The sequence below is a fragment of the Streptomyces inhibens genome (assembly GCF_003389455.1).
Lineage (GTDB): Bacteria > Actinomycetota > Actinomycetes > Streptomycetales > Streptomycetaceae > Streptomyces > Streptomyces inhibens.
The window spans coordinates 1-40453 of record NZ_QUAC01000247.1 but is presented as its reverse complement, the minus strand read 5'-3'; the positions used below and the strand labels follow the sequence as shown (position 1 = coordinate 40453).

Genomic DNA, 40453 nt, shown 5'->3' with positions numbered 1-40453 from the left:
AATCTGCCACGGCGAAGGGGCCCGCTCCGGAGCATTCGACTCCGGAGCGGGCCCCTTCGCCGTGGGGCCGCGCGCCCGTTCCTCGTACGGCGGGCGCGTCCGCGTACGGCTAGGCGAACCGCTGGCCCGCCGAACCGTCGCAGCCCTGCAACCGCACCGGCTCCTTCGCCCCGCCCAGCGTCAGGCACAGCGACTGCGCACCGGCCGGCCGGAGTGTCCCGCCGTCCGCCCGTACGAACTGCTGGTTGGCCGCGCCCGAGCAGTTCCACAGGATCAGCCCGGCGCCCGGCTCGTAGCGCGCTCCCGGCACATCCAGGCAGCGGTCCTGGGTCAGCTCCACATGCACCGACTTGCGCTCCGCGTCGTACCACCAGCCCTGGTTGCGCTGCCCGTTGCAGTCCCAGCCGCCGACCGCCGTCCCGTTACGACTCGCACCGCCGGTCGCATCCATACAACTCCCCGTGCCGGCATTCTTCAGCGGCCGGTACGCGTCGTCCCATGCCTCCGCGTAGAGCTTCGGCTGCCCGGTGCTCGCCGGATCGGCGCAGGACGCCTCACGCAGCCCCGACGCGTACAGCTGGGTCAGACACGAGGCGAACGCGGCATGTCCGCGCGCGTTCGGATGGAACGACTGCCGCACCGAATTCGCGTCCGGCGGGAAGGGGTTGGACACATTCACCCACAGCCCGCGGGCCCAGGTGTCCTCCATGCACACCTCATGACCGTGGAACAGCCGCGAGGCGTCGAGATAGCCGGCCCCCGAGTCCCGCGCGGCCTTCCGCACGCCCTTCTCGAACGCCGGCACGGCGGCATTGCGCCCCCAGCCCGCGTCGGAGGTGTAGCCGGTGCAGCCGCCCGGCAGCTTCCCCGGGTAGTTCGGGTTGTCCTCCACATCCGGCCCGATCGGGCTCGGATACGACATCACCACGAGCCGGTAGTCGCCGTCCGCGTACCCCGCGTCCCGCATCACGGTCCGCAGATCGCCGACCGTCCGCCCGACCTTCGGCACCAGCCCGTCGACCCGCGCCTGCCAGCCCGGCTGATACTTCGGCTCGCAGGTGCCCTGGAGCAGGAACCAGCGCTGCACGCAGTCCGTCATCACCGGCCCGAACTGCAGATCGTCATTGGCGCCCACGACCAGCAGCACCATCTTCAGCCGCGTATTGCGGGCCTTGATCGCCAGACTGTCGCTCTGCACCAGCTCATCGGCGTACTGCTTGCTGCCGCCGATCACGATATTGCCGCTGTACGCGCCCGAACACGCGACGTTGTACGTCACATCCGCCGCGATCCCGGTCCGGTGGATCGCCGAGTCCGGCGACCGGTGACACCAGTTGCTCGGCCCGTCGGTCCCCGGCTCGTACGTCCCGACGCCCTCCCCCGAGATCTCGCTGTCGCCCAGCGAGATCAGCGAGGTCTTCCGCTCCCCGGCCGGCCGCTGGGCGGGGTCGCCGTAGAGCTTGACCGCCTCCTGCGCCCGGATCTTCTCCAGCTCGGGCGGCAGCGGTGTGGCCGTTCCGGCCGCCGTGGCGCTGCTGGCCCCGGCCCGCACCGGCGCACCGGTGGCCGCACTCGCCCCGCCCACGGCCACGGTGAACGCCACGGTCAGCGCCGCCGTCGACGTCGCGACCACGGCTCGTACCCGCCGCCCCCGCCCCGCCCGCCACCCGTGTAACGCCCGTCGCCGCCCACGTCTCACACGCACCATGGGGTCTCCCCTCCGGTCTGCTGTTACCGCGGGTTTTACTCGTAAGTAAGAACCGGCGGAACACCCGGAACGGAATTGGCCGAAACCAGCACACCGAAAGACAAGGGAAGCCGGACCACAGCAGCCCCGAAGACGCCAACTCCCTTACTCAGGAAGGCAGTCACCAAAGCGCAACGACTGTCACGCTGGCCCCTCAGCCCCTTCAGCCCCCTCAGGCGTCGAGGATCTGCCCCTCGCGCCGCACCACCGGCGGCTCCACGCTCCACGGGAAGTTGATCCAGTCGTCCGTGCGCTTCCACACGTACTCGCACTTCACCAGCGAGTGCGACTTCTCATAGATCACCGCGCTGCGGACCTCCGCCACCGTCCCCTGGCAGAAGTCGTGCACCAGCTTCAGCGTCTTGCCGGTGTCCGCGACATCGTCCGCGATCAGCACCTTCTTCTCCGAGAAGTCGATCGCGTTCGGCACCGGCGCGAGCATGACCGGCATCTCCAGGGTGGTCCCCACCCCGGTGTAGAACTCCACATTCACCAGGTGGATGTTCTTGCAGTCCAGCGCGTACGCCAGGCCCCCCGCGACGAAGACGCCGCCCCGCGCGATGGACAGCACGACATCGGGCTCGTACCCGTCGTCGGCGACCATCTGCGCCAGCTCACGAATCGCGCCGCCGAAGCGCTCGTACGTCAGGTTCTCCCGCACGTCACTCACGTATCTCTCTCAGACCTTCTCTGCCCACCAGCTCTGCCACGCGCCCGCCCTGTCGGGCGCGCCCCCCACACCGACGCGGCTGTCTCATACCTGCGTACGGTGAAAGTTCATGAACGAACGGGACGGCGTCGGACCGCGCTGCCCCTGGTAGCGGGAGCCGTACCGATCACTGCCGTACGGGTGCTCGGTCGGCGAGGTCAGCCGGAACATGCACAGCTGCCCGATCTTCATGCCCGGCCACAGCTTGATCGGCAGCGTGGCGACATTGCTCAGCTCCAGCGTCACATGCCCGCTGAACCCCGGGTCGATGAATCCGGCGGTGGAGTGCGTCAGCAGCCCCAGCCGTCCCAGCGAGCTCTTGCCTTCGAGCCGGGAGGCGAGGTCGTGCGGCAGCGTGATGACCTCGTACGTCGAGGCGAGCACGAACTCACCGGGGTGCAGGATGAACGCCTCATCGCCCTCCGGCACGACCTCACGCGTCAGATCCGCCTGCTCGACGGCGGGGTCGATGTGCGGGTAGCGGTGGTTCTCGAACACCCGGAAGTAGCGATCGAGCCGCACATCGATGCTGGACGGCTGCACCATCGACTCTTCGTAGGGGTCGATGCGCACCCGACCTGCATCGATCTCGGCCCGGATGTCCTTGTCTGAGAGAAGCACGCAGACGAGGATACGCGCCCGCACCACCCCCACCGCACGACGAGGGCCCGGCCCCCACCTGGGGGAGCCGGGCCCGCTACTCCTCGTTCCTGCTACTTCTCTTGATCGCGACCACTCCGTGACCGCTCCGCCACTACCTCGCTACCGCTCCACTACCGCTTCGCGTGCTCGACGGGCACCGAATGCCGCAGCCGAGCACAGCGCGGGCAGCGCAGAAGCCGTCCGGGACCGAGCCGGTCGGTGGTCTGCATCGGGAACGAAGCGGTGCTGAACACGTGGCCCTCGGCACAACGTACGACGGTGCGCTCCATCAAGTCCCTCTCCCAACTGCGTGGACAACAAAAGCCACATTAGGGGATGAACTGGGCGCCACTGCACGCGGCACTCCGGCGCCCAACCGTACGCCTCAACTCCCGCGCCCCGCACCCGCATCCCACCCCGCGAGCCGCCGGCAACCCCCACCCTCAACACCCCGCCCACAGCCCCACCGACCGCCCCCACCCGCCCCGTCCGGGCATGCCAAATGCACCACGACGAGGCGATGGGGTAGAGTGTGCGACGATGTTCCGCTCTCGATCCGAGGCGGGATTACGCGGGTGTAGTTTAATGGTAGAACATGAGCTTCCCAAGCTCAGAGCGCGGGTTCGATTCCCGTCACCCGCTCCATAACGAAGGCCCAGGTCAGCGATCTGGGCCTTGTTTATTATCTAGACCTCTCCGGCGTGGGCGTGCCCTCCACGTGCCCCAACTCCCCTCTACGGGTTACACGGAGAGGTGCCGCACGACACCTCTGGAGCCACGCGTCGAGCAACGTCTCAAATCCCGAGACGCGATTCCTGTGACCTGCACCACTAACGCGTCAAGTGGGTGCGAACTCACGTCTGCAAAGAGGGCGGTTTCCGGGCTTTAGGTAGCGCCCATCAGTAGCTGACTGGCCTACTGGAGTTCAGGTCTATGAGGGGGACATATGGAGTCGAGCGGAACGGAACTGGCCGAGGCGCTAAAGGCCGTTCGGGAGGGCCTCGCGGCAGCACAACGCGATGGCGAGGGATCGCCCCTTCGCTTCAGAGTCAGTGATGTCACGCTCGAACTCAGCATCGAGTTGCGACACTCGGCGTCTGCGAGCGGCGGAGTCAAGGCTTTCGTCGTCTCTGCTGACGCACGTGGCGAACGGACGAAGGCGGAGACGCAAAAGCTGACCGTGAATCTGCAGGTGGATCGGCCAGACGACAACCTCATCGGGGATGAGGGGCGCGGCTTCGATCCCCTGCCTGGCGAAGTGCCGCTGGGCTGAGGACTCGAGTGAGCGCACACCTCCGCCAGCGGGCCGTAGAAGTCAGCAATCCCCGTGACGAGACATTCGGTTCAGGGACCATCATCGCGCCTGGCCTCGTGCTCACCGCAGCCCATGTCGTATGTCGCCAGGGGCCGGATGGTCAGCCTGTGCTGGTCCGTGCCCTCGACGGAGGACCGGCAGTCGATGCGCGGGTGATTTGGCATGACGAAGATCTCGACAGCGCCATCCTGCAAACCGATCGGCAACAACTCGGTGTGGACGTACGGATCGTGAGGTGGGGTGAACTCACCTGCGAGCATCCGGCCGAGCGGCCTGTCTGCACAGCAATCGGTTTCCCCAGGGCGATGCGGCGACGTTTCCTCCGCAGGTCGCGGGAAGTCATGGTCAGCGATCCAAAGGTCGTCAACGGGTACATCTATCCGACGACGGCGGCCCGGTCCCAGCGTTACGCACTCGAAGTGAGTGACGCACGTCCATCCGAGCGCACCCTGTGGCAGGGGATGTCCGGTGCCGGCATCTTCTGTGAGGGACTTCTGGTGGGTCTGGCAACTCAGGCGCCCGAGAATTGGGACGCGTCGCTCCTTCTGGCGACTCCTATCTCGTGGCTCCTCGCGGCCGAAGGCTTCGCCAAGTCGGTCAGCGCTGCCACTGGACTGCCGGCCCAGCTTCAACCTGCCGATCTACAAGCACTGCTCGACGACGCCCCTGACCCACGGCTATCTGCTTCCTACCTGCTCTCGGCCCAGGCCCAGGTCGTGCCCATGTCAGGGTTAGAGGAGCAGTCCGAACTCTTGGCGCAGTGGTGTCACAGCGGACGTCGGATCGACGTTGCCGCAGTCACCGGCACCGGTGGCGTCGGCAAGACTCGGCTCGCCAGCGAATTGCTGCGCCATCTGGGCGAGCCCCAGACCGGCATCGATTCACCACGGCCCTGGGCAGGCGGGTTTCTCTCCGAAAGGCCGCTGCGGACGGCGCAATACGAGGCCCTCACCACGGCGAACCGACCGTTGCTTTTGATCGTCGATTACGCCGAAACGCGCCTCGATCAGGTCGATGAGCTGCTGAAAATCGTGAGTGGCAGCGGCGGCACCGCTCAGCCCATTCGGCTCCTGCTGCTGGCCCGCGATCAAGGTAGCTGGTGGCAGCCGTTTCGCCGTTCGCGCCGGGGCACTGCGTCGATGGGGGCGGGTCTCGGTGTAGAGGTGAACGACTGCATCGACGCCGCCGCCCCTGGATCGGCATACGAAGCCGCAAGGCATGCCTTCGCGGAGCGCATCCGCATCTTGAAGGGGGCAGGGATTGAGGACGACTGGGATTCCGCGGCAGCCACACCGGCAACGCCAAGGCGCATTGCGCCGCCCGAAAGACACTCCAGCGTCCTGACCTTGCACATGACAGCTCTTGCGGATCTACTCGCCGAGATCAATCCAGCATTCGCCGCGTACGGGCACCCAGTCGACGTGCTCTTGGCCCACGAGGAGCGCTACTGGCAGCGGATTGCCCGTGCTCGCGGCCTGGACGGAACCTTCCAGCGTCAGCCTGGTCTCCTGCGCACCATGGTCGCGACGCAGAGTCTGGCCGGTGCCGGCGATCGAGCACAAGCACGAGCAGCCATCGCCGCGGGACTGGAGGCCCACCACCATGGACTTCCCACAGGCGCCGGTCCAGATGCCCATCTCGTCGACGCCGTTGAGGACATGCTCGCTGTGCTCTATCCGTCCGGCAGCGGCGCGCGGTGGGGGTCCATCGGCCCGGATCTGCTCGCCGGAGAGGTCATCAGCGAGGTCGAGGAGGCAAGCGACCACCGATTCATCGCCAGCCTCCTCCAGCATCCGTCGCTGGCGCAGGAACAACGGCAGCAAGGGCTCACAGTTATCTCCCGAGCGGCCGATGCTCAGCCCGAACTCGCGGCGAGTGCTGCGAAGGCCGTTGCAGAAGCTCCTGATGCACTTCTCTCACTGGCGACTCATGAGGTTGCCGACCAACTTGGCACGAACTCTGCACTGCGGTGGATCACTGAGGTCAAGACTGCCGTGGAGGACCGGGGTCGGCAAGCATCCATCGACCCAGCGCTCTCCAAGTGGGCGATCAGCATGGCCGACCACGCACTGAACAGGCTCCGCACCAGAGCAGCTGCGGCAGCCGAGCCGGTAGCTGCCACTGCCCCTCCAAACTGGGCAGATGTCCAGGACGAGGCCGAGCAGGTTCTCTCTTTGCTGCAAGACGCTCGGTCCCATGCCATTGAGCACGGTCTGGTGTCCAGGAAGGACTCCTCTGGTTCCTTCCAGCACATCGCCGACGTGATCGCGCAGCTCAGTTGGATTATCGGGGCACACGTCGATGCAACCGTTGTAGAGGGCACCTTCGGGGGCAGGCTGGATTTCCTTACGGATAAGCCGGTCGTCATCGGCATCGCCAATGCCTGCCACTCGATTGCTGGCGTCCCCTTCGACGACGGGCACACACGCGCACTCAGCGAAGCAGTTGACCGCGTGGTCGCCCTTGCGAGGCGGGTCCAAGCATCAGAATCGAGACCCAGCCCCTCCCCTCCTGCGGGCCGGGTCGGCAGGGGTGGCAGCTACATGTCGCTCGATGATTTCCTCCGTTTGCAGGGCGATCGCTACCGCAGCGGGCCGGAAAACCCGGACGAGTAGCCGATCTACCTTCCAGGGGGACGACATGCTGTCGTCCCCCTGGAAGTTCAGGCTTCTTTCGCGACCTGCCGCTGAGACGCCGCCTTATCGCGTGCAGCTCGCACCCTCGCGTCGATGCCCCCGGCAACCTCCTGTTGCCGGTCGTCAGGAGAATGCTGGTAGATCAACGCTGCCTTCTCGGAAGACTGACCCGCCCGGACCATGGTGTCCTTGAGCGTGGCACCGGACTGGGTGGAAAGCGTGTGCCCGGTGTGGCGGAGGTCGTAGAAGCGGAAATCCTCCGGCAGGTCTGCCTTGGCGCGGGCCCGGCGCCATTTGCGGCCGAAGGTGGAGCGTCGGAAGGGTGCGCCCTTCTCGCCGACGAACAGCAGGCCGTTGAGGTCCTTCTCGGCGAACCAGTCGAGGTGCCGCTTCACCTCTATGTAGAGGAAGGCGGGCAGGTAGATGGTGCGCACGCCCGCATCCGACTTGGTGTCGCCCTCGACGCGTCGGCCAGTGGTCAGCTCTGGTGCCGCCTCGCTGACCTTCACAGCGAGGGGTTCCAATGTGACGCTGGGCCGTCGCAGCGCTGCCTGCTCCTCCGGCCGCATTGGACCGTACGCCCCGAGGTAGACCATCAGACGCCACCGCGGTCCCATGGCGTCCGCGACCGCGTCGACCTGCTCGACGGTTGCCGTCGGCCGCTCCTTGGCCCTTTCGCTGCCCGCCCCCTTGATCCGGCAAGGGTTGCGGCGGATCAGCTCGTCGTCGGAAGCCGTCCATGATGGCCTTCAGGAGCCGGTAGGACTTGGCAACCGTCGTCGCTCCTGTCGCTTGCAGCCGCTCGGCCCGCCAGGTGCGCACACCGGGCGGCGCGATCTCGTCCAGGTCCATGGCCCCGAAGACGGGCAGCATGTGTAGCCGCAGAAGCCTGCGGTACAGCTCCTCCGTCGTCGCCGAAAGGCCCCGCTCCTCGACCCATTTCAGCGCGTACGCCTCGAAGTTCACGGCGCCGGCGTCGGGGTCGATCCAGTGGTTGCGCTCGATGTCGGCCTGGGTGAGGGTCAGCCAGGTCTGCGCATCGGTCTTCGTGGCGAAGGTCTCCGGGGCGGTGCGGCGGCTGCCGTCCGGTGCCCAGTACCGCGCCTGCCAACGCCCGGAGGCGAGCTGGCGGACGGTGCCGAACTCGCGCCGCCGCTGCGGCTTGCGGCCCGCCATCAGGCCGCCTTCCGGTAGGAGGACTGCGCATCGTGGAAGGACGGGATGGTCCGCTCCGCGATGTAGGCGTTCAGCGCGGCTTCGGGGATGCGGACGTGCCGACCGACCTTGACGTAGCGGATGCAGCGCTCCTGGATGAGGCGCCGGACGAAGCGGACGCCGGTCCGGAGACGCTCGGCGGCCTCGTCAACGGTGAGGAGGGGGCCGGCATCGGGTGTGATCACCTCCTTCATGGCACGCGGGGAGCGGGCGGAGGCATGGGGTATTGCCGGTTGGCGCAAGGGGTGAGTCCTCGTCTGGCAGGTGCGGTGCGGCAACACCGAACTGCCGGGTCGTTCTTGAGGGATGGGCGGTGAGACTCCCAGCCGCTGAGGGTTTGCGGGCTCAGGGCGGGAGGCGATCAGGGGTCGACCCTCGACGGCTCAGTCGTGCTGGTCGGCGTCGGGGTGTTCGCCGGGCGGCGGAGCGCCGTGGGGCCCTCTGGCGAAGTTGGCGATGGCTTCCTCGGCCATGGCGTTGGAGACCATGACGTCGGCTTCCTCGCTGATGTCGGGGTGTTCGACGAGGTAGGCGTCCAGGGCGTCACGGGCCTGTGTGAGGGTGGCACCGGCCCGCTGGGGCTGCAGGACGAGGGCGCAAGCGGCGGTGCCGGGCAGCCTGGGCGCAGCGCGTCTGAGGAAGTGCGGCGGCAGAGAGGTCGGTGCCGGTGGCGGCTGACGCAAGGATGCTTGGCTGCGCTGGCAGCAGCTCGCTCCCGGCCGGTTACTGCCGCTTGGCGGTCCCGAGGACGGGGCCTGGACCTGGCTCACCGAACACACGGCGTGCCAGGTGCTGAGTCGCGCGGCCTCCGATATCCGGGGGCCGGCTGGGCACGGCGCGTATCCGTCTGGCCGGTCGGTCTTTTCAACGGTGTCGGCGCTGAAGCACCAGCCGGCCGACCAGCGCACCGCCGAAAACCACCACGCCCACACCGACCAGCCAGGACTGGATGACCAGGACGGTTCCGATGGCGCCGTAGGTGACGGCGCTGGACGCGATCAACGGCGAGAAGACGAGCCGGGAGAAGACCCGGAGACCGATCAGTCCGATCACCGTAGTCACCGCGCCGGGCAGCAGGGCGCCCCAGCCGACCCGGCCACCGAGCAGCATCCGCTGCGACCACCAGAAGAACAGAACAGCGCTCAGCAGTGCGGCCGACGTGAGGGCCAAGGACTGTCGCCACAGCGTGGTGGTGGCGGACATGAAGAGGTACCCGACGAGTACGACGAGCCACAGCACATGCCGCCACCGGGCATACCAGCGCGCTGCGGAGAGTTCCCAGACCCTCTCGTAGCCGGTCTGCACCGCCGACCCCAACGACAGACCGAAGACAGCAAGGGTGGCAACGCCGAACGCGGTCGTAGTCCGTGCCGTCTGGCCGGGCCGGGTGAACAGTTGCCCGATTTGCTCCCTGGAAGTCGTCGACACGCCGATCCCGTCCCCCAGCCACTGCGCGAACCCCCTCCCGTGTGTCGGATCAGCCGCGGAGACAACGATCAACAGTGGCACCAGCGTCAGGAACCCGAGCGCCGCGAAGCCCAGTGACCGCGACCCCAGCTCCAGCTCACGGCCCCGTCTCCATCCGCGCCCGACCGGCGAATGCCGGATCACACGGCGCAGCCGCCCGAACAGAGAGGGACGGCCCGCGGCATCGGAAGGCTTCATCGGTGCGCCTGTCGACTACACGGTCGGCGACGTCGCGGCAGTCTCACGGGCTGTCAGGAGGCACGCTGCCCGCCCTGGGGGAGAAGACCGCCTCTGCTGCCGTGAGGCGCAGCGTCTCCAGCGTGTCGATCTGGCCCCGCGCCCGGTCCAGCAGATTGTGCAACCGGGATTCATCCAGACGGGGCTCCCCCGCGGCCACGACGAGCAGCGTGCGCCAGATCAGGGTCTTCCCCTCGACTCCCAGCCGCAGGGTCTCAAGCTCGATCAACGTGCTCAGCCCGGAGCGCCGGTACAGGACGCCGTTCGGCTTCAGGCGCCCCAGCCTCTCGGCCGCCCAGCCACCGTAGACCTTGTAGCGGCGTGCTGGGACGCCGAGCGCGTCCATGACTTCGAGCAGGCTCTGCCGGTCCTGGGCGATCTCGTCGCAGATGCGCTGCAGGTCGGCGCTGCGCGCCGAGTGGCGGTGCTGGTGGGCGATGCGCTGCGCGAGCCCGATGCCGAAGGTGGCACCGGCCAAGTGGTCATTCAGGTAGATCCCGAGCTTGTCGCGATGCATCCTGGGCCCCGTTCTCGTCTGTCCTCGGCGATCTCCTCGATGGTGCGACCGCGTCCACAAGCGGGCCGGGAGCACCGGCGTCGGGTTGCCCCCGCACCACGCAGCAAACCGCGAAAGAAGGGAGCCGACGCGGCGAAATGCCGGGAACGGACCCGAACGGCTCAGGGGCCCCAGGCGCTGGAGCCACTGTCCATCCCCGCGCACGAGGTGGAGCTGCGCAGCAGGGCCCTTCCAGGACGGTGACGGCACACCGCGTTACGGTGCGTGACTTCTCCTGGCCGGCTTCGTTGATTCGAGCAACCGAACACCCCCCGACTGCTGGAGCCTGGTATGCCGCCGACCAGCGCACTCCTTCCCGGTGAACGTGGTGACGGCCCGCAGCCGGCCGTCACGGGGAGCGAGTTCGCGCCGCTACTGCGGGAGATCAAGGACCGCGGACTGCTGAAGCGCCGCCGCGGGTATTACGCCAGGACGATTGTCCTGAACTCTCTTGCCCTGGCCGCTGTATGGACGGGTGTCATGCTGGCTGGGGGTTCGTGGTGGGTGTTGCTGCTGGCGGTGCCGTTGGGGGTGTTCAGTGGGCGTACGGGGTTCCTCGGGCACGATGCGGGGCATCAGCAGATCGCCGGGAGCCGCCGGGCCAACCGGGTGCTCGGGCTGGTCCACAGCAATCTTCTGCTCGGCATGAGCTACGGCTGGTGGAACGACAAGCACAACCGGCATCACGCCCATCCCAACCATGTGGGCAAGGATCCGGACGTCGACGTGGGCGCGCTGGTGTGGACACAGGCCCAGGCCACCGAACGCAAGGGCTTCGCACGATTTGTGACGAAGCATCAGGCAAGACTGTTCTTCCCGATGCTGTTGCTGGAGGGCTTCGCGCTGAAGGTCGCCGGCATCGTGGACCTCAAGCGGCAGCCGGCACTTGAGCGCGCCGTCGAGGGGGCGCTGCTCGCCGCGCACCTGGTCGGTTACGCGGTCCTGCTGTTGTCGGCGATGCCGGTGGGTGTCGCCGCGGTCTTCGCGCTGCTGCATCACGCACTGTTCGGCCTGCACCTGGGCTGCTCCTTCGCGCCGAACCACAAGGGCATGCCGATGCCTGAGGCCGACGGTGAACGGTGGGGGCATCTACGCCGCCAGGTGCTGACCTCGCGCAATGTGCGGGGCGGGCGGGTGACCGATTGGTTCCTGGGCGGTCTGAACTACCAGGTGGAGCACCACCTCTTCCCCAGCATGCCGCGACCCAACCTGCGCCTCGCCCAGCCGGTGGTGCGCAGGCACTGCCACCGACTCGGCGTGCCGTACACCGAGGCGGGCCTGATCGACTCCTACGTCCAGGCGCTGCGGCATATGCACGCGGTCGGCGCTCCGCTGCGGGCAACTCGATGATCGACGGCCGAATGCGACTGCGCTACGGCGCGGCCTGTCGCGTAGTCGGCCGGCTGGGAGTCAGGTGCTGAGCAGGCGGTCGAAGAAGGACCGGTACTGCTGCAGAGCTTTGCGTAGGTCCTCGGTGGCGACCTCCTCGCCGCGGTGCCATTGGCCTTCCAGCCCCTGTTTGTGGTCGGCGAATGTGGTGGCGAGCAGCTGCATCACCTCGGCGACGAGCGCGTCTGCCGCAAGCACCGACTGCTGCGGGTCATCGACGAATCCCTGCTGGATCTCCTGCCACCTGGTCCGGAGGCCCTCTGTCTCCTGGGGTCCTAGAAGCGGGGCGGTATCGGGCTTCTGCGCGGACGCGCCATGTCCGCCGGCTGCGGCGTCCGGCTCCCCTCCGGCCGCGTCCGTGATTCTGCTCCTGGGCGCAGCCCGGTCGGCTGCGGGGACTGCCGTCAGGTCATCGTCCGGGGGCTGTTGCGGTGCATCTGTCCGGGGCCGGGCGATGTCCTCGGTGGACAGACCCTCTCGGCCGGGCTCGGCATACTCGTCGCGCCCGAATGGCCCTTCCCTCTGCATATCCCTTCACCTCCATGGGGTGGTGGCACGCTCCCGGCTGCTGGGCACTTATCAGCGTTCCTTGTCCGACGAAGCGGTGCCGCCGTCGTGCAGCAGTTCCTCGAACAACGCCCGGTAGTGGACCATCGCGCTCCGCAGTTCTTCCGTCGAGGTGTCCCTGCCTCCGGCGCGCGCGTTGATCTCGTGGGCGATGCGGTAGTGCTGCAACGTTTGGGCATGTTCGACCGAGAGGTCCCGCTTTTGTTGTTCGTAATCCTCGGTCGGGTAGCCCCGCTCGCTCATGAGCGTGGTCACGAGCCGGTCCGCCTCGCCCACGGCCTGGTCGGGACGGTCGACGAAGTGTTCCTGCACGCTGGTCCAGTCCCGGGCGTACCGGTCCCGCACCGTCGAGGGCAGTGGCCTGATCTCCAGCGTTTCATGCCGCTCCTCCCTCGCCCTCAGGTCGCGGTCGGCCGCGCCACGGCTGTGCTTCGCCTCGACCGCGCGCTCGTATTCCGGCCCGAAACGTTCCCGCAGCTGCCGGCGCCGGATCGTGGTCCGCAGGACCAGCGCGGCCACGGCCAGGATGACCACGACAGCCACGATGATGACGATGGTCGACATCGCATCCTCCACTCACTTACAGCCCACGACCGGCAGCCATGTTCAGAGACGACTGAGCCGCAAGTAGCTCGGCGCGCCCCGCACGACAAGCTTCAGCGGCCACCGGTGACGTATGCCCAGGCACGCGGTGCGCCGCACTCTCATCGGGGCTTCCCCACACGATCTTGGATCTCACGGGTGAACGCGCAGCGATGCGTGCCGCACACGGTCGTCGTTACACCGCCGGCCGTCGGCTCCACACGCGCGGGACTTCATCGCCGTGCGGGTGTCGGGGCCCTCTACCAGTAGTGCCGTCGCCCGCGGACCCCATGCCCGAGAGCGCCCAGGAGCAACAAGATCAGTCCGATGACGGCCAGGATGATCCCGATGGTCCACAGTATGGCGATCTTGGCCAGGAACCCGATGATGAGCAGAATGACTCCCAGGGCGATCACGGTGTCCTCCGATCTCGCACAATGCGCTCCCTCTCACTGTGACGCTCACCTGTCCACGCGGCAACCGCTTCCGAATCCCGCTGACCACCGACCGCACGCGCAGGGCACCCACTTCGCCACGGAAGGCGGCGGAGTTTCGCCGCCAGATGCCTCTTCTCACGCCGTGGGTACGCTGAGAGTGGGTGTTTTCCATGGAATGGCTGAGAAGGCTGCCTGGGATCGCATGGCTGATGCGTACGCACGTGTGGCGGGCGTACGAGCGGCTGGCCGCGGCCCATTGGGCCCGGCTCGCCGCCGCCATCACCTTCACCAGTTTCGTCGCGCTCTTTCCGCTGATCACTGCGGGCGCGGCGATCGGAGCCAAGCTGCTGAGCAAGGACCAGCTCAGCAAGCTCCAGGACAAGATTGCCGGCCAGGCGCCGGGCCTTTCCAACCTGCTGAACCTGAACAGCCTCGTCGCGCACGCCGGAACCGTCGGGCTCATCGCGGGCGCGCTGCTGCTCGTGATCGGCATCAACTGGGTCGGCTCCCTGCGCGGGTGCCTGCGCGCGGTCTGGGAGAAGGAGCAGGACCCGGGAAATCCGATCCTGCTCAGGCTCAAGGACACCGGGGTACTGGTCGGTCTCGGCGTGGTCGGGCTGGCCGCGATGGCCGGCTCCGTGTTCGCGAGCAGAGGTGTCGGCTGGGCCGCCGATAAGATCGGCATCGAGGGCGGCGCCGGACGCACGCTGCTCTTCCTCGCCGGCCTGGCCATCGCCCTGCTCGTCGACTTCCTGCTGCTCGTCTTCCTGCTCACCCGGCTGCCGCAGGTGCACCCTGGCCGGCGCGCGGTCGTGATCGCCGGCCTGATCGGTGCGGTCGGCTTCGAACTGCTCAAGCTGCTACTGACCAGCTACCTGCAGGGCGTCGCGGCGAAAAGCATGTATGGGGCCTTCGCTGTGCCGGTCGCCGTCGTGCTGTGGATCAACCTCATGGCCAGAATGCTGCTGTACTGCGCCGCCTGGACGGCGACGGGGACAGCAGCGCAGTCCAGCGAAGCAGCCGCAAGTGAAGGTACGGGTCCCGGGACCGGACCCGCTGTGTCCGACGTACCCCGGCGGGCAGCGGAAAGCGGCGGTCCACCAACAACACCGCGCAGGCCCTGATGCCGAGCGGTCCCCGACCAGCCCCGGCAGTGAGTGCCCACCGACACCCACCGGAGGGTATTGGGCTCCGGCCGGTTCCTGCTTCGCCCCACGATGAGGTCGCCAACCATCTGATGCAACGTCTGCCGCAACAGCCGCGCCGCACCAGGGGGCGGCCCACTGGGACAGCCCGCTGAAGGCGTCGGCACCAGGGGCGGATGAGGCCGCCGACGGCGAGTTGGCGGCCGTGTTCACGAAGTGTCGCAGTGCCCGTCACTCAAGTGAGCCCGAGCAGGTCAACGCCTTCCAGTTCACCCGATCGGGCCCTTTCCAATGGTCCGATCAGGTGCTGCGGAGTTGCATGGACGAGCAGGACGGAGCCCGGTCAGCAGCGCGTTACCCGGCTTCGCCCCAGGCAAGCGACCCACGGCCCGCCGGGGCCTTAGACCAGGGGAGAGGCCGATGTACGAGATGATTGCCGGCCCTGCGACGACCGGTGCCGGAGTCACTTGGCACGTAAGGGCCAAGGGTGATGCCGGTACCACCCTGTGCGGGCAGCAGACCGCACAAACCGTGCGTGCCAGGCCACTCTCCGATGACGCGCCGACCGAACGCTACTGCTCGCCATGTATGAGCGCCGTCCACGAGAGAATGCAGTCTGAGGCACGCTGATCGGACGCACGCCCCACTGGCGTCGGGGCCTCGCACGGTGCTTCAGCATCTCGCTCAAAGTTGCATTCAGTCCTTCAGGGTTCAGCACATCGCGGCCTCTCGGGGACGGTCGTTCGCGCTGTACGTCCCCCCCAGTCCAGTCAGGCGTGACCAGCTCCGGGGCAGCGCCTCTCGCATTTCCGTCCCAGTCGTGACACCAGAATTTGTTGCACTCCCGACCTGCGCGACACCCGGCGTCCTGCCCGTCGAGGAGGCATAGCGCCTGCTCCTCCCAGTTCTGCGCCGCATCGCGGTCGATGGTCTCCAGCGAGTGAGCCACCGGTCCCGGGGAATCCTGTGCGTTCCGGTCGCAGTGGCCTCCTGGCCACTGCGGTTCTACTGTGGGACATACCCAGTAGCTCCTTGGAGCGCGTCATGATCGGCATCCTCGGACTCCTCATCCTGCTCGCCGCGGTAGTCGTCGGCGTGGCCGGCATTGTCACCAACGGTGGCAGTGGGCATGAACTCACAGGCGGGTTCTCGGTATTCGGCTACGACATGGCCGGCTCCACCGGCATGCTGTTCCTGTACGGCATCATCGTCGGGGCTGCGGCCGTGTTGGGGCTGATCTTGCTGTTCACCGGTGCACGACGCCGTACCTCGCGCCATGGCAGCACCAAGCGCCACGGACTCAAGCGCCGCGAGACGACCGATGCCGGCAACGATCGCCACGACCTGAACGGCCAACGCGGAACCGGCCGCGCAGAGACGGCAAACGCGCGGGGAAACGAATCACCCCAAAGCGACCGTCCTGTCGAACCGCACGGCGGTCATCGCAGGAAACTGCACTTGTTCGGGCACCGAGCCGCCCCCCGGTAGGCCACCACCGCACGCGCGGAGCGCTGACCGCCGACCCACCAGTATTCCTGCCGCCGGACCTCCAGCAGACAACTCACCCAAGGTGGCCACCCATGAGTCTCGCGAAGAAGATCGCGCACAAAGCCGAAGCGATGAAAGGCGGCGCCAAGGAGACAACCGGCCGCGCCACCGGCAGTCGACGCCTGCAGGCCGAAGGCCGCGGAGACCAAGTCAAGGGCAACATCAAGCAGGCCGGGGCGAAGATCAGGGACGCGTTCAGGCACTGACCGATCCGCCCGGAGCGCCCTGCGGCCGCGGTGGTCTGCTGTGACCCGCCGTGCCCTGCTGCCCAGGACGGACTACCTCCACAGGACCGTGCAGGACCGTGGTCGCAGCGTGAAAAGACGAGGACGACACCAGATGGCTGGCCTGGCGCCCGAGGGCGGACAGCAGGAAGCAAGCTGGAAGAGCAGACGCCTCTGGTGGCGACATTGCGATGTCGAGCGGGCTGTCCTGCCTCGGCCGGTTGAGGCAGGACGATCGAGGGGCTGACGATGATCGAGGCAGCCAATATCCGTGAGTGGCGCAATCACAATGTGGTGGACCCGGCCGGGCGCAAGATCGGTGTGCTCGAAGCGGTCTACGTGGACACCACCACCGACGACCCGGCCATGGCCACTGTCCGAACCGGCCTGCGCCCCCGCCACCGCCTGGTCTTCGTCCCTCTCGACGGGGCCATCGTAGGGCCGGGCTACGTCAAGGTCGCCTACGCCAAGAAGCTGGTGAGAAAGGCGCCCGCGATCGGGACGGACGACGTGCTGCCCGCCGAGGCAGAGGAGGCTGTCTTCCAGCACTACGGCTTGACCTACCAGCCGGGCGCGGGCGGCGAACGGCAGCTCGCACGCCGCTGACCACCCGCGCTCAGCCCAAGGGAGGCGTTCGCGTCATGGTTCTCTTCCTGCTCCTGATCATCGTGGCCGTCGCACTGGGAATCATCGGAACCGTGGCAGAGGGATTGGGCTACCTGCTGTTCATCGGCATCGTGCTCTTGGCGGCCGACCTGCTGTTCGCCACCATGCGCTTGTCCGGGGGGACGAGGCGTCGTTCACCGCGATGACAGCGGAGCTGCGTCGACCACCGTGCCAGTGTCGTGCCAGATAGAGCGGTAAACAACGGTCAACAGGGGGCTGAGATTCAACTGGGCGTTCCGTCCCAGCGGCGGCGTCTTCGCTGGTCAGGCAGGCATGAGGCACCCGAAAGCCCCCTGATTCCCAAGCTCAGAGCGCGGGTTCGATTCCCGTCACCCGCTCCATAGTTGAGGCCCAGGTCAGTGATCTGGGCCTTGTTCGTTGTCCGGGCCTCTCCGGTGACGGCGTGCCCTTCGCGTGCCCCAACTGCCGGGAAGGCGTGGCCCCAGGGAGGTGTGACGGGCCGAGATGGCCCTGTCGGGCAGGCATTCGCGTGCGTACGCTCCCGCGGAGCCCGCGCATGCCTGCGGGAAGGTGTGCGCGCGAGCGTCATGACGAGCAATCCCGTGTTCATCCGGGACGACCTCGTAGGTCTCCTCACAGGCCGGCACCGCTCCACCTGCGGCGTAGCGAATGGTCAGCACAGCGCCGATCCGCGCCGGGTACAACGGGACATCGTCGAGCGAGCGCTCGCCGTCAGCCGACTCATCCAGCCCAGGTTCCTGCGGCCCTCCCGGGGCGGCTCGGCCGGCGAAACTCCTCGCGATCGCCGGTGTTGCGGGTGATCGCGAGGCCCGGTCACGCGACCAGGCGCAGCCAGGCCGCCGCGAGTGCGGCGTGACCGGCCGGCGTCGGGTGTACGCCGTCCGCGGCCCAGTGCTCCGGCCCGGTCGTCGCGGCGAGCTCGGCGAACATGCCGTCGGCGGTGAGCAGATGCGCGCCGTACTTGCGGGCGAGCTTGCGCACGACCTGGATCTTCGGGTCCAGGTCGGTGCGCCATTCCTTTCGCTCTTCCTCTCCGATGAGCGCGACACCCGCCTCGACGACGCCGTGGATCGGCAGGAGGAACGGCTCGATGAGGATCAGCTTCGTGTCCGCCTCGGCGAGGGGCGCGAGCAGGCGGTCATAACCCGCTTCGAACTCCTCCACGGGGATCACGTACCCCTTCGGGTCCAGCGTGTGCCAGCCCATGTCGTTGACCCCGACGAGGATCGACACCACGTCCGGGCGCGCGTCGAGTACGTCTGTCTGCCAGCGGGCTTCGAGGTCCATCACCTTGTGGCCCGCGATCGCGGAGTTCAGCCAGGTAACGGGCCGGCCCGGGTACCGGAGTCCCCACTCGCCCGCGACGCGCAGCGGGTAGCCGAACCCGAGGCCGTCTTCGCTCTCCAGCCGTTGGCAGTCGGTGATCGAATCACCGGTGAACATCACGGTGCTTCCCGGTCGGACGGTGATCGTCATGTGCGCTCCTTGAACTCGGTGAGGAGAGGAAAGCGGATGAGAACGTTGATATTCCGGCGATTGAAATCGCATCGGAATGACTCCCTTCGCGCCCTTTTAGCACCCGCAGGAACGAAAAGAGAACGGGGTAGCCGCTAAGGAGAACGGGGAAGCTGCTTCAGATTTCCGGACCACCGAACCAATGGCTGGCGGCCCGCTCAAACGCTGCACGATCAGGGGTGCCATCACCTGCCCAGGCGACTACGCCGTCGGGTCGGACAAGCACGGCACCCGATCCGAGGTCGTTTCTCGCCGGACCGGCTACATACCGCATCCGACTCTGCCAGCCCATCGCTGAACCGCGCAGGCATCGGTCGGTGCTGAAATCGAGCGCGACGCCCCGTCCGTCCCGCATCAGGTCGCCGAGGCGAGTGCCGTCTTCGAGGCAAAGGTCCGGGGCGTTGCGGCCGACCAGTGGATGCTCGCTGCCAAGGTCGTAACGGATCCACGATCCCGACATCCTCTCGAACACGTAGGTCGTTCCGTCCCGGGTCCCGAGCAGGTCGCGAACCACTCCTTGGACCGCCTGGCCATGCGGGTCCGGCCGCATGACCGCCACCTGGGCGCGCGACCAGTCGAGCACCCCTGCACCGATCGGATGGCGCTCGCGGGTGTAGGTGTCGAGCAGCCCGTCCGGCGCGTACCCGTGCACGGTCGCCGCGAGCTTCCAACCCAGGTTCATGGCGTCGCCGATGCCGGTGTTGAGTCCCTGCCCGCCAAGGGGCGAGTGGATGTGAGCGGCGTCGCCCGCGAGCAGGACGCGTCCCCGCCGGTAGGTCGTCGTCTGCATCGCCCGATCGGTGAAGCTCGAGGCGAGATGCACGTCGCTCAGCGTCACGTCGGTGCCGGATACACGGCGCAGAACCGCCTGGAGATGGTCGCGAGTCGGCCGCTGCGAGCGATCGAACGCGCCGCCGTCGAAGTCCATCATGCCGATGTACCCGTCCGAGAGCTGGAGGTACATGCCCGTCGGCGTCAGGTTGATCCCAGAGCGCAGCTTCTCGGAATCGGCGACGGTGGCGTGCATGGTGTAGCCGGTGAACTGCGGCTCGGTGCCGACGAATTCGAAGCCCGCGAGCCCACGCACCGCGCTGCGTCCGCCATCGCAGCCGACGACCCAGCGCGCCGCGTACTCCTGCTCGCCGGCTTGCGCGACCGCGCTCTCATCGTTCTGGGCGATGGCTGAGACCGTGACGCCGTGCCTGATTTCCACGCCGAGCCGGGATGCCTGCTCGGACAGCAGCGTCTCGACCGCTTCGAGGTATGTCAGCATGCCCTCCATCGCCGGGCTGGGAAGCCGGTAGGGCAGGGCGGCGACGTCGACCTGGGCCGGATCGAGCATCATGCCGGCGAAATGGCCCACGCCACGCGGGGGTGACGGTTCGTGCGCGTCGGGGTCCGCGCCGGGATCGTCGTGGACACCCGATGCCGTCAGCAGCTGGTGCAGCATCCCGCGGCGGTAGAACGCCTCTACCGACGCGGCGGACAGGCCCCGCATCCCGAGCGGCTTCGCCTTGAACGGGGAGTGGGGCTCCGGCTCCCGCTCAAGCACCAGGACAGAGCAGCCCGCGAGGCCAAGCTCGCAGGCGAGGAACAGACCGACCGGGCCAGCGCCCACGATCACTACGTCATGCACGAGAGATCCCCTTCCCAAACCCGCAGCCGGGTGGGCACCCGGCAGGACCTCTCGAAAGGTGCCAGACCCCACCGACATCGGACCGACAGTCCCCGATATGCCTCCGACACCGGACTGACAGCCCCCGACATGCCGCCGACACCACGGCTCCGCCGCCCGATCACCCCTGGTCAAAGCACCAATCAGTCAGGAGGAGGCTTTACAGGTCTCAACCCCAGGGACTGTCTCGTTCGATTCCTGAGCCGGGCAAACTCGAAGCAGAGCTTGGCAAACAGGCACTACGGGCGGTACCGCGATGTGGCCGTCATACTCGGCGCGGCGGCTCGCCTGCGCGGCGCCCACGACCGTACCGATCTGCAGGTCCGCACGCTGAGTTGCCGCGGCCGGGCCGCGCTCGGCGACGAGCGCTTCGCCGAAGCGGACGAGATCCTTGGGGGCCGGTCGCCTCGGACGGCGAGCGCACTCCGCATCGTTGGCCGGGTGATCGACGTGCTCCCCGGACGTCCGTCTGCAGGACCTGCGCTCGCCGGCCACCTGCGAGGGGGACCTACGTCACCCCTCGCCCTTCTTCACTTTGTACAGTTCGAGATCTTTGTTCACGAACAGGTGCACATATCCGCAGTTCCAGCAGACCAGCCCGGTCGCCGACTCGTTCGCCCAGCCGTAGCCCATGAACTCCATGCCGGAGCTGTTGAGCTTCACCTCACGGTCCCGAAACAGATCACCCTGACAGAAAGTGCACTTGACCCACACATTCCCGACAGCCGCACGTACAGGCTTGGCCACACCCTCACCTCTCCCAAGGACAACCGGAGTGGCGCAACCGTCTCGCACACACCGCGCAGCGGTCAGCATAGTCAGGGCATCGAACCGGGCCGTGAACCGGAGGGACCGCTGACCGCCCCTGCACATGCGGCGCGTCAGGGGATGACGGGCGATAGTGGACATGTGCCAGTGTTCCACCGCCACCTCAGGGAGGCTCGTTGACCGGTGTGGCCGGCGGTGCGCGGGTGGTGATCGTGATGGGCGTTTCGGCGTCCGGGAAATCCACCGTCGGAGCGCGGCTCGCGCAGCAGCTCGGCGTGCCGTTCCTCGACGGCGATGATCTGCACCCGGCGTCCAACCGCGCCAAGATGGCGTCCGGGCACCCCCTCGACGACGCCGATCGTCGGCCTTGGCTGGCGGCTCTCACGGAGTGGATCCGTACGAATGCGGCCGGTGGACACGGGGCTGTGGTCGCGTGTTCGGCGCTCAAGCGCGAGTTCCGGGACCAGTTCCGGCACTTGGGAGTGGACGTGTGGTTCGTCTGTCTGGCTCTCGACCGTGAGCTGGCCGCGGAGCGGATCGCGCGCCGGAAGGGGCACTTCATGCCTCCGGAGCTGCTCGGCTCCCAGTACGACATTTTGAATCCGCTTCAGGCCGACGAACCGGGCGTCACCATCGACGCCTCCGGCAGCACGGCACACGTCGTGGCGGCCGCTCTGCACGCATTGGCCGGGCCGGAACCGTAGCGGGTCACCCTGAGCGAAGCGAACGCCCCGCGCCTGAAGCCGGCTCCGCCCACAGGAGGTTCGGATGGACTTGATCCACTTCCGAATGGTCATGCCGCGCGCACTCACCCAGCCGGCCGTCGACCTGCTCACTTCGGACGAGCGTGTCCTCAACCTCGTGGTCGTGAAATCGGCCCGCATTCCGGACGGCGACGCGCTCGAATGCGATGTGATGAAGGGCGCCGCGAATGGCGTGCTGGGCGCCCTGCGTGAGCTGGGCATCGACCGTACGGGGTCGATCGCCGTCGACGGCGTCGAGATGATGTTTTNCGGGGTCGATCGCCGTCGACGGCGTCGAGATGATGTTTTCGCGCCGCGCCGAGCAGATCGAGGCCGGCCAGCCGAGCACACTCGTCCACGTACCGCTGTGGGCCACGGTCGAGGCCCACATCCGGTCGGAGGGAACCTACCTGCCGTCCTTCTACCTGTTCCTGGTCATTGCCGGGCTCATCGGCTCGGTCGGCATCATGACGAACTCGCAGATCCTCATCGTGGCGGCCATGGTGGTCGGCCCCGAGTACGGCGCGATCACCAGCGTCGCGCTCGGAATCGACCGGGGCAACCGTCGCAGGGTCCGGGACGGGCTACGTGCGCTCACGCTCGGCTTCCTGCTGGCCATTGTGGTCACTCTGGGTTTCGCCCGCGCTGGCGCGGGGCGCACACCTGCAGTCCAAAGCCTTTGAACTGGGTCTGCGGCCTGTCTCCCATCTCATCGACACCCCGGACTTCTTCTCCGTCGTCGTCGCCTTCCTTGCCGGCGTTGTCGGCATCGTCTCGCTCACCGAGGCGCGCGGCAGTGCCCTGCTCGGTGTCTTCATCTCCGTGACCACGATTCCCGCCGCCTCGGACATCGCCGTCTCGGTTGCCTTCGCCGACTGGCATCAGGCATGGGGCTCGCTGCTCCAGCTCCTGCTCAACGTCGTCGTTCTCATCGTGGTCGGCGTCCTCACCCTCCGTCTCCAGCGACGGCTGTGGCGCCGCGCGACTCGGCATGCGACAGCTGAGCCCCAGAGCTAGCTGGGGGCCGGTCACGTCCGCGACCAGCCCGTCTCGTACGGCCCGAGCTCGGCGCGCCGGAGCCGGGCCCCCGGTTTACGCTGATCAGGGGGCCGCATTCGGGTGATTCGCACACCGAAGGGGGCGCCCCTATGAACGACTACCCGCTGATCGAGGACCACGGCCTGCTGGGCGATCTGCAGACCGCGGCACTGGTGACCACGGATGGGACGGTCGACTGGTTCTGCTTCCCGCGGTTCGACTCGCCCAGTGTGTTCGGAGCGCTGCTGGACAAGGACAAGGGCGGGCACTGCACGGTCCGGCCCCTGCACGCGACACAGGCGACCAAGCAGTTGTACCTTCCCGACACGGCGATTTTGGTCACCCGGTTCATGACCGAGGCAGGCGCCGGTGAGGTGCTCGACTTCATGCCCGTGACCGGGACCACGGTCACGGCCGGCCACCGGTTGGTGCGCATGGTCCGCTGCGTACGCGGCAGCATGACCTTCGAGATCGAGATCGCCCCGCGGTTCGACTACGGGCGCAAGGCCCACCAGCTGCACGTCACCGAGCACGGAGCGGTGTTCGCCTCGGACGACGGCGTGGAACTCACCGTGCACCCCATCCGCGAACCGGAGGACGAGCGCCTGCTGGACGTCCTGACGGACCAGCACGACGACCTGCACTTCTCGCTGACCCTTCAGGCGGGCCAGCAGCGCGGGCTGGTCCTGGCGTCGGCCGCCGACGGGCCGCCCAGGGAGATCAGCCTCGCCGAATACCAGCAGCTCTTCGACGACACCGTCGTGTTCTGGCGCTCCTGGCTGGGCCAGTCACGCTACTCGGGGCGCTGGCGAGAGGCGGTGGAGCGCTCCGCGGTGACGCTGAAGCTCATGACCTACGCCCCCAGCGGTGCCCTGGTGGCCGCCCCGACGGCGGCGCTCCCGGAGCAGCTGGGCGGCGAACGCAACTGGGACTACCGGTTCACCTGGATCCGTGACGCCTCCTTCTCGGTGTACGCCCTGCTGGGACTGGGCTTCACCGAGGAGGCCAAGGCGTTCATCGGGTGGCTGGGCGACCGGGTCCATGAGCGGGCCGGCAGCGACGAGGACTCCGACCCCCTCAACGTCATGTACAAGGTCGACGGCTCCTCCGACCTGGAAGAGCAGATCCTCGACCACTGGGAAGGCTATGCGCGTTCGGCCCCGGTGCGGATCGGCAACGGCGCCGCCACACAGCTTCAGCTGGACATCTACGGCGAGGCTCTCGACAGCATCTACTTCGCGCACCGGCACGGAATCCAGCTGGGGCACCGGGGATGGACCTCGCTGCTGACGAACCTCGACTGGCTGGCCGACCACTGGGACCAGGCGGGAGAGGGCCTGTGGGAGACCCGCGGCGGCCGCAAGAACTTCACGTACGGCCGCGTGATGTCGTGGGTGGCGTTCGACCGCGCGCTGCGGCTCGCCGAGTCGAACGGCCGGCCGGCCGCGGCCACACGCTGGCACCGCGCACGGGACGAGATCTACGAGCAGGTCATGGCGAAGGGCTGGAGCCAGGGGCGTCAGGCCTTCGTCCAGCACTACGGCAGTGACGTACTCGACTCCTCGCTGCTGCGGATGGCGACGGTGGGGTTCATCACGCCCGACGACCCCATGTGGCGCTCCACCCTCGACGCGATGGAGGGGAAGCTGGTCAGCGACAGCCTGGTCTACCGCTACAACCCCGAGGCCTCGCCCGACGGTCTGCGCGGCTCCGAAGGAACCTTCTCGCTGTGCACGTTCATGTACGTCGACGCCCTGGCACGCGCGGGACGGCCCGACAAGGCGAGGCTGGTGTTCGAGAAGATGCTGGGGTACGCCAACCATCTGGGCCTGTACTCCGAGGAGATCGATCTGACGGGTCGTCAGTTGGGCAATTTCCCCCAGGCGTTCACCCATCTCGCCCTCATCGACGCGGCCATCACCCTGAACGCGACTCTCGACCGGCGGTAGTCGGGCCCGGTCAGGCTGGTCGGACCCGGTTCAAGTGGCCGGGCTCGGTTCAAGTGGCCGGACCCGCGCCCGTCGCCGACGCGGGTCCCAGAAGGACGAGCGTGTCGCCTTCCTCCGCGGTGACCGGCAGGGTCCCGGTCACCGGTTCCAGCCGGCCGTCACGCCGGACGACGAACAGGGCCTGGTGTCCTGGCGGGCACGGGACCGACGCGGGCTGTACGCGGAAGCGGGCGCCCTGCTCATGACGGGCCACCAGGGCATGGCGCAGGAGGTCCGGGCCGAAGAGGGTGTCACCGGCGGTATAGGGGGCAACGACGCCCCGACCGCCGGGGGGCGGGCCGACGCGGTGGACGGGGCCATCGATGCGGTCCCGCATGACGATCGAGGCGAGTGCGTTGAAGTCGTCGTCGTCGGTCAGCAGGAAGACCGACGTGACCTCCTCCAGCCGGGCTTTCGGATCGGTGGCCACGGCCATGAGCTCCCCGGCGGCCAGCTCGAACCCCGCTTCCGTGATCCGGTTCCTCTCCTGTGCGAGTCCCGCCCACATCAGCACGTCGAGTCCGGCGGTGCGCAGCGACCGGGCGAGATCGATGACCCAGGGATCGCCGCCCACCAGGAGCGGGCGAGCGCGCGAGGGGCGTGCGACGCCCAGCCTGGCGGCCACCGGCCTCGCCGTCAGTGCGTAGACCACGACCGTTCCGACGATCACCAGGAAGGTGATGGGAAGGATCTTGTCGGCGCCAGGCAGGCCCGCGGTGATGAGCGATGCGGAGAATGTCGTGGCGGTGGACGCGGCGACGATGCCGCGCGGGGCCATCCAGCCGATGAAGGCGCGTTCACGGGCGGCGAGATCCGTCCTGGCGGTGGACAGCAGGGCAACCAGGGGTCTGACCACCAGGACGAGCACGGCGACGAGCACGAGGGTGGGCAGCAGCACAGGGACGACGGACTTCGGCGTCACCGTCGCCGAGATGGAGATGAACAGCAGGCCGATGATCAGCTGCACGAGCGTCTCGAAGAACGGCCGGCGTACGGGCATGCCGAAGCCGGGCAGGTTCGCGACGGTCAGCCCGGTGACGATCGCGGCGATCAGCCCGGTGTCGTCGAAGACCATGTCGCAGCCCGCGGCCACCACGACGACGGTGGCCAGTTGGGCGAGCGTGCCGAGCGTCTCGCCGAGCCTGAGCAGCCGGAGGGTGAGCCACAGCAGCGCGGCGCCGACCACACCGCCCACGAGCCCTACGGCGATACCGGCGAAGAAGGAAGCGGACCGGAACCCGTGGCCGGTCCGGAATCCGCCGGAGACGAGGGAGTGGAGGACGACGGCGCCGAGGATGCCGCCGACGGGATCCATCAGGGACCCTTCCCACAGCAGGACCCGCCGCACCTTGTCCAACGGCCTGACGTGGTCGAGCAGCGGACCGACGACGGTCGGCCCGGACACGACGAGGATCACGCCGATCATGCTCGCGACGGCGAACGGCACGCGGAACAGGGCCGGTCCCAGGCCCATGACGGTCCCCGCGGTGAGCAGCACGCCCAGCACGATGAGTCGCACGACGACGCTCCGCGCCGCGCCTTTGAGGTGGCGCAGGTCCAGTCCCAGCCCGGCGTCGTAAAGGATGAGCGCCACCGACAGCGACACCAGGGGCGAGAAGGCCGGCCCCACGAGCTTGTCGGGATGGACGACCTCGGTGACCGCTCCGGCGGCGAACCCGGCCGGCAGCAGCACCACCAGGGCCGGGATCCGCAGTCGGCTCGCGAGGATCTGGGAGCCGACAGCGAGGGCCACGGTCAGGCCGATGCCCAGCAGGATCTCGTCCACGGTCACCGCGCTCTCACCCTTCGGCGTGCGCTCTGCGGTCTGCGGTCTGCGCCCGCCACGAGGTCAGCCCTCGTCACCGGCACCGGTGCGCCGCAGGTCGGCGTCGGTGAGGCCCTCCAGCTCGCCATGGGTGTCCAGCCAGTAGAGCAGCGCGACCGCGGGGACGATCAGCACGACGGCCACGAGGGTGACGAGCGCCAGCCAGCGGAGTGTGGTGTGCGCGCCCGCGCCCTCGGCGACGGTCAGTGAGGTCGGGATGAGGTACGGGCGCTGTGCCATACCCCAGGCGAGGACGGCCGACGCGACCACGCCGACCGCGGTGACCCGCGACCAGGCCCCGGAGGGGCGGATCAGCAACCAGGCGGTGGCGAGCGTGCCCAGCGCCGCCACGATGACGAAGACGAGCCCCACGCCGTGCGTGAGCCCGTGCCATACATGAGGCGCGTCCCCATGGGTGACGAACAGCGTGATCACGGCGAGAACGGCGACAACAGCCAGGGCGCCCAGCGCCCTTTGCCGGAAGTAGGCGTCGAGATCCGGCGCGGAGAAACGGCGGGCGTCCGCGGCGAGGAAGACGGCGCCGAGCAACGCCGTGGTCGCGATGGCGAGCAGACCGAACAGCAGCGATGTGGGGTTGGCCCAGGCATCCGTCGATGCCTGCGTCGTGGAGGTCACCCGGCCCGAGGCCACTCCCCCGGCTGCGGCACCGAGGAAGAACGGCGTCAGGAGCGACGAGAGGGCGAACACCGCCCCGTACAGGCGCCGTCCGGCCAGCCGCCGGGCGGGCTTGCGCAGGGCGAAGCCGGCGCCACGCAGCACGATGCCCACGGCGGCCAGCGCCAGGGGCAGCCACATCGTGGTGAACACCTGCTGGAAGAAGACGGGGAAACCCGTCCACATGGTGATCAGCACGAAGATCAGCCAGACGTTGTTGACCTCCCATACGGGAGCCATCGCGTGGTCGATCAGCCAGCGGGGGCGCTTGCCGCGTTCCGCTCCGCCCGCGGTCAGGTCCCAGAAGCCGGCTCCGTAGTCGGTGCCGCCGGCGCAGGCATAGGCGGCGACCGCGAGCAGCAGTACGACGGCGATGACACCGGCGATCACGGTCGTTCCCCCGTGGACGAGTCGGTTCCGTTGCCACCGGACCGAGGCGTGTCTCCGGCCGGAACCGTGGAGCGGGGCCCGTACGGATTGTCCGTCTCCGGTGTGGGCGCCGGTCTCCCTCCCTCGCCCGCCTCGTCGGCGAGCCGCCAGCGGGCGGACATCTTCAGCAGCACCGCGAGGAACGAGGCAAAGACGACGACGTACACCACGATGACCAGGCCGAACATGATCCACAGGCCGGTGGAGCGGGTCGACGTCACCGCTTCGGCGACCCGCATGTTCTGGTAGACGATCCACGGCTGGCGGCCCACTTCGGTGGTGATCCAGCCGCATTCGACGGCGACGACGGAGGCGAGGCCGGCCACGGCGGCGCACCGGTAGAACCACGGTGAGGCGGGCAGCCTGCGGCGGCGCAGCCAGATCAGGGCGTACCACAGGGCGAGCAGCGCCAGCACGGAGCCGATACCGACCATGGTGTCGAAGGTCCAGTGGGCGAGGGTGGCCTGGGTGGCCGTCGGCCGGTCGCTCGCCGGGACGGAGGTCAGCCCCGTCACCCGGGTGTCCGGGCGGAAGCCGGCGAGGATCGAGTCGAGCTGCGGGATCCGGATGCCGCCGGAGATGCTCCCGTCCGGGTGCAGCCGGCCGAACAGGTACTCCGGCACATGGGTGTCGGTCTTCCAGACCATCTCCATCGCGGCGAACTTCACCGGCTGCTTGTGGAAGACCTGGCGGGCGATGGAGTCGCCCAGCACGAACTGCACCGGTGTGAACACCGCGGCGAGCGTGAAGGGGATCGTGAACCCGAGCCGGTGGTACCGGTCGCGGCGACCGCGCAGCCAGCCGACGGCGTAGACGCCGGCCACGACGTAGCCCGCTGTAACGAGCATCGCCACGACGAAATGCCAGTACTGCGGGCCGAACATGGGCGTGAAGATCGCCTTCCAGATCTTCACGTCGACGGGGTTGCCCGCGGAGTCGAGGGTGAAGCCCCGCGGGGTGTTCATCCAGGAGTTGGCGGCCAGGATCCCGAAGGCGCCGAGCAGGGCGGCGGCGGGCAGGGGCAGTCCGAGCAGGAAGTGGGTCCGGGAAGGAAGTCTGCGCCAACCGTACAAATAGATGGCGAGCAGGACGGCTTCCAGGAAGAAGGCCCATGCCTCGACACCGAACCCGATGCCGAAGACATCACCCCACCTGCCCATCATGCGCGGCCACAGCAGCCCGAACTCGAAGGACAGCACGGTGCCGGTGACGACCCCGATCGCGAACTGGACCGCCATGACCGCCGACCACCGCCGCGCCAGCAGCAGGGCGGTCCGGTCGTCCCGCCGCAGACCGTAGGCGTGCATGAGGAGCGTGATCAGCGGCAGCGCCACCCCCAGGGGCACCAGAATGATGTGGGAGGCGAGGGTGAAGGCCATCAGCGATCTGGCCGGGAGCATCTGCGCCGGTGCGTCCGCCAGCAACGAAACCGTGGTGTGCATAGGAGTCTCCCCGGGGGGCCGACGTGAGTGAGGTCGGTCAGCCGCCGGTGGCGAAGCCGGGGAAGAGAGTCATCCCGCCGTCCACGTAGAGGGTGGTGCCCACGACGTAGTCCAGGAGGTCGGAGGCGAGGCCGACGGCGGCGTGGGCGATGTCCTCGGGGGCGCCGATGCGGTCGTAGGGGATCAGCCGCAGGAGATCCTTCCGGGCCTTTGGTGTGTCCCAGGCGTCGCGGTTGATGGGGGTCTTGATGGCTCCGGGGGCGATCGCGTTCACGCGGATCTTCTTCGGGGCGAGTTCCTGGGCCAGCGTCTGCATCATCATCTGTACGCCGCCCTTGGAGGATGCGTAGTTGACGTGCCCCGCCCACGGGATGATCTGGTGCACCGAGCTCATACAGATGATCTTCCCGGCCGCGCGCGACACCTCGGGGACGACTCCGCGGCGCAGAAACTCCTTGGCCGCCTCGCGGGCACACAGGAACTGCCCGGTGAGGTTGACGTCCAGGACCTTCTGCCACTGGGCGAGGGTCATCTCGGTGAACGGCGCGTCACGCTGCAATCCGGCGTTGGCCACGAGGACGTCGATCGTGCCGAATTCCTGGACCATCCGGTCCATCATGGCGACGACCTGGCCCTCGTCGGACACGTCCGCCTCGTAGGCCGCGGCCCGCACCCCGAAGGAAGCGATCTCCTCGACGACCTTCTCGGCTTCCTCCCGGCCGGCCACGTAGTTCACGACCACGTCGGCTCCGGCCCGGCCCAGGGCGACGGCCGTCGCCCTGCCGATTCCGGAATTCGCGCCGGTGACCAGCGCCTTCTGGCCCTTCAGCAGATGCGCGGGGATCACGTCCAAAGGTGCGCCCTCGGTGGAACTCACGATGACTTAGTCCTCCACTGCGCGATCCGGCTCGGCCGGGCCGTGACCCGGAGGTGCAGGCGTCACACAATCACCGTGGTGGGGCAGCAGCGGGGCGCAAAGACCTGCTTTGCGCTGCCCGACTGACGATCTTCGCCCGATCGGCGGTGCGTCACCGCAGGCCAATCAGCCGAGCCGCGCCAGCAGGTGATCGCCCACCCGCAGGGCGTTCGCGATGGCCGTCAGGGACGGATTGACCGCGCCGATGCTCGGGAAGAAGCTCGTGTCGACGACGTACAGGTTGTCCAGGTCGTGGGCCTTGCAGTTGACGTCCAGGGCCGAGGACGCCGGGTCGTCGCCGAACCGCACCGTGCCCGCCTGGTGCGCGGTGGCGCCGATCGGCATGCCCTTGTGCAGGTAGATGCTGTGGGACAGCAGACGGTGCTCGTGCATGCCCAGGTGGCCGAGCATGTGCTGGAGCTTGTGCCGCAGGCGCGTCAGGCCGGCGATGTTGTTGGTCTCGTCGAGAGCGAGGCGAATGCGGCCGTCGCCGTCCAGGGTGACCCGGTTGTCGGGCTGCGGCAGGTCCTCTCCGCACAGCCAGAAGTCGACGGCGTGATGGGCCAGGACTTCGAAGGGCATGTCCGGTGCCACCGCTCCGGCCCAGCGCGGCGCCTCGCCGTGGATCTGCTCGGCATCCGACTTGCCGAGCATCTGGATTCCCCCGAGGGGATAGTCCCAGTCGTCCGCGCCCAGGTACCAGTCGTGCAGGGCGAGGGTCTTTTGGAACTGGGTGTCGTTCGGCTCCTTCGAAATGGCCATCAGCGCAAGGTTGTTGTGCCGCATGTAGTGCCGGCCGACCACGTCCGAGCTGTTCGCCAGCCCGTGGGGGTGGTGGTCGTTCGCCGAAGCGAGCAGCAGGGCGGCGGAGTTGACCGCCCCGCAGGCCACGACCACGATGTCGGCCGAGAACCGGGCCTCCTCCTCGTCCGGCAGTTGGGCGACAACTGCGGTGACATTGCACCCCGTTGGATCGGTCTCAAGCCTGGTCACCCGGGCATGGGTGACCATCTCGACGTCGGTGTGCCGCAGTGCCGGCTCCACACAGATCACCTGGGCGTCGGACTTGCCGCGCACCAGGCACGGGAAGCCGTCCACCCGGTTGCAGCGGATGCAGACGCTGGCGGGGGTTGCCCGCCCGTTCGCGTCCTGTGTGAGGTCGACCCCGATGGGCAGGTGGAACGGATGCAGTCCCCGCTTCTCCAGGTCGTCGCTCAACTGCTGGATGCGCGGCTCGTGTTCGACCGGCGGGTAGGCGTACTGTCCGCTGCACGGCCCTTCCCAGGGGTCCTCGCCGTGCCGGCCGTGCACCAGGTAGAGGTGTTCCGCCTGTGTGTAGTACGGCTCCAGGTCCTCGTAACGGATCGGCCAGGCGGGTGAGACGCCGTCGTGGTGGCGTAGTTCGCCGAAGTCCTCGGGGCGCAGCCGGAACAGCGCCGCGCCGTAGAACTTGGTGTTGCCGCCGACGTAGTAGTTGACCTCGGGCGGGAACTCGTTGCCGTGTTTGTCGAGCCAGAACTCCGGAGCCCGGTACTTGCCCCTGACGAACACGGCAGTGGAGTCCCAGTTGTCGCGTTCGCGCGGCAGGTAGCCACCGCGTTCGAGGATGAGCACCCGCTTGTCCGAGGGAGCGAGCCGGTGGGCGAGCGTGCCACCGCCGGCGCCGGTGCCGATGATGATGACGTCGTAATGGGAGGAGCCGCCCACGGCGACCACCGTCCTTGCCTTGCGGCCCCCAGCCGTTGCCGGGACCTGCCAGTAGCTTTCTCCCTTCTTCGAACGTATACGCCCCGCAGCACCGCGGCACCTGGAACGGCCCGCGTCCCGCGCACGGTCACAGGACGGCGATCGGGTTCACCGGAGAGCCCGTGGCCGCCGGGAGTCGCAAGGGGGCGACCACGCACAGGAAGTGCCAGCGGCCCAGCTGTTCGCACGCCGGTACCAGTTCCTCGAAGTCCAGGTAGTCCATCAGGTGCAGCCCCATGGCGTTCATGGCCAGCACATGCACCGGAAACGGAACCTCGGTCACCACGCTGGGGGCCGTGTCGTTGTTGCCGTCCGACCCCAGGACGGCCACGCGACGCTCGGCCAGGAAGTGCATCGCTTCCGGGTGCAGGCCCGCCCGCGCCTGCGCCGCGTTCCAGGCGCCGAGGCTCCGGCGCCGACGGCGGTGCCCGACTCGTACGAACAGCAGATCGCCCGCTCCGACCGTGACGCCCTGGGCGGTCTCGGCCGCCACGAGGTCGTCGGCGGTCACGTAATCGCCGGGGTCGAGCCACGGCACGCCCCGCAGACGCGGGATGTCCAGGAGGACGCCGCGGCCGACGATGCCGTCCCGCACCAGGTCCAGCGTGAGCGCGCCGGCACCGTCCGGCGTCACGCTGCTCGCCGGGACACCGCCGTAGAGTTCGCCGTCGAACATCACGTGGCACAGCGCGTCGAGGTGGCTGTCGGCGTCCCCGTGCACGTTCATGGCGAATCGGTCGAGGGCGAACCGCAGCCCGTGGGCGTCGGCCTCCCGGTGCGCCGGTGCGGTCATCTCATGGGACGCCGGCTGCGGATTGTCCGGCCCCGGCCTGGTCTCGATGGGGGCGGCCAGCGACACGGTGCGTCCGCACCGGACCTCGGCGGCAGCCACCACACGCTCGGGCGTGAGCCGGCCGAGCGCTCCGCGCCCGTGATCCGTACCGTCCAGGGCCTGCTCACGCAGCCGGCGGTACAGGGACCGGAACTCCGCCTCGGGCATCGGGCGCGACGTCGGGGGACGCGGTTGCGCGCTCATGGTGACGTGGTGTCCGGGCCGGGCACGTGAGCTCCTCCTCATGCGGCACAGGGCTCTGGTTCCACTGTCGGCCTCCACCGGTCCCCGCGCATCCCGGGGTCTGCGCTCGTGGTAGGCGCTGCAACGTCGTACTGCATCCGCGGCAGGCCAAGTGTCTGCGGACGCACGACGACACCCTCCGGGCGGAACGGCATCGTGAACAGGGCCGCAAGCGGCGGGACGGCCACCGTCTGTCGAGGAATCTGGAGCAGCTGTGGACCCAACGGCACACCGTGAGCACGACGGCGAGGACGCCGCACAGGCCGCCGTTCGCAGGCGGCTGCGCGCGGCGGTGGTCGAGGTCGCGCCCATCTTCGGATTCACCGTGAGCTTCGCCCTCACCCACCAGCTCACCGTCGCGCTGGTACTCGCCCTGGCGGCGGCGGCCGGGGTATGCGTCTACCGGGTGGTGCGCGGGGAATCGGTGTGGCGTGCGCTCGCCGTCCTCGGCCTCGTGTGCGTCCAGGGGACGCTGGCCGCAACGACCGGAGAAGCCACCAACTTCTTCCTGCCGAACCTGGTGATGCACAGCGTGCTCGCCTTGGCGAACGCCGTGCTGCTGCTGCTCGGATGGCCGCCGATGGGCCTGGTGGTGGGGCTGATCACGAAGGAGCGGACCGGCTGGCGCCGGTGCAGGGTGCGGCGCCGGGCGTTCAGCAAGGGCAACCTGGTCATCCTCACCGCGAGTCTCGCGATGCTGGCGATCCAGCTGCCGCTGTACCTGTCCGGCCAGGCCGTCGCCCTCGGCACGGCCGATGCCTTCGGGCCCCTCGTCCTCGCACTCAGCATGCTGCTCGGCTGGCGCGTCTACCGGCGCGCCCTCGGCGACCACCACTGCGCCACCAACAACCGCATGAACACCGGGACATCCCTCCCTCTGGAAAGGACTCTTCCGTGACGAACACCCAGCACACCAGGACGCAGCCCACCGTGCGGACCTGCCCCTTCGACCCGCCGGAGGAGTACCGCACACTGCGTGAGCAGGCCCCGGTCACACCGATGACCCTCCCGGACGGTGCCACCGGCTGGTTGGTCACCCGGTACGAAGACGTGCGCGCGGTCCTCTCCGACCCGCGGTTCAGCGCGAAGCGCACCATTCCAGGGGCCGGCAGCCCCGAGATGAACGACGCACCGGTGCCGCCGCCTCCTCCGGGGATGTTCATCTTGATGGACGCGCCGGAGCACACCCGGTTCCGGCGGCTGCTCACCGGGCAGTTCACCGTGCGCCGGATGCGGCAGTTGGCACCGGCGGTGGAGAAGATCGTCGCCGAGCAGTTGGAGGCGATGGCCTCGGCCGAGGGCCCGGTCGATCTCGTCCAGGCCTTTGCGCTGCCCGTTCCCTCGCTGGTGATCTGCGAGCTGCTCGGGGTGCCCTACGCCGACCGTGAGGAGTTCCAGCGGAACTCGGCCACGTTCCTCCGGCTCGATGCGAGCCCCGAGGAATCCCAGCAGGCCCAGACGGCGATGCGCGGGTACATCCACCAACTGGCCCTCGCCAAGCGGGAGAACCCGACGGACGACATCCTCAGCGAGTTGGTCCAGTCCGGAGAGCTGACCGACGAAGAACTGGCCGGCGTCGGGGTGTTGCTGCTGATCGCCGGGCACGAGACGACCGCGAACATGATCGCGCTGAGCACCATGTGCCTGCTGCGCGACCCTGAGCAGCTGGGAGCGTTGCGCGCCGACCCGTCCCTGATGGACAGCGCGATCGAGGAGCTGCTGCGCTACCTGACGATCATTCAGTTCGGTCTGCGTCGCACGGCGCTGGAGGACGTGGAGCTGCACGGCCACCAGATCAAGGAAGGCAGCCTGGTGGTCGCCTCCCTGGCATCCGGAAACCGGGACGCGGCACACTTCACCGACGCCCCCGAGCGGTTGGATGTCGGCAGGCCGTTCAGCCCGCACCTGGCGTTCGGCCACGGTATCCACCAGTGCCTCGGCCAGCAGCTGGCCCGGGTGGAGATGAAGGCGGCCCTGTCCGGGCTCCTGGACCGGTTCCCGACGTTGCGGCTGGCGGTTCCGGTCGAGCAGGTGCCCATGCGCGACAACATGCTCGTCTACGGCGTCCACGAGCTGCCCGTGACCTGGTAGGGCCGGCACAAACCCAGCGAATCGTCGAACCACACACCACGCGGAGAATCGCCATGAAGATCCTCATTGATGAGGGCAAGTGCGTCGGCGCGGGCCAGTGCGTGCTGGCTGCCGCTGACGTCTTCGACCAGCGGGACGAGGACGGCATCGTCATACTGCTCGACGCCGTCCCGCCACACGAGTTGCTGCCCCAGGTCCAGGACGCTGCCGCCCGCTGCCCCGCGCTGGCGATCGAGGTGGTGGAGTAGTGCCCACCTTGGACCACATTGTCCTGGTGGGCGCGTCGGCCGCGGGTCTCACCGCGGCCGACGCCCTGCGTCGCGAGGGCTTCACCGGGACGCTGACCATGGTCGGCGAGGAACTGCGGACACCGTACGACCGGCCACCGCTGTCCAAGCAGGTGCTGGCCGGCGACTGGGAACCGCACAGGTCCACCTTGCGCCAGGACACCGACATCCAACGGCTGCGTATGAACCTGAGGCTGGGCTGCCGGGCGACCGGCCTGGATACGGCGGAACGTGTCGTCACCCTGGCGGACGGGGACCGGTTGGGTTACGACGGCCTGATCATCACCACCGGACTGCGCCCCCGTCGCCTGCCCTTCGGTCACGAACTGGCCGGCGTGCATGTGCTGCGCACCCTGGACGAGACCCTGACGCTGCGCGCCCAGTTGCTGGCCGGACCCCGCGTCGTGGTGATCGGTGCCGGATTCCTCGGCAGCGAGATCGCTGCCACCACACGCGGTCTCGGCCTGGACGTCACCCTCGTCGACGTCGAGCCCACGCCGCTGGCCAGGCAAGTCGGCACCTGGGTGGGCGGTTTGGCGGGTGACATGCACCGCGACCACGGTGTCCGCCTGCGCATGCGCCGCCATGTCACCGGCATGACCGGCGACAACGGGCGGGTCACCGCGGTGGTGCTCGACGACGGTACCCGGCTGCCCGCCGACGTGGTCGTCGTCGCGATCGGGTCGGTGCCGGCGACCGAATGGCTGGCCGGCTCCGGGCTCGCGTTGGGTGACGGGGTGCTCTGCGACGTCACCTGCCGAGCCGCACCCAGGGTGTACGCGGCGGGAGACGTCGCCAACTGGCCACACCCCGCGGCCGGCGGCCGGGTCCGCCTCGAACAACGCACCAACGCCACCCAACAGGCCCTCACCGCCGCCAAAAACCTGCTGTCCGGCCCGGCGGAGGCAGTGCCCTACGCACCGGTCCCGTTCGGCTGGACCGATCACTACGGCACCAAGATCCAAACCTGCGGCTGGTGCCCCTCCGACGCGACCATCGAAGTCGTCGACGGAGATCCACAGCCACGCAAGGCCGACGGAGATCCACAGGCACGCAAGTTCGTCGCGCTCTACAAGGTGGACGGCCGCGTGGTGGGTGCGCTCGGCTGGAACAGCGCACGCGCCCTGCGCGAGTACCGCAGCCACCTCACCGAGAACAGCGCCGCCTGACACGTCCGTGCCCGGGACACCGTTCCTGCCCGGGACACCGCTCCTGCCCGAGACACCGCTCCTGCCCCGTCAGCACTTCCCGCACCAGCATCGCCGACCGGCAACGGACGCCGAATGGCCGCACCGGCAGACCCGTACATCCCCGTAGCAAGGAGCCACCCATGATCTGCCCCGCACACCCACCCGTCCCCCTGTCCGCGAGCGCGACCACGTGTCCCGGCCCGTGCGCAAGGTGAGCCGCCCGGCGCACCAGGAGCCGGTACGCAAGGTCCACCTCGTTCGATGAAGCCGCGCGCACCGCAGGGCCGGACCGGCGTCATCGCCGGTCCGGCCGGGGCTGCGTACCGTGGGAGCGTGCGCATGATCGACCGGCTCGGGCAGTCGCAGCGGGCCGTCCGGCCACCCGTGGGCGACCTCGCTGTCGCGCTGGGTTGCTTCGCCCTGGCCTCCCCGCTGGCCGTCGCCTTCGCCTACGCCGACCACGCTTCGATCGCCTGGTCCCTCGTGGCCCTCGCGATCTCCTGTGTGCCACTGATCGCCCGAAGCCGCTGGCCGCTTACGGTGGTCGCAGTGACCGTGGCCATGCATGTGGCCCAATTCGCCCTGCTCCCGCTCGCCAGGCCGACGCCCGCCGCCTCGGCTGTCGCTCTCTATACGGTGGCGATCCACACCGACCGGCGCAGGGCCTGGCGCACGGGCACACTCGCAGCCGTCGTGCTCATCAGCGCGTCGCTGGCCTTCCGCCCGGGCGCGGAAAGGCTCCCGCAGACCCTTGTCCTGGCGCAGAAGCTCCCCTCGTCCCTTGCCCTGATTGCCTGGACGCTCACGGCGGTGGCCATCGGCGACGCCGTCCGCAGCCGCCGAGAAGTGCTCGCCGCCGCCGTGGAGCGAGCCGAGCGGGCCGAGCGCACCAAGGAGGAAGAGGCCCGCCGCCGGGTCACCGCGGAACGCCTCCGGATCGCCCGGGAGCTGCACGATGTCCTGGCCCACCACATCACCCTGGTCAACGCCCAGGCGGGCGTCGCCCACCACCTCATGCGCACCGACCCCGAGCACGCCTACCAGGCGCTCGAACGGATCCGGGACACCAGCCGGGGGGCGTTGGACCAACTGCGTGCCACCGTAGGACTGCTCCGGTACGGCGAAGATCCGGTCGAGCCCCGCGAACCGGCACCCGGACTCGCCGGTCTCGACCGTTTGCTGGACTCCTTCCGCCACTCCGGCCTCGACGTCACGCTGGAGCGCACCGGGCAACCGGGCGAGCTGTCGCCGATCACCGATCTGACGGCCTACCGGATCATCCAGGAGGCCCTGACCAACACGCGCAAGCACGCCGGCCCGGCATCGGCGCGGGTCCGCCTGGACTTCCGCACCGACGTCCTGCGGATAGCCGTCGAGGACGACGGCCGTGGCACCGCGGGAAGCAGCCGCGATACCGGCCCTGCCGCCGCGGCCATCGAAGAAACCCATGATGCCGGCACCGGCCACGGCATGATCGGTATGCGGGAGCGGGCCAAGTCCGCCGGAGGTACCCTCGCTGCCGGACCGCGCCCCGGCGGGGGCTTCCGTATCGACGCCGAACTGCCGCTGCGCGCAGGCCGAAAGGGCCGACCATGACCATCCGTGTGCTGCTCGCCGACGACCAGGCACTCCTGCGCGGCACCTTCCGGATGCTCCTCGACTCCGCCCCCGACATGGAGGTCGTCGCGGAGGCCGCAACGGGCCGCGAAGCCGTCGAACTGGCCCGCAGCCACCGCGCCGACCTGGTGCTGATGGACATCCGGATGCCCGACCTCGACGGCCTCGCCGCGACCAGGCTGATCAGCGAGGACGAGGACCTCGCAGGCGTGAAGGTCCTCGTACTGACCACCTTCGAGAACGACGAATACGTCGCCGAAGCACTACGCGCCGGAGCGAGCGGCTTCCTCGGCAAGGGCATCAACCCCGAAGAACTCCTCGACGCGATCCGTCTGGTCGCCGCCGGCGACTCCCTCCTCTCGCCGACCGCGACCAAGGCCCTGATCGCCCGCTTCCTGGCCCAGCCCGCACCCCCCGGACCGGCCGCACCACCCGGACGGACCGCACCACCGCAACTGGCCGCACTCACCCCGCGAGAGCGCGAGGTGGTCACCCTGGTCGCAGCCGGCCTGTCCAACGACGAGATCGCCGAACGCCTCTTCGTCACCCCGCTCACCGCCAAGACCCACGCGAACCGCGCAATGACCAAACTCGGCGCCCGGGACCGCGCCCAACTCGTGGTCATCGCCTACCAGACGGGACTGGCCAGCCCCGAGGGGGCATGAGGTCCGGCAGCCAGCTGCGGTCGGGGGCCTGGACGGCGCCGGGCAGCTCGCCGGCCTCACAGCAGCCGTGGGAACGACGAAATAAGTGCGACTTCGTGAGACCTGGGAGTGTTTGACGGGTCGCAGGGGGAGACTTGGAGGTTGAGACGACAGGGGGTGGTCCAGTGTCGCGTCTAGCGCGGTGGTTGGCGGCAGGGGCGGCGTCGGTGGCCGCATTCGGGTTATGCCTGTGGCTAGCCAGATCGGCCCCGTTTGGGTGGTTACCTCAAGCGGAGGACTCCCGGTGGGGAGTGGCCGCCGCCTTCGGCGGCGTCGTTGCGGCCGCGGTCGGCGGCGGCGTCAGCTGGTGGGCAGGACGGGAGAACGCCTCGGCGCCGGCCAGCCCCCGCCCACAGGTCCGACAGGTGGTGGTTGCAACCGACAACGCTGAGGCCACACAAGTAGCAGGCCACCACGTCCCGGGCAGCAGGACGACACACAACGGCGAAACGCACGGCGATGTCGACCAGCAGGCCAACATCGCGGGCCAAGCACGGATCACCCAAATCGGCGGAGACCACGACCGCAGTGACCGGTGACAACGAGTCGGGGCGAACCGAACAGTCGGCCAAGACGTCCGGGACATCACGTTCCACCCAGGTCGGCCGGGACCAGTACCGCGACCAGATCAACAACTACGGCCCAGCACCCAGCGTCATTACGTTGATCGTCGCATTGGTGATCGTCGCAGTGGTGGCGATCACGGTGTGGACGGGCGCATGGCATTCAGGGGCATCAGTCAAGCCGATACCCGGACCGGCGACACCCACGCGGCCCGCACCAGCCCTGGAGAAGTCCCGCACCCCCTCCACGGAACCTCCCCAGACACCCGCAACGAAGAAGCCGGCAGGAACGGTCCCCGACGGCTACCTCGGCACATGGGAAGGCGAATTCACCAAGCCCGGCGAAAAAGCCATCACCCTGCGCAGGATCGTTATCCGCAAGGGTGCGGTGGGCGCAGAGATCGCGGACGTCCTGACGTCGTCCAAGGACTCCCTCTGCCAGTCAAACGGCACCCTCGTCTCGGCGGGCACACGGCTCGTCGTCGCACCGAAGCTGACCTCAGGCATCCCCAGCGACCTGTGCACCGCGTCCGGTGACATCACACTTCGACGTCACGGGAACACCGGCATCACGTGGCAGTCGGAAGGGACCACCGTCACCCTGCACCGCCCCGCCTCTGCGGCCCGAACGATTCCCGTCCAGTTCCTCGGGACATGGACGGCCCAGGACGGAAACGACCCCACGTCGTCCGTGCGCATGACGATCAACCAGGGAACGCCGGGCAGCGCGAGGGCCGAATTCATCTGGGAAGGGGACGCCCATCACTGCGAAGGCTTCTCCGTACTCGTCTCCATCAGCGACGTACTCAGGTTCAGCCCGGAGACCGTCACCAAGTCCGAGCCGGAACGCTTCTGCGCACAGACCCCGACCCGCATCATGTCCCAGCCGCAGGGAGACACCACGCATGTGGAATGGGTCGCCCCGTCCGACGGCAGCGCCCCCCGAGCATTCACCTTCAACCGCATCGACTGAAAGAGGTACGCCGCCCCTGAGCCGTGAACGCGGCGGCCTCCTGCACCCGCTGATGGAAGTCATGACGGTGCGCGGGGCCGGCCGCGCGTGTGTGAAGGGCTCGCGCGCCGAGCGGCGCGCGAGCCCTTC

38 protein-coding genes, 1 tRNA gene and 1 pseudogene are annotated in these 40453 nt (G+C 68.5%); 20 read left to right on the top strand and 20 right to left on the bottom strand.

What is annotated here, in order from left to right:
- Positions 1–109: 109 nt before the first annotated feature.
- The 3 genes from DY245_RS32350 to dcd form a co-directional block, all read right to left on the bottom strand.
- Positions 110–1708, bottom strand: coding sequence for a ricin-type beta-trefoil lectin domain protein (locus tag DY245_RS32350; protein ID WP_128510746.1), 1599 nt, complete (start codon positions 1706–1708; stop codon positions 110–112).
- A gap of 211 nt (positions 1709–1919) precedes the next feature.
- Complete coding sequence (locus DY245_RS32345; protein ID WP_128510745.1) at positions 1920–2417, bottom strand: phosphoribosyltransferase; 498 nt, start codon at positions 2415–2417, stop codon at positions 1920–1922.
- An 84-nt stretch (positions 2418–2501) separates the two neighbouring features.
- Positions 2502–3077 (bottom strand): dCTP deaminase, encoded by a 576-nt coding sequence (gene dcd / locus DY245_RS32340; protein WP_128510744.1) that lies wholly within the window; start codon positions 3075–3077, stop codon positions 2502–2504.
- A gap of 592 nt (positions 3078–3669) precedes the next feature.
- Between dcd and DY245_RS32335 the strand changes: the two genes are divergently transcribed.
- The 3 genes from DY245_RS32335 to DY245_RS32325 all read left to right on the top strand — a co-directional run bounded on the left by DY245_RS32335 (position 3670) and on the right by DY245_RS32325 (position 7028).
- Positions 3670–3743: transfer RNA gene (locus DY245_RS32335), tRNA-Gly, on the top strand.
- A 301-nt stretch (positions 3744–4044) separates the two neighbouring features.
- Positions 4045–4371, top strand: coding sequence for a trypco2 family protein (locus DY245_RS32330; protein ID WP_128510743.1), 327 nt, complete (start codon positions 4045–4047; stop codon positions 4369–4371).
- A gap of 8 nt (positions 4372–4379) precedes the next feature.
- Positions 4380–7028, top strand: coding sequence for a S1 family peptidase (locus DY245_RS32325; protein ID WP_181923972.1), 2649 nt, complete (start codon positions 4380–4382; stop codon positions 7026–7028).
- A gap of 47 nt (positions 7029–7075) precedes the next feature.
- Here the strand turns inward: DY245_RS32325 and DY245_RS32320 are convergent.
- The 5 genes and pseudogenes from DY245_RS32320 to DY245_RS32300 all read right to left on the bottom strand — a co-directional run bounded on the left by DY245_RS32320 (position 7076) and on the right by DY245_RS32300 (position 10485).
- Positions 7076–8225 (bottom strand): annotated as a pseudogene (locus DY245_RS32320) (tyrosine-type recombinase/integrase).
- A complete protein-coding gene (locus DY245_RS32315) occupies positions 8225–8449 on the bottom strand; it encodes a helix-turn-helix domain-containing protein (RefSeq protein WP_425329462.1) in 225 nt (74 codons plus the stop codon). The pseudogene DY245_RS32320 and the gene DY245_RS32315 overlap by 1 nt, the downstream one beginning before the upstream one ends.
- Positions 8450–8647: 198 nt before the next feature.
- Complete coding sequence (locus DY245_RS32310) at positions 8648–8947, bottom strand: hypothetical protein (RefSeq protein WP_128510740.1); 300 nt, start codon at positions 8945–8947, stop codon at positions 8648–8650.
- A 181-nt stretch (positions 8948–9128) separates the two neighbouring features.
- Positions 9129–9929: a YhjD/YihY/BrkB family envelope integrity protein gene (locus DY245_RS32305; RefSeq protein ID WP_128510739.1), complete on the bottom strand. Its 801-nt coding sequence runs from the start codon at positions 9927–9929 to the stop codon at positions 9129–9131.
- A gap of 43 nt (positions 9930–9972) precedes the next feature.
- Entirely contained in the window at positions 9973–10485 is a 513-nt protein-coding gene (locus DY245_RS32300; protein WP_128510738.1) for a hypothetical protein, read from the bottom strand.
- A 330-nt stretch (positions 10486–10815) separates the two neighbouring features.
- Between DY245_RS32300 and DY245_RS32295 the strand changes: the two genes are divergently transcribed.
- A complete protein-coding gene (locus DY245_RS32295) occupies positions 10816–11874 on the top strand; it encodes a fatty acid desaturase family protein (protein ID WP_128510737.1) in 1059 nt (352 codons plus the stop codon).
- A gap of 60 nt (positions 11875–11934) precedes the next feature.
- On the opposite strand, the gene DY245_RS32290 is transcribed toward DY245_RS32295, so the two are convergent.
- From DY245_RS32290 to DY245_RS44840, 3 genes are all read right to left on the bottom strand, one after another.
- Positions 11935–12111 carry a hypothetical protein gene (locus DY245_RS32290; protein ID WP_244943406.1) on the bottom strand — a complete coding sequence of 59 codons (177 nt, stop codon included), beginning with the start codon at positions 12109–12111 and terminating at the stop codon, positions 11935–11937.
- Positions 12112–12492: 381 nt separating this feature from the next.
- Positions 12493–13044 carry a hypothetical protein gene (locus tag DY245_RS32285; RefSeq protein WP_128510736.1) on the bottom strand — a complete coding sequence of 184 codons (552 nt, stop codon included), beginning with the start codon at positions 13042–13044 and terminating at the stop codon, positions 12493–12495.
- 278 nt (positions 13045–13322) lie between these two features.
- Entirely contained in the window at positions 13323–13478 is a 156-nt protein-coding gene (locus tag DY245_RS44840; protein WP_181923971.1) for a DUF6131 family protein, read from the bottom strand.
- 191 nt (positions 13479–13669) lie between these two features.
- Between DY245_RS44840 and DY245_RS32280 the strand changes: the two genes are divergently transcribed.
- The 5 genes from DY245_RS32280 to DY245_RS44835 all read left to right on the top strand — a co-directional run bounded on the left by DY245_RS32280 (position 13670) and on the right by DY245_RS44835 (position 17228).
- Positions 13670–14623, top strand: coding sequence for a YihY/virulence factor BrkB family protein (locus DY245_RS32280; RefSeq protein WP_128510751.1), 954 nt, complete (start codon positions 13670–13672; stop codon positions 14621–14623).
- Positions 14624–15688: 1065 nt separating this feature from the next.
- A complete protein-coding gene (locus DY245_RS32275) occupies positions 15689–16132 on the top strand; it encodes a hypothetical protein (RefSeq protein WP_128510735.1) in 444 nt (147 codons plus the stop codon).
- A gap of 92 nt (positions 16133–16224) precedes the next feature.
- On the top strand, positions 16225–16398 hold the full coding sequence (locus DY245_RS32270; protein WP_128510734.1) for a CsbD family protein: 174 nt from the start codon (positions 16225–16227) through the stop codon (positions 16396–16398).
- A gap of 267 nt (positions 16399–16665) precedes the next feature.
- Positions 16666–17022 (top strand): PRC-barrel domain-containing protein, encoded by a 357-nt coding sequence (locus DY245_RS32265; protein WP_128510733.1) that lies wholly within the window; start codon positions 16666–16668, stop codon positions 17020–17022.
- Between the two features lie 35 nt (positions 17023–17057).
- Positions 17058–17228 carry a hypothetical protein gene (locus tag DY245_RS44835; RefSeq protein WP_181923970.1) on the top strand — a complete coding sequence of 57 codons (171 nt, stop codon included), beginning with the start codon at positions 17058–17060 and terminating at the stop codon, positions 17226–17228.
- A gap of 649 nt (positions 17229–17877) precedes the next feature.
- Here DY245_RS44835 and DY245_RS32260 read toward each other — a convergent pair.
- From DY245_RS32260 to DY245_RS32250, 3 genes are all read right to left on the bottom strand, one after another.
- A complete protein-coding gene (locus DY245_RS32260) occupies positions 17878–18540 on the bottom strand; it encodes an SGNH/GDSL hydrolase family protein (protein ID WP_128510732.1) in 663 nt (220 codons plus the stop codon).
- 157 nt (positions 18541–18697) lie between these two features.
- Positions 18698–20215: an FAD-dependent monooxygenase gene (locus DY245_RS32255; RefSeq protein ID WP_128510731.1), complete on the bottom strand. Its 1518-nt coding sequence runs from the start codon at positions 20213–20215 to the stop codon at positions 18698–18700.
- A 552-nt stretch (positions 20216–20767) separates the two neighbouring features.
- Positions 20768–21001: a hypothetical protein gene (locus DY245_RS32250; RefSeq protein ID WP_128510730.1), complete on the bottom strand. Its 234-nt coding sequence runs from the start codon at positions 20999–21001 to the stop codon at positions 20768–20770.
- Between the two features lie 206 nt (positions 21002–21207).
- Between DY245_RS32250 and DY245_RS32245 the strand changes: the two genes are divergently transcribed.
- The 4 genes from DY245_RS32245 to DY245_RS32235 all read left to right on the top strand — a co-directional run bounded on the left by DY245_RS32245 (position 21208) and on the right by DY245_RS32235 (position 24752).
- Positions 21208–21726, top strand: coding sequence for a gluconokinase (locus tag DY245_RS32245; protein WP_342354236.1), 519 nt, complete (start codon positions 21208–21210; stop codon positions 21724–21726).
- 338 nt (positions 21727–22064) lie between these two features.
- Positions 22065–22448, top strand: coding sequence for a DUF389 domain-containing protein (locus tag DY245_RS48010; protein WP_342354235.1), 384 nt, complete (start codon positions 22065–22067; stop codon positions 22446–22448).
- Positions 22354–22782 carry a DUF389 domain-containing protein gene (locus tag DY245_RS47085; protein ID WP_280525023.1) on the top strand — a complete coding sequence of 143 codons (429 nt, stop codon included), beginning with the start codon at positions 22354–22356 and terminating at the stop codon, positions 22780–22782. The genes DY245_RS48010 and DY245_RS47085 overlap by 95 nt, the downstream gene beginning before the upstream one ends.
- 131 nt (positions 22783–22913) lie before the next feature.
- Positions 22914–24752 carry a glycoside hydrolase family 15 protein gene (locus DY245_RS32235; protein ID WP_128510729.1) on the top strand — a complete coding sequence of 613 codons (1839 nt, stop codon included), beginning with the start codon at positions 22914–22916 and terminating at the stop codon, positions 24750–24752.
- A 49-nt stretch (positions 24753–24801) separates the two neighbouring features.
- Here the strand turns inward: DY245_RS32235 and DY245_RS32230 are convergent, their stop codons facing one another.
- The 6 genes from DY245_RS32230 to DY245_RS32205 form a co-directional block, all read right to left on the bottom strand.
- On the bottom strand, positions 24802–26583 hold the full coding sequence (locus DY245_RS32230) for a cation:proton antiporter (RefSeq protein WP_128510728.1): 1782 nt from the start codon (positions 26581–26583) through the stop codon (positions 24802–24804).
- A gap of 57 nt (positions 26584–26640) precedes the next feature.
- Positions 26641–27681, bottom strand: a complete 1041-nt coding sequence (locus DY245_RS32225) for a cytochrome d ubiquinol oxidase subunit II (RefSeq protein ID WP_128510727.1) — start codon at positions 27679–27681, stop codon at positions 26641–26643.
- Positions 27678–29162 (bottom strand): cytochrome ubiquinol oxidase subunit I, encoded by a 1485-nt coding sequence (locus DY245_RS32220; protein WP_128510726.1) that lies wholly within the window; start codon positions 29160–29162, stop codon positions 27678–27680. Before DY245_RS32220 ends, DY245_RS32225 begins: the two co-directional genes overlap by 4 nt.
- A gap of 37 nt (positions 29163–29199) precedes the next feature.
- On the bottom strand, positions 29200–30039 hold the full coding sequence (locus DY245_RS32215; protein ID WP_244943404.1) for an SDR family oxidoreductase: 840 nt from the start codon (positions 30037–30039) through the stop codon (positions 29200–29202).
- A gap of 165 nt (positions 30040–30204) precedes the next feature.
- Positions 30205–31794, bottom strand: a complete 1590-nt coding sequence (locus DY245_RS32210) for a GMC oxidoreductase (RefSeq protein WP_425329461.1) — start codon at positions 31792–31794, stop codon at positions 30205–30207.
- A gap of 118 nt (positions 31795–31912) precedes the next feature.
- Positions 31913–32860, bottom strand: a complete 948-nt coding sequence (locus tag DY245_RS32205; protein ID WP_244943403.1) for a cyclase family protein — start codon at positions 32858–32860, stop codon at positions 31913–31915.
- Positions 32861–33113: 253 nt separating this feature from the next.
- Here DY245_RS32205 and DY245_RS32200 point away from each other — a divergent pair, with 253 nt between their 5' ends.
- The 7 genes from DY245_RS32200 (at position 33114) to DY245_RS32170 (ending at position 40324) form a co-directional block, all read left to right on the top strand.
- Positions 33114–33797, top strand: coding sequence for a DUF3159 domain-containing protein (locus DY245_RS32200; protein WP_128510724.1), 684 nt, complete (start codon positions 33114–33116; stop codon positions 33795–33797).
- On the top strand, positions 33794–34990 hold the full coding sequence (locus DY245_RS32195) for a cytochrome P450 (protein ID WP_128510723.1): 1197 nt from the start codon (positions 33794–33796) through the stop codon (positions 34988–34990). Before DY245_RS32200 ends, DY245_RS32195 begins: the two co-directional genes overlap by 4 nt.
- A gap of 53 nt (positions 34991–35043) precedes the next feature.
- Positions 35044–35238: a ferredoxin gene (locus tag DY245_RS32190; protein ID WP_128510722.1), complete on the top strand. Its 195-nt coding sequence runs from the start codon at positions 35044–35046 to the stop codon at positions 35236–35238.
- Between the two features lie 8 nt (positions 35239–35246).
- Positions 35247–36446 (top strand): NAD(P)/FAD-dependent oxidoreductase, encoded by a 1200-nt coding sequence (locus DY245_RS32185; protein ID WP_128510721.1) that lies wholly within the window; start codon positions 35247–35249, stop codon positions 36444–36446.
- Positions 36447–36806: 360 nt separating this feature from the next.
- The gene (locus DY245_RS32180) at positions 36807–38063 is read left to right on the top strand and encodes a sensor histidine kinase (protein WP_128510747.1); all 1257 of its coding nucleotides are present in this window, start codon (positions 36807–36809) and stop codon (positions 38061–38063) included.
- Complete coding sequence (locus DY245_RS32175) at positions 38060–38749, top strand: response regulator (RefSeq protein WP_128510720.1); 690 nt, start codon at positions 38060–38062, stop codon at positions 38747–38749. Before DY245_RS32180 ends, DY245_RS32175 begins: the two co-directional genes overlap by 4 nt.
- 567 nt (positions 38750–39316) lie before the next feature.
- Complete coding sequence (locus DY245_RS32170; protein WP_128510719.1) at positions 39317–40324, top strand: hypothetical protein; 1008 nt, start codon at positions 39317–39319, stop codon at positions 40322–40324.
- The last annotated feature ends 129 nt before the right edge of the window (positions 40325–40453 follow it).

Bases quoted from the DNA above. Each gene is read 5' to 3' on its own strand.
- DY245_RS32190 (WP_128510722.1), top strand. From the start codon at position 35,044: ATGAAGATCCTCATTGATGAGGGCAAGTGCGTCGGCGCGGGCCAGTGC.
- DY245_RS32280 (WP_128510751.1), top strand. From the start codon at position 13,670: ATGGAATGGCTGAGAAGGCTGCCTGGGATCGCATGGCTGATGCGTACG.
- DY245_RS32305 (WP_128510739.1), bottom strand. From the start codon at position 9,929: ATGAAGCCTTCCGATGCCGCGGGCCGTCCCTCTCTGTTCGGGCGGCTG.
- DY245_RS32275 (WP_128510735.1), top strand. From the start codon at position 15,689: ATGATCGGCATCCTCGGACTCCTCATCCTGCTCGCCGCGGTAGTCGTC.
- DY245_RS32220 (WP_128510726.1), bottom strand. From the start codon at position 29,162: ATGCACACCACGGTTTCGTTGCTGGCGGACGCACCGGCGCAGATGCTC.
- DY245_RS32265 (WP_128510733.1), top strand. From the start codon at position 16,666: ATGATCGAGGCAGCCAATATCCGTGAGTGGCGCAATCACAATGTGGTG.
- DY245_RS32270 (WP_128510734.1), top strand. From the start codon at position 16,225: ATGAGTCTCGCGAAGAAGATCGCGCACAAAGCCGAAGCGATGAAAGGC.
- DY245_RS32235 (WP_128510729.1), top strand. From the start codon at position 22,914: ATGAACGACTACCCGCTGATCGAGGACCACGGCCTGCTGGGCGATCTG.
- DY245_RS32175 (WP_128510720.1), top strand. From the start codon at position 38,060: ATGACCATCCGTGTGCTGCTCGCCGACGACCAGGCACTCCTGCGCGGC.
- DY245_RS32285 (WP_128510736.1), bottom strand. From the start codon at position 13,044: ATGTCGACCATCGTCATCATCGTGGCTGTCGTGGTCATCCTGGCCGTG.
- DY245_RS32205 (WP_244943403.1), bottom strand. From the start codon at position 32,860: ATGAGCGCGCAACCGCGTCCCCCGACGTCGCGCCCGATGCCCGAGGCG.
- DY245_RS32180 (WP_128510747.1), top strand. From the start codon at position 36,807: ATGATCGACCGGCTCGGGCAGTCGCAGCGGGCCGTCCGGCCACCCGTG.
- DY245_RS32350 (WP_128510746.1), bottom strand. From the start codon at position 1,708: ATGGTGCGTGTGAGACGTGGGCGGCGACGGGCGTTACACGGGTGGCGG.
- DY245_RS32295 (WP_128510737.1), top strand. From the start codon at position 10,816: ATGCCGCCGACCAGCGCACTCCTTCCCGGTGAACGTGGTGACGGCCCG.
- DY245_RS32260 (WP_128510732.1), bottom strand. From the start codon at position 18,540: ATGACGATCACCGTCCGACCGGGAAGCACCGTGATGTTCACCGGTGAT.
- DY245_RS32330 (WP_128510743.1), top strand. From the start codon at position 4,045: ATGGAGTCGAGCGGAACGGAACTGGCCGAGGCGCTAAAGGCCGTTCGG.
- DY245_RS48010 (WP_342354235.1), top strand. From the start codon at position 22,065: ATGATGTTTTCGCGCCGCGCCGAGCAGATCGAGGCCGGCCAGCCGAGC.
- DY245_RS32300 (WP_128510738.1), bottom strand. From the start codon at position 10,485: ATGCATCGCGACAAGCTCGGGATCTACCTGAATGACCACTTGGCCGGT.
- DY245_RS44835 (WP_181923970.1), top strand. From the start codon at position 17,058: ATGGTTCTCTTCCTGCTCCTGATCATCGTGGCCGTCGCACTGGGAATC.